General features: G+C 51.5%; 66 protein-coding genes and 2 tRNA genes (1 of these 68 cut by a window edge). 22 read left to right on the top strand and 46 right to left on the bottom strand.

Going from position 1 to position 54907, the window contains the following annotated elements; genetic code table 11:
* The 32 genes from C5S61_RS05990 to C5S61_RS05840 all read right to left on the bottom strand — a co-directional run.
* Window positions 1–667: the 5' portion of a DNA-directed RNA polymerase subunit alpha gene (locus C5S61_RS05990; protein WP_054535871.1), read on the bottom strand. 329 nt of this gene lie to the left of the window's left edge; only the first 667 of its 996 coding nucleotides appear in the window; it begins with the start codon at window positions 665–667; the stop codon falls past the left edge of the window.
* Between the two features lie 42 nt (window positions 668–709).
* Window positions 710–1345 (bottom strand): 30S ribosomal protein S4, encoded by a 636-nt coding sequence (rpsD, locus tag C5S61_RS05985; protein WP_054535870.1) that lies wholly within the window; start codon window positions 1343–1345, stop codon window positions 710–712.
* A gap of 158 nt (window positions 1346–1503) precedes the next feature.
* Window positions 1504–1917 carry a 30S ribosomal protein S11 gene (gene rpsK, locus C5S61_RS05980; protein WP_012192457.1) on the bottom strand — a complete coding sequence of 138 codons (414 nt, stop codon included), beginning with the start codon at window positions 1915–1917 and terminating at the stop codon, window positions 1504–1506.
* A gap of 42 nt (window positions 1918–1959) precedes the next feature.
* Complete coding sequence (gene rpsM, locus C5S61_RS05975) at window positions 1960–2343, bottom strand: 30S ribosomal protein S13 (RefSeq protein ID WP_110514151.1); 384 nt, start codon at window positions 2341–2343, stop codon at window positions 1960–1962.
* Window positions 2344–2355: 12 nt separating this feature from the next.
* The gene (gene rpmJ / locus C5S61_RS05970) at window positions 2356–2472 is read right to left on the bottom strand and encodes a 50S ribosomal protein L36 (protein WP_083469996.1); all 117 of its coding nucleotides are present in this window, start codon (window positions 2470–2472) and stop codon (window positions 2356–2358) included.
* 80 nt (window positions 2473–2552) lie between these two features.
* Entirely contained in the window at window positions 2553–2774 is a 222-nt protein-coding gene (gene infA, locus C5S61_RS05965) for a translation initiation factor IF-1 (RefSeq protein WP_012192455.1), read from the bottom strand.
* A gap of 195 nt (window positions 2775–2969) precedes the next feature.
* Window positions 2970–3626, bottom strand: a complete 657-nt coding sequence (locus C5S61_RS05960) for an adenylate kinase (RefSeq protein ID WP_110514150.1) — start codon at window positions 3624–3626, stop codon at window positions 2970–2972.
* A gap of 86 nt (window positions 3627–3712) precedes the next feature.
* Window positions 3713–5032 carry a preprotein translocase subunit SecY gene (gene secY / locus C5S61_RS05955; protein ID WP_110514149.1) on the bottom strand — a complete coding sequence of 440 codons (1320 nt, stop codon included), beginning with the start codon at window positions 5030–5032 and terminating at the stop codon, window positions 3713–3715.
* A 105-nt stretch (window positions 5033–5137) separates the two neighbouring features.
* A complete protein-coding gene (gene rplO, locus C5S61_RS05950) occupies window positions 5138–5590 on the bottom strand; it encodes a 50S ribosomal protein L15 (protein ID WP_110514148.1) in 453 nt (150 codons plus the stop codon).
* Window positions 5590–5787: a 50S ribosomal protein L30 gene (gene rpmD, locus C5S61_RS05945; RefSeq protein WP_110514147.1), complete on the bottom strand. Its 198-nt coding sequence runs from the start codon at window positions 5785–5787 to the stop codon at window positions 5590–5592. Before rpmD ends, rplO begins: the two co-directional genes overlap by 1 nt.
* 2 nt (window positions 5788–5789) lie before the next feature.
* Window positions 5790–6338 carry a 30S ribosomal protein S5 gene (gene rpsE, locus C5S61_RS05940; protein ID WP_054535864.1) on the bottom strand — a complete coding sequence of 183 codons (549 nt, stop codon included), beginning with the start codon at window positions 6336–6338 and terminating at the stop codon, window positions 5790–5792.
* A 17-nt stretch (window positions 6339–6355) separates the two neighbouring features.
* Entirely contained in the window at window positions 6356–6721 is a 366-nt protein-coding gene (gene rplR / locus C5S61_RS05935; RefSeq protein ID WP_054535863.1) for a 50S ribosomal protein L18, read from the bottom strand.
* A 69-nt stretch (window positions 6722–6790) separates the two neighbouring features.
* Window positions 6791–7330: a 50S ribosomal protein L6 gene (rplF, locus tag C5S61_RS05930; RefSeq protein WP_110514146.1), complete on the bottom strand. Its 540-nt coding sequence runs from the start codon at window positions 7328–7330 to the stop codon at window positions 6791–6793.
* A gap of 55 nt (window positions 7331–7385) precedes the next feature.
* Complete coding sequence (rpsH, locus tag C5S61_RS05925) at window positions 7386–7784, bottom strand: 30S ribosomal protein S8 (protein WP_012192447.1); 399 nt, start codon at window positions 7782–7784, stop codon at window positions 7386–7388.
* An 18-nt stretch (window positions 7785–7802) separates the two neighbouring features.
* The gene (locus tag C5S61_RS05920) at window positions 7803–7988 is read right to left on the bottom strand and encodes a type Z 30S ribosomal protein S14 (protein ID WP_083469995.1); all 186 of its coding nucleotides are present in this window, start codon (window positions 7986–7988) and stop codon (window positions 7803–7805) included.
* Between the two features lie 63 nt (window positions 7989–8051).
* Entirely contained in the window at window positions 8052–8591 is a 540-nt protein-coding gene (gene rplE / locus C5S61_RS05915; RefSeq protein WP_054535861.1) for a 50S ribosomal protein L5, read from the bottom strand.
* Between the two features lie 165 nt (window positions 8592–8756).
* Window positions 8757–9065, bottom strand: a complete 309-nt coding sequence (rplX, locus tag C5S61_RS05910; protein WP_110514145.1) for a 50S ribosomal protein L24 — start codon at window positions 9063–9065, stop codon at window positions 8757–8759.
* A 72-nt stretch (window positions 9066–9137) separates the two neighbouring features.
* Window positions 9138–9506: a 50S ribosomal protein L14 gene (gene rplN / locus C5S61_RS05905; RefSeq protein WP_012192443.1), complete on the bottom strand. Its 369-nt coding sequence runs from the start codon at window positions 9504–9506 to the stop codon at window positions 9138–9140.
* Complete coding sequence (rpsQ, locus tag C5S61_RS05900; protein WP_110514144.1) at window positions 9503–9841, bottom strand: 30S ribosomal protein S17; 339 nt, start codon at window positions 9839–9841, stop codon at window positions 9503–9505. The genes rplN and rpsQ overlap by 4 nt, the downstream gene beginning before the upstream one ends.
* On the bottom strand, window positions 9841–10044 hold the full coding sequence (gene rpmC / locus C5S61_RS05895; RefSeq protein WP_012192441.1) for a 50S ribosomal protein L29: 204 nt from the start codon (window positions 10042–10044) through the stop codon (window positions 9841–9843). The genes rpsQ and rpmC overlap by 1 nt, the downstream gene beginning before the upstream one ends.
* Window positions 10034–10471, bottom strand: a complete 438-nt coding sequence (rplP, locus tag C5S61_RS05890; protein WP_012192440.1) for a 50S ribosomal protein L16 — start codon at window positions 10469–10471, stop codon at window positions 10034–10036. The genes rpmC and rplP overlap by 11 nt, the downstream gene beginning before the upstream one ends.
* A 3-nt stretch (window positions 10472–10474) precedes the next feature.
* Entirely contained in the window at window positions 10475–11185 is a 711-nt protein-coding gene (gene rpsC, locus C5S61_RS05885) for a 30S ribosomal protein S3 (RefSeq protein WP_054535856.1), read from the bottom strand.
* Between the two features lie 95 nt (window positions 11186–11280).
* A complete protein-coding gene (gene rplV / locus C5S61_RS05880) occupies window positions 11281–11622 on the bottom strand; it encodes a 50S ribosomal protein L22 (RefSeq protein WP_012192438.1) in 342 nt (113 codons plus the stop codon).
* 10 nt (window positions 11623–11632) lie between these two features.
* Window positions 11633–11920, bottom strand: a complete 288-nt coding sequence (gene rpsS / locus C5S61_RS05875; RefSeq protein WP_041304992.1) for a 30S ribosomal protein S19 — start codon at window positions 11918–11920, stop codon at window positions 11633–11635.
* A gap of 147 nt (window positions 11921–12067) precedes the next feature.
* A complete protein-coding gene (rplB, locus tag C5S61_RS05870) occupies window positions 12068–12895 on the bottom strand; it encodes a 50S ribosomal protein L2 (RefSeq protein ID WP_110514143.1) in 828 nt (275 codons plus the stop codon).
* 11 nt (window positions 12896–12906) lie between these two features.
* The gene (rplW, locus tag C5S61_RS05865) at window positions 12907–13203 is read right to left on the bottom strand and encodes a 50S ribosomal protein L23 (protein ID WP_012192435.1); all 297 of its coding nucleotides are present in this window, start codon (window positions 13201–13203) and stop codon (window positions 12907–12909) included.
* Window positions 13204–13215: 12 nt separating this feature from the next.
* A complete protein-coding gene (gene rplD / locus C5S61_RS05860) occupies window positions 13216–13845 on the bottom strand; it encodes a 50S ribosomal protein L4 (protein WP_054535854.1) in 630 nt (209 codons plus the stop codon).
* 10 nt (window positions 13846–13855) lie between these two features.
* The gene (gene rplC, locus C5S61_RS05855) at window positions 13856–14494 is read right to left on the bottom strand and encodes a 50S ribosomal protein L3 (RefSeq protein WP_054535853.1); all 639 of its coding nucleotides are present in this window, start codon (window positions 14492–14494) and stop codon (window positions 13856–13858) included.
* Window positions 14495–14579: 85 nt separating this feature from the next.
* A complete protein-coding gene (gene rpsJ / locus C5S61_RS05850; RefSeq protein ID WP_041307187.1) occupies window positions 14580–14888 on the bottom strand; it encodes a 30S ribosomal protein S10 in 309 nt (102 codons plus the stop codon).
* Between the two features lie 65 nt (window positions 14889–14953).
* Complete coding sequence (gene tuf, locus C5S61_RS05845) at window positions 14954–16156, bottom strand: elongation factor Tu (protein ID WP_110514142.1); 1203 nt, start codon at window positions 16154–16156, stop codon at window positions 14954–14956.
* 266 nt (window positions 16157–16422) lie between these two features.
* Window positions 16423–16519 (bottom strand) — tRNA-Sec (locus tag C5S61_RS26775).
* 32 nt (window positions 16520–16551) lie between these two features.
* Complete coding sequence (locus C5S61_RS05840) at window positions 16552–17403, bottom strand: DUF72 domain-containing protein (protein WP_110514141.1); 852 nt, start codon at window positions 17401–17403, stop codon at window positions 16552–16554.
* 106 nt (window positions 17404–17509) lie between these two features.
* Between C5S61_RS05840 and C5S61_RS05835 the strand changes: the two genes are divergently transcribed.
* The 4 genes from C5S61_RS05835 (at window position 17510) to C5S61_RS05820 (ending at window position 20456) form a co-directional block, all read left to right on the top strand.
* Window positions 17510–18706, top strand: coding sequence for a beta-ketoacyl-[acyl-carrier-protein] synthase family protein (locus C5S61_RS05835; protein WP_164689251.1), 1197 nt, complete (start codon window positions 17510–17512; stop codon window positions 18704–18706).
* A 64-nt stretch (window positions 18707–18770) separates the two neighbouring features.
* Window positions 18771–19814 carry a sensor histidine kinase gene (locus C5S61_RS05830; RefSeq protein ID WP_110514139.1) on the top strand — a complete coding sequence of 348 codons (1044 nt, stop codon included), beginning with the start codon at window positions 18771–18773 and terminating at the stop codon, window positions 19812–19814.
* A 101-nt stretch (window positions 19815–19915) separates the two neighbouring features.
* The gene (locus tag C5S61_RS05825) at window positions 19916–20071 is read left to right on the top strand and encodes a Flp family type IVb pilin (RefSeq protein WP_110514138.1); all 156 of its coding nucleotides are present in this window, start codon (window positions 19916–19918) and stop codon (window positions 20069–20071) included.
* Window positions 20072–20300: 229 nt separating this feature from the next.
* A complete protein-coding gene (locus C5S61_RS05820; protein ID WP_110514138.1) occupies window positions 20301–20456 on the top strand; it encodes a Flp family type IVb pilin in 156 nt (51 codons plus the stop codon).
* 95 nt (window positions 20457–20551) lie between these two features.
* Here C5S61_RS05820 and mtnP read toward each other — a convergent pair whose 3' ends face one another.
* The 5 genes from mtnP to C5S61_RS05795 form a co-directional block, all read right to left on the bottom strand.
* Window positions 20552–21412, bottom strand: coding sequence for an S-methyl-5'-thioadenosine phosphorylase (gene mtnP, locus C5S61_RS05815; protein WP_110514137.1), 861 nt, complete (start codon window positions 21410–21412; stop codon window positions 20552–20554).
* Between the two features lie 99 nt (window positions 21413–21511).
* Window positions 21512–21904, bottom strand: a complete 393-nt coding sequence (locus C5S61_RS05810) for a response regulator (RefSeq protein WP_054535846.1) — start codon at window positions 21902–21904, stop codon at window positions 21512–21514.
* A gap of 26 nt (window positions 21905–21930) precedes the next feature.
* A complete protein-coding gene (locus tag C5S61_RS05805) occupies window positions 21931–23604 on the bottom strand; it encodes a sensor histidine kinase (protein ID WP_110514136.1) in 1674 nt (557 codons plus the stop codon).
* 2 nt (window positions 23605–23606) lie between these two features.
* A complete protein-coding gene (locus C5S61_RS05800; protein ID WP_110514135.1) occupies window positions 23607–24686 on the bottom strand; it encodes a PstS family phosphate ABC transporter substrate-binding protein in 1080 nt (359 codons plus the stop codon).
* A gap of 263 nt (window positions 24687–24949) precedes the next feature.
* The gene (locus C5S61_RS05795; protein WP_110514134.1) at window positions 24950–25432 is read right to left on the bottom strand and encodes a plastocyanin/azurin family copper-binding protein; all 483 of its coding nucleotides are present in this window, start codon (window positions 25430–25432) and stop codon (window positions 24950–24952) included.
* A gap of 313 nt (window positions 25433–25745) precedes the next feature.
* Between C5S61_RS05795 and C5S61_RS05790 the strand changes: the two genes are divergently transcribed.
* The 6 genes from C5S61_RS05790 to C5S61_RS05765 all read left to right on the top strand — a co-directional run bounded on the left by C5S61_RS05790 (window position 25746) and on the right by C5S61_RS05765 (window position 31697).
* Window positions 25746–26723 carry an AAA family ATPase gene (locus C5S61_RS05790; protein WP_054535842.1) on the top strand — a complete coding sequence of 326 codons (978 nt, stop codon included), beginning with the start codon at window positions 25746–25748 and terminating at the stop codon, window positions 26721–26723.
* A 186-nt stretch (window positions 26724–26909) separates the two neighbouring features.
* Window positions 26910–27797: a DUF58 domain-containing protein gene (locus C5S61_RS05785; RefSeq protein ID WP_110514133.1), complete on the top strand. Its 888-nt coding sequence runs from the start codon at window positions 26910–26912 to the stop codon at window positions 27795–27797.
* Between the two features lie 10 nt (window positions 27798–27807).
* A complete protein-coding gene (locus C5S61_RS05780) occupies window positions 27808–28728 on the top strand; it encodes a hypothetical protein (protein ID WP_110514132.1) in 921 nt (306 codons plus the stop codon).
* 220 nt (window positions 28729–28948) lie between these two features.
* The gene (locus C5S61_RS05775; protein WP_110514131.1) at window positions 28949–29941 is read left to right on the top strand and encodes a vWA domain-containing protein; all 993 of its coding nucleotides are present in this window, start codon (window positions 28949–28951) and stop codon (window positions 29939–29941) included.
* Window positions 29941–30954 carry a vWA domain-containing protein gene (locus tag C5S61_RS05770; RefSeq protein WP_110514130.1) on the top strand — a complete coding sequence of 338 codons (1014 nt, stop codon included), beginning with the start codon at window positions 29941–29943 and terminating at the stop codon, window positions 30952–30954. Before C5S61_RS05775 ends, C5S61_RS05770 begins: the two co-directional genes overlap by 1 nt.
* The gene (locus tag C5S61_RS05765; RefSeq protein WP_110514129.1) at window positions 30951–31697 is read left to right on the top strand and encodes a tetratricopeptide repeat protein; all 747 of its coding nucleotides are present in this window, start codon (window positions 30951–30953) and stop codon (window positions 31695–31697) included. Before C5S61_RS05770 ends, C5S61_RS05765 begins: the two co-directional genes overlap by 4 nt.
* Window positions 31698–31700: 3 nt before the next feature.
* On the opposite strand, the gene C5S61_RS05760 is transcribed toward C5S61_RS05765, so the two are convergent.
* The gene (locus C5S61_RS05760) at window positions 31701–32282 is read right to left on the bottom strand and encodes an AhpC/TSA family protein (RefSeq protein ID WP_164689250.1); all 582 of its coding nucleotides are present in this window, start codon (window positions 32280–32282) and stop codon (window positions 31701–31703) included.
* Between the two features lie 203 nt (window positions 32283–32485).
* On the opposite strand from C5S61_RS05760, the gene C5S61_RS05755 reads away from it, so the two are divergent.
* The 3 genes from C5S61_RS05755 (at window position 32486) to C5S61_RS05745 (ending at window position 35967) form a co-directional block, all read left to right on the top strand.
* Entirely contained in the window at window positions 32486–32968 is a 483-nt protein-coding gene (locus C5S61_RS05755; protein ID WP_110514127.1) for a DUF2306 domain-containing protein, read from the top strand.
* 111 nt (window positions 32969–33079) lie between these two features.
* Complete coding sequence (locus tag C5S61_RS05750; RefSeq protein ID WP_110514126.1) at window positions 33080–34633, top strand: sensor histidine kinase; 1554 nt, start codon at window positions 33080–33082, stop codon at window positions 34631–34633.
* 398 nt (window positions 34634–35031) lie between these two features.
* Window positions 35032–35967, top strand: a complete 936-nt coding sequence (locus C5S61_RS05745; protein WP_205701368.1) for a YitT family protein — start codon at window positions 35032–35034, stop codon at window positions 35965–35967.
* A gap of 29 nt (window positions 35968–35996) precedes the next feature.
* Here the strand turns inward: C5S61_RS05745 and C5S61_RS05740 are convergent.
* A tRNA-Thr gene (locus C5S61_RS05740) sits at window positions 35997–36072 on the bottom strand.
* A gap of 565 nt (window positions 36073–36637) precedes the next feature.
* Here C5S61_RS05740 and C5S61_RS05735 point away from each other — a divergent pair.
* Window positions 36638–37318: a deoxynucleoside kinase gene (locus tag C5S61_RS05735; RefSeq protein ID WP_110514125.1), complete on the top strand. Its 681-nt coding sequence runs from the start codon at window positions 36638–36640 to the stop codon at window positions 37316–37318.
* Between the two features lie 33 nt (window positions 37319–37351).
* On the opposite strand, the gene C5S61_RS05730 is transcribed toward C5S61_RS05735, so the two are convergent.
* From C5S61_RS05730 to C5S61_RS05710, 5 genes are all read right to left on the bottom strand, one after another.
* Window positions 37352–38452: a sensor histidine kinase gene (locus C5S61_RS05730; RefSeq protein ID WP_110514124.1), complete on the bottom strand. Its 1101-nt coding sequence runs from the start codon at window positions 38450–38452 to the stop codon at window positions 37352–37354.
* Between the two features lie 90 nt (window positions 38453–38542).
* On the bottom strand, window positions 38543–38923 hold the full coding sequence (locus C5S61_RS05725) for a hypothetical protein (protein WP_110514123.1): 381 nt from the start codon (window positions 38921–38923) through the stop codon (window positions 38543–38545).
* Between the two features lie 53 nt (window positions 38924–38976).
* Entirely contained in the window at window positions 38977–41400 is a 2424-nt protein-coding gene (locus C5S61_RS05720; RefSeq protein WP_110514122.1) for an endonuclease MutS2, read from the bottom strand.
* Between the two features lie 42 nt (window positions 41401–41442).
* On the bottom strand, window positions 41443–42000 hold the full coding sequence (locus C5S61_RS05715; RefSeq protein WP_110514121.1) for a CvpA family protein: 558 nt from the start codon (window positions 41998–42000) through the stop codon (window positions 41443–41445).
* Window positions 42001–42129: 129 nt separating this feature from the next.
* On the bottom strand, window positions 42130–42687 hold the full coding sequence (locus C5S61_RS05710) for an RNA 2'-phosphotransferase (RefSeq protein WP_110514120.1): 558 nt from the start codon (window positions 42685–42687) through the stop codon (window positions 42130–42132).
* A gap of 226 nt (window positions 42688–42913) precedes the next feature.
* Between C5S61_RS05710 and C5S61_RS05705 the strand changes: the two genes are divergently transcribed.
* The 8 genes from C5S61_RS05705 to C5S61_RS05670 all read left to right on the top strand — a co-directional run bounded on the left by C5S61_RS05705 (window position 42914) and on the right by C5S61_RS05670 (window position 52579).
* Window positions 42914–43810, top strand: coding sequence for a hypothetical protein (locus tag C5S61_RS05705; RefSeq protein WP_110514119.1), 897 nt, complete (start codon window positions 42914–42916; stop codon window positions 43808–43810).
* On the top strand, window positions 43810–45108 hold the full coding sequence (fahA, locus tag C5S61_RS05700) for a fumarylacetoacetase (RefSeq protein WP_110514118.1): 1299 nt from the start codon (window positions 43810–43812) through the stop codon (window positions 45106–45108). The genes C5S61_RS05705 and fahA overlap by 1 nt, the downstream gene beginning before the upstream one ends.
* A gap of 372 nt (window positions 45109–45480) precedes the next feature.
* Entirely contained in the window at window positions 45481–46197 is a 717-nt protein-coding gene (locus C5S61_RS05695; RefSeq protein ID WP_110514117.1) for a dolichyl-phosphate beta-glucosyltransferase, read from the top strand.
* A gap of 108 nt (window positions 46198–46305) precedes the next feature.
* A complete protein-coding gene (pyrR, locus tag C5S61_RS05690) occupies window positions 46306–46842 on the top strand; it encodes a bifunctional pyr operon transcriptional regulator/uracil phosphoribosyltransferase PyrR (RefSeq protein ID WP_110514116.1) in 537 nt (178 codons plus the stop codon).
* On the top strand, window positions 46842–49925 hold the full coding sequence (locus C5S61_RS05685) for an AAA family ATPase (protein ID WP_110514115.1): 3084 nt from the start codon (window positions 46842–46844) through the stop codon (window positions 49923–49925). Before pyrR ends, C5S61_RS05685 begins: the two co-directional genes overlap by 1 nt.
* A gap of 74 nt (window positions 49926–49999) precedes the next feature.
* Window positions 50000–50956 (top strand): aspartate carbamoyltransferase catalytic subunit, encoded by a 957-nt coding sequence (locus C5S61_RS05680; RefSeq protein WP_110514114.1) that lies wholly within the window; start codon window positions 50000–50002, stop codon window positions 50954–50956.
* A 62-nt stretch (window positions 50957–51018) separates the two neighbouring features.
* Window positions 51019–51783 (top strand): HNH endonuclease, encoded by a 765-nt coding sequence (locus C5S61_RS05675; protein WP_110514113.1) that lies wholly within the window; start codon window positions 51019–51021, stop codon window positions 51781–51783.
* 25 nt (window positions 51784–51808) lie between these two features.
* Entirely contained in the window at window positions 51809–52579 is a 771-nt protein-coding gene (locus tag C5S61_RS05670) for a class I SAM-dependent methyltransferase (protein ID WP_110514112.1), read from the top strand.
* A gap of 68 nt (window positions 52580–52647) precedes the next feature.
* Here the strand turns inward: C5S61_RS05670 and C5S61_RS05665 are convergent, their stop codons facing one another.
* Both C5S61_RS05665 and C5S61_RS05660 read right to left on the bottom strand, forming a co-directional pair.
* The gene (locus C5S61_RS05665) at window positions 52648–53940 is read right to left on the bottom strand and encodes an MFS transporter (RefSeq protein ID WP_110514111.1); all 1293 of its coding nucleotides are present in this window, start codon (window positions 53938–53940) and stop codon (window positions 52648–52650) included.
* A 227-nt stretch (window positions 53941–54167) separates the two neighbouring features.
* Window positions 54168–54434, bottom strand: a complete 267-nt coding sequence (locus C5S61_RS05660) for a hypothetical protein (RefSeq protein ID WP_110514110.1) — start codon at window positions 54432–54434, stop codon at window positions 54168–54170.
* Between the last annotated feature and the right edge of the window lie 473 nt (window positions 54435–54907).

Here is a 54907-nt window from a genome sequence, read left to right as displayed (position 1 = left end):
CGGCGATGATTGATGAATATTGGACCAGCACTTGCGCGGCGTAGCTCAGGGCATCGCCTGGCTTAACCGTGCCATCAGTCCAAATTTCAAGCAGCAAGCGGTCGAAGTCGGTCATCCCGCCAATGCGGGTATGTTCCACAACGTAATTAACCTTGTGCACCGGCGTGAAGATCGCATCCACCGGAATTTCGCCAATCGGCACCGGGTCACGATTTTCAGCTGGCAGATAGCCGCGGTGACGTTCGACGGTCAGCTCCATGTCCAAGCGAGCATCGGCACTATCGAGGGTTGCGATGTAGTGATCGGGGTTAACGATCTCCACGTTTGAAGGGCATTCAATATCGCTTGCACGCACCACGCCTGGGCCAGTCTTGGATAAAATCATCTTGACTGGGCGTTCGGCGTAGGAGCGCAAACGAATGCCTTTAACGTTCAACACAATCTCGGTAGCATCTTCACGCACGCCTTGAATTGGCGAAAACTCGTGGAAAATCCCATCAATTTTAATCTTGATGACCGCTGCCCCAGGGATGGACGACAACAACACCCGCCGCAGCGCGTTCCCTAAGGTATGCCCGTAACCGGGATCCAGTGGCTCAATTTTGAACCGCCCATAGTTCTCCGCCGCTGCGACACATTCGAGTTTGGGCATTGCAATGTCTAGCACGTATCCGCCTCCTGCTGGGATAGTGATACCGATTACGTCCGATTAGCGGCTGTAGAATTCAACAATCAACTGCTCGTTAATCGACATATCCAACTCCTCGCGTGATGGGAAGGTTTGCACAACCCCCTCCAACTTGCCAGCGTCAAGTGACAACCAGCTTGGTGGTGACACGCGGTTCAGTTGTTTGGTTTCTTCGAGATCTTTGAAATAATCGCGTTTGCGGCTTTCAGCACGCACGCCAATTACATCGCCAACTTCAACCAAGGCTGAAGGAATATCGGTTTTGCGGCCATTCACGGTAATGTGACCGTGGTTGACCAACTGGCGAGCTTGGGCGCGGGTAACCGCATAGCCTAAGCGGAACACCACGTTATCGAGGCGACGTTCCAAAATTTGCAAGAGCACAGCACCGGTTTGGCCGGTGGTACGGGTCGCAATGCCATAATAGCGGCGGAACTGACGTTCCAAAACACCATAGATGCGGCGAACTTTTTGCTTCTCGCGCAACTGAACACCATAATCAGACAATTGTCGTCGTCGGACTGAAGCCCCATGTTGACCAGGGGGCTGGCTCCCACGGCGCTCAAGCACCTTGCGGCCACTGTTACCGCTCTTGAGCATTAGGTCAACGCCTTCGCGGCGTGCCAATTTACATACTGGACCAGTATATCGAGCCATGTTCTTGTTTGTCCCTTCGCAATTCCTAATTGCCAAGGCAGTTTACACACCGACTCCTATTTCCACGTATAGGAACAGCCGTGCTTCATCCTGCTCACGTATCTTAGTCGTGGCGTTGCTACTACACACTTCGGCGACAGCATGCTGCCGCGAAGCCATTACACGCGGCGGCGCTTTGGTGGGCGGCAGCCATTGTGTGGGATTGGCGTAACATCGGTGATTGCAATAACCGACAAGCCAGTCGCTTGCAGTGCGCGCACTGCTGATTCACGGCCAGCACCAGGGCCTTTAACATACACTTCAACCACGCGCATGCCGTTATCCATGGCTTTGCGGGCTGCTTGTTCGGCAGTTACCTGTGCTGCATAGGGCGTGCTTTTGCGTGAGCCTTTGAAGCCACTTGCGCCAGCGCTGCTCCAGCAAACAACGTTGCCAGCAGGATCGGTGATCGTAACGATGGTGTTGTTAAAGGTCGCTTGGACGTGTGCTTGCCCACGGGGCACATTTTTACGCTCACGGCGACGACCGCGTTGAGGGCGGCGAGCTGCTCCCGCTTTTGCTTGTTTCGCCATTCAAGGCCTCCGAAATAGCGTTGAAAATAAAAATTCAGGAAATTACTTCTTGGTAGCTTTCTTCTTGCCACCGATTGCTGCGCCTTTTTTACCACGGCGGGTACGGGCGTTGGTTTTGGTACGTTGACCACGCAATGGCAAGCCTTTGCGGTGGCGAATCCCACGGTAACAGCCAATGTCCATCAAACGCTTGATGTTCAATTGGACGGCCCGGCGCAAATCGCCTTCAACGGTGTAATCTTGGTCGATGATTTCGCGCAAACGAATTACTTCGTCTTCGGTTAAATCTTTGACCCGAACGTTTGGATTGATACTGGTGCGTGCCAGAATTTCACTGCTGGTGGTGCGCCCAATCCCGTAGATGTAGGTAAGGGAAATTTCCACTCGTTTGTTGCGTGGAATATCAACCCCTGAAATACGTGCCATTCGATGCTCCTCTTAGCCTTGCCGTTGCTTATGCTTCGGGGTGCGGCTGCAAATGATACGGACAACGCCCTTACGACGAATGACCCGGCAATATTCGCAGCGTGGTTTAACTGATGGTTGGACTTTCATCGGAACCTCGCTCGTAGACACACAACAAGCCAACCCTCCGTCCGCTTCGGCCAGAGGCATTGGTTGCGGTGGTCAGTGTGTTATCTGTACCGATAAGTAATACGGCCACGAGTTGGATCATAGGGCGAGAGTTCAACTAACACGCGGTCGCCTTTCAGAATCCGAATGTAATTCATCCGAATCCGGCCAGAGACATGTGCTAATACTTCCAGCCCGTTATCCAACGCTACTTTAAACATCGCGTTTGGCAGTGGCTCAGTAATAACGCCCTCGACCTCAATGACATCCTTCTTCTTGGCCATATAACTCCTTAAAACTAGCACATCAGCGGTGGCAATGGTCGCATGCGTTGCGAGTGGTGCGCGATTGCCCCAAAGAATAATCCGTCACTGGGCTGTGCAATACGTCAGACGACGGTGTATAGCATACGCAGCAAGCTAGAAGCATAGGCCGTCGGCCCATGCTTCTGCATCGGTACCTATTACTATACCACAAATTTAGCACGGCTTTGCCGATTCAATTGCTTGAACCATGCGTGCAGTAATATCGTCAATCTCGCCAAGGCCATTAATTTCGTGCAAGATGCCTTGCGTGCGATAATGGGCAATCAAGGGCGATGTTTGGGCTTCGTAAACATCAAGTCGATGGTTGATCGTCTCAAGGTTGTCATCGCTGCGTTGGTACAAATCGCCATTGCAGAGATCACAAACACCCTCGACTTTTGGTGCTCGGAAGTATGTATTATATACAGCTTGACATTTTCTGCAAGTCCAGCGCCCAATCACCCGTTGAATCAGCACATCTTTATCGACATGTAACAACAACACGGCGTTGATCGCATCGTTATGTTCAGCTAGAGCTGCTTGCAGGGCTTCGGCTTGTTGGGGTGTGCGTGGGAAGCCATCGAAAATCACCCCATTTTCACAATCGGGTTGTTGCACCCGTTCCAAAACCATGCCAATCACAACATCATCGGGCACCAGCTCGCCTTTATCAAGATACGATTGGGCGAGTGTTCCCAGTGGTGTGCCTTCGCGCACAGCAGCCCGAAACATATCGCCACTGGCGATGTGCTTCATGCCGGTTGCTGCTTCCAACTCAGTTGCCTGGGTTCCTTTGCCAGCTCCGGGCGAACCAAGCAAAATGATGTTCATAGGACAGTGCTCCTCGATGAGTCAGCAAAGGACGGCGAACGCCTTTGTTCGCCGTAGCGCCACCTGCTCACAGCAGGTAGCGTTTCTTAGCGCGAGATGAAGCCTTCATAATTGCGCATCATCATTTGAGCTTCGAGTTGGCGCATGGTATCGACCGCCACACCAACCACAATCAAGAGTCCGGTGCTGCTAAAGCCAATTTGCAAGCCGGTAATTTGTTGCACAAAGTAGGGCAAGGCGGCAACCACTGCCAAGCCAACCGCGCCAATCAAGGTAATGCGGTTCAACACTTTGGTCAAATAGACTTCGGTGTTGCGGCCTGGGCGAATGCCAGGAATAAAGCCACCATTACGTTGCAACATTTCAGGCAAGTTTTGTTGGTTGAACATCACCAAGGCATAGAAGTAGGTGAAGAGCAACACCAACACGAACATCGCCAAGGTAAAGGCCAAACCATTGGGGCCAAAACTGTTGACGAAGAAGTTCGCAATGCCATTGAGGAAGCCTGTACCATCGGGCTTCCAGAAGTAGGAAGCGACGGTGCTGGGGAAAATCAAAATGCTTTGGGCGAAGATCAAGGGAATCATCCCAGCCATATTGACCTTCAACGGCAAGTGGCTCGATTGACCGCCATAGACCTTATTGCCCCGTACGCGCTTGGCGTATTGGACTGGAATGCGGCGTTGACCTTCGGTGATCAAGACGATCCCAACCACGGTAGCCAAGGTCACGATCAGCAGCAAAATCCCGCCGATGACGTTATTGCCCGAGCTTGAGGTGGTGATTGCCTGATAGACCATGCTTGGCAGCGCGGTCACAATCCCGCCGAAGATAATCATCGAGAGACCGTTGCCAATCCCGCGTTCATCGATTAATTCGCCCATCCAAACCAAGAACATCGAACCTGAGACCATAATCGTCAAGATCGAGAAGGTTTGGAAGAAGTTTTGGGTGATGCTGAAGTTCAACGTGCCAAACAAGTTGATCCCGCTGTTGATCAGCGATTTAATTTGGCCATAGCCTTGGAGGTAAGCCAAGGGCACGGTGAGGAAATATTGGTAGCGCTGAATCCGATTGCGACCCTGCTCGCCCTCTTTGCTCAACTGCTCCAGCGCTGGGATCAACGGAATCAGCAACTGCATGATAATTTGAGCCGTGATGTAGGGATAGACCCCCATCGCTGCAACGGAGAACTGCCGCAACGCCCCACCGGAGAGCAAGTTGAGGAAGTTTGCCAAATCGCTTAACGGCAACTGACCATTAAACAAACGATCGAGTTCGTTTGTATCGACCCCTGGAACCGGAATAGCCGCGATAAAGCGGAAGATCACCAGCATCATCAGGGTGAACAAAATCTTCTTACGCACTTCGGCGATTTTAAGTGCGTTGACCACAGCTTGAAGCATGGAATTCTCCTGTGTAATGCACGAATGACCTTCATTTGCAAACAGCGTAGCCTTGGGCAAAGCCCGCTACGCCGTCGCAAAAGAAGGTCATCGCATCACCATTGTTTAGGCGGCAGCGTCAATCAATTCGACTGAACCGCCCGCAGCCTCAATTTTTTGGCGAGCGCTGGCGCTAACCTTGTGGACACGCACCGTGAGGGCTACGTTCAGGTCGCCATCGCCGAGGACTTTGATAGGTTGCTTGAGGTTTTTGATCAAGCCGACTTCGCGCAGAGTTTCTGGCGTTACATCGCCATTGTTCCATTCGGTCAAATCGCCAACGTTAACGATGGTATATTCGACCCGGAAAATGTTGGTAAAGCCGCGCTTATAGGGCATCCGGCGGACCAAAGGATTCTGACCACCTTCAAAGTGTGGGTAAGGGTTTGGCCCTGAACGAGCCTTTTGACCCATCATACCTTTACCAGAGGTTTTACCTTTGCCCGAACCATGACCACGACCAACCCGCTTGGTTTTGCGGGTTGAGCCTGGTGCTGGCTTCAGATCATGCAATTTCATTACTTGGCCTCCGTCGCAGTCACTTCCTCGACAGTTACCAAGTGCTTGATCTTGAAGATCATCCCACGGACAACTGGAGTATCTTGAAGTTCGACCACTTGGTTCAATTTGCGCAAACCGAGTGAACGAACGGTATCTTTTTGCGCTTGGCTATAGCCAATTGAACTTTTTTTGTAAGTAATACGCAAGCTTGCCATCGTTATTCCTCCGTACCGCTGATAACGGCGCGGCTTTGGCCGCTCAGGCGGAATGACGATGCAGCGCGGCCACGGCGGCGGCCTTCTTCTTGCGGAGTGCGCAATTCAGAAAGCGCCTTCAAAGTAGCTCGCACCACATTGACTGAGTTGTTGCTACCCAATGATTTGGTCAGAACGTCCTTGATGCCAGCGGCTTCAAGCACGGCGCGCACGCCACCACCAGCGATAACGCCGGTACCAGCTGAGGCTGGTTTAAGCAACACTTTGGATGCTTTATAGGTTGACACAATTTCATGGGGAATGGTGGTTCCGATAACGGAAACCGCGATCATATTGCGTTTGGCTGATTCAGCACCCTTGCGAATAGCTTCGGGTACTTCAGAAGCCTTGCCCATCCCTAGCCCGACATTGCCGTTGCCATCGCCAACGACTACGACGGTGCTAAAGTTGAAGCGGCGGCCACCCTTGACCACTTTCGCGACCCGGTTGATCTGGACAACTCGTTCGTCCAGTTCAACTTCGTCAGCGTTCGATCGATTTCGCTTCGCCACGTTGCCTCCAGAGTTGATTAGAATTCAAGTCCGCCTTCGCGTGCCCCTTCGGCAACAGCTTTCACACGACCGTGATATTTGTAGCCACCGCGATCGAACACCACTTTGGTAATCCCAGCGGCGCGAGCGCGTTCTGCAACGGCCTTGCCAACTGAATGTGCTTGTTCGAGTTTGCGTTGCTCACCAAGGCTGCCGCGTAATTCGGTATCGATCGTCGACGCGGAAACAAGCGTATGACCAGCGAGATCATCGATCACTTGGGCATAGATATTCAGGCCTGAGCGAAACACATTCAAGCGTGGGCGCTCAGGTGTGCCACTCAGTTGGCCACGAAGCCGACGATGCCGTCGGGCGCGCAATTCGCGGGATGAAAATTTCGACATTGCTATATTTCTCCTGTAGGTGGGTTAGGCGGCGCGTTAGTGGTGTCACGCTACGCCGCCGCCAACAGCCTACTTCTTACCAGCTTTACCGGCCTTGCGGCGGATCACTTCGTCGCTGTACTTGATGCCTTTGCCCAAGTAGGGTTCGGGTGGACGCAGCTTGCGAATGTTCGCTGCTTGGTCGCCAACTTTTTGCTTGTTGGGGCCTTTGATCACAACCCGACGCTCAGCTACTTCAAAGCTGTTGCCTTCGTATGGCTCAACCCGCACTGGGTGCGAGAAGCCAAGTGAAAGCACCAAGATTTTGCCATCAAGGGTAGCGCGATAGCCTGTACCATTCATTTCGAGCGTTTTTTCAAAGCCCTTGGTTACGCCATCGACCATATTGGCGATCAGCGTCCGTGAGAGACCGTGAAATGCGCGAGCCTGGCGGGTTTCGCTGACGCGGGTGACTTCCACCGTTGCGCCATCGATATTAACCGCAATTTCAGGCCGAATTGATTCGCTCAAGGTTCCTTTGGGGCCTTTGACCGTGACAACATTGCTGCTATCGACGTTCACAGTTACGCCACCTGGAACTTCAATCGGTTTGCGACCGATACGTGACATGGGTCATTTCCTCCACGAGTGATGACGGTAAGCCTACCGTTGTCCTCGTTTAGTATTACCAAATGTAACAAACAATTTCGCCGCCAACGCCAGCTTTCCAAGCGGCATCACCGGTCATCAACCCCTTAGGAGTTGAAAGGATGCTCAAGCCCAAACCGTTACGCACGCGAGGAATCTCGTTGCGCTTGGTGTAGACCCGCAACCCTGGGCGGCTAACCCGCTTCAAGCCGGTAATTACTGGCTTGCGGTCAGCAGCATATTTCAAGGTCAACACCAAGTTTGAGAATGGTGTGCCTTCTTGAACCTCAAAGCTTTTAATATAGCCTTCGGCTTGCAAAATTTCAGCAATGCCGCGCTTGATTTTCGACAATGGGATCGTCACCGTTTGGTGGCGTGCCATACCCGCGTTGCGGATGCGTGTCAGCAGGTCGGCAATTGGATCATTAACGCTCACTAGCTCGTCCTCCTGGTTCTACCAGCTTGATTTTGTTACACCGGGAATCAGCCCTTGTGAAGCCAACTCGCGGAAGCAGATCCGGCAGATACCAAATTTTCGCATGTACGCCCGAGGCCGACCACAGCGCTTGCAGCGATTGTATCCCTGCGTTGAAAATTTTGGTGCGCGATTCGCCTTGATGATCATCGATTTCTTAGCCATAGACTGTTTTGGCCTCCCAGTTACGAGTTGTCGGTTGACTACCCCTGTAGTCCCTTGCCAACTCTAGTCACGAAACGGCATGCCCAACGCCTTCAACAAAGCAAAGCCTTGTTCGTCGTTTGGAGCGGTGGTAACAATCGCCACCTCAAGCCCACGAATTTTATCGACTTTATCGTATTCGATTTCAGGGAAGATGATTTGTTCCCGAATACCGATACTGTAGTTCCCGCGACCATCGAACGATTTGCGGCTTAAGCCTTGGAAGTCGCGGATACGCGGTAACGCCAAGTTGACCAGACGATCATAAAAATCGTACATACGTTCATTGCGCAGCGTTACCATTGCGCCGATCGGCATACCTTGGCGGAGTTTGAAGGCTGCCAACGATTTCTTAGCGCGGGTCACAACTGGTTTTTGACCTGCAATCATGGTCAAATCGCCGATTGCTGCTTCCACCGCTTTGGGGTTTTGCAACGCTTCACCTAAGCCAATGTTGATGACGATCTTGGTAATACGGGGCACTTGCATTGGGGACTTAAAGCCAAAGTCCTTGAACAATGCAGGAGCCACGGTCTTCAAATAGACATCCTTAAGACGTGCCATGGGTTCCTCACTTCTGGGGTTCGGCGACAGCATTGGTAACCAAGGCTACCAAACGGTTGCGGCACAACTGCGCCAGCCCAGATGGAAAATACGATAGTTCCGTACCAAATGAGTAGTCAGCAACGCACGGTTGTTCATTGCTCATTTGTCTTCGACCTTGCCAAATTAGGCAACGTCGGCATTACATTGCTTGCAAACACGCACTTTTTTGCCTTCGTCGTTGACGCGGTGGCCAGTCCGTGAAGGCTTACCACAAGCTGGGCAAATTAACATGACTTTTGAGACATGCAATGCAGCTTCAACTTCTAAGATGCCGCCTTGGCGATTGCCCATCGGCTTGACGTGTTTTTTCACAATATTGACATTTTCAACGACGACGCGTTCTTTTTTGGGCAAAGACTGCTTGATTACACCTTCGCGGCCTTTTTCGCGCCCACTAAGTACCACTACGCGGTCGCCCTTTTTGACGTGCATGGTTTTGCCTCCATAGTCAACGCTATGCGGTTGCCCACAAGCGTTGTATTGTACCACAGCTCGTGAAGAATGTTACAACACTTCTGGAGCAAGTGAGATTATCTTCATATACTGTTTTTCGCGCAATTCACGGGCGACCGGCCCAAAGATACGCGTGCCGCGAGGGTTGCCTTGTTGATTGATAATGACGGCTGCATTATCATCAAACTGAATCATCGAGCCATCTGGGCGGGTGTAGCCCTTTTTGACTCGCACGATTACGGCGCGCACAACTTCGCCTTTTTTAGCCGAACCACCTGGGTTGGCTTGTTTGACGGTTGCAATGATGGTATCGCCAACGCTAGCGTAGCGACGCTTGGTCCCACCGAGCACCCGAATACACAGCAGCTCTTTTGCGCCTGTGTTATCGGCAACCCGCATACGAGATTCTTGCTGGATCACGACGAGGCCTCCTCGGTTTCGCCTTCGACGGTTACAACGTCTTGGCGCAAGACATTCAAGCCTTCGCGGCGATTCTTTTTGGCGATTTCGACCACGCGCCAGCGCTTGAGCCGGCTCAATGGACGAGTTTCTTCAATCACCACGGTATCGCCTACATGGCATTCGTTGTTTTCATCGTGCGCGTAAAACTTGCTGGTTTGGCGCACGGTTTTACGATACAACGGGTGGGGGCGCAAGTAATCAACTGCAACCACCACAGTTTTGTTCATTTTACTGCTGACAACGCGGCCAACTTTTTGTTTGCGGCTGTCAGTTGTTGCTAAATGCTCGTTCATTAATTCCCCTCCGCCACCAAGGTGCGTTCGTGGATGACCGTTTTGGCGCGGGCGATATCTTTTTTCAACAACCGCACACGAGCGGTGTTGGTCAATTTGCCAACTGATTTTTGGAAACGCATGGTGAACAACTCTTGTTTGTTATCGTTGATCAACTTTTCCAAATCAGCATTGCTCATATCGCGCAGTTCACTAGCCTTCATTTGAGCCAACCTCCTGCGATGCCTTGGTTACGAATTTGCACTTAACAGGCAACTTTTGGGCAGCGCGGCGCAGTGCTTCTTGGGCCACATCTTCAGGCACGCCGTTCAATTCGAACAACACGCGACCTGGCTTGATCACTGCGACATAGTATTCAACAGAACCTTTACCAGAACCCATCCGCGTTTCAGCAGGTTTTTGGGTAATTGGACGATCTGGGAAGATCCGAATCCAAACTTTACCACCCCGCTTAACGTAGTTGGTGATCGTCCGGCGGGCTGATTCGATTTGGCGACTGGTAATCCAGCCTGCTTCGAGTGAGACCAACCCAAAATCACCGAAAGCCACCGTAGCGCCGCGCTGAGCAATACCCTTGATATTACGAGGGCGGTGTGGGCGGCGATATTTCATTTGCTTGGGCATTAACATGGTTTACGACCCCTTGCCCGAACGAGTGTTGGTTTTTGGTGCATCGGCTGCGGCTGCTGCTGGAGCAGCTTGGCGTTCGCGTTGACCAAGCACATCGCCCTTATAAATCCAAACTTTAACCCCGATCCGGCCATAGGTGGTGTGAGCGTGCACCAACGCGTAGTCGATGTCTGCGCGAATGGTGTGCAACGGCACCCGACCTTCACGTTCCCACAATGAGCGGCTCATTTCAGCGCCACCCAAACGGCCTGAGCATTTGACTTTGATGCCTTGAGCACCAAGCCGCATGGCGCGTTGGGTTGCTTGCTTCATGGCGCGTTTGTGTGAAACCCGCTTGCTGATTTGTTCAGCAACGCTTTCGGCCACGAGGTAGGCATTTAATTCAGGCTGGTGAATTTCTTGAATATTCAAGCGCACCTTTTTGCCTGTAAGTTTTTCAATTTGGTTTTTGAGTGTATCGACGTTCGCGCCGCGTTTGCCAATGACGATCCCTGGCTTAGCCGTGTGGATGGTCACTTCAACCCGATTGGCTGAGCGTTCGATATCAACGTGGGCTACACCAGCGTTTTTCAACTCATCGGCACCTTCGATATATTTGCGCAGTGCCAAATCTTGGTGCAGTTGTTCGGTATAGTTACGCTCGGCAAACCACTTCGATTTCCAATCTTTGATGATGCCGAGGCGGAATCCATTCGGATGCACTTTACGACCCAAGAGATCCTCCTAAGATAATGATGAAATATGAATTATGAAGGATGAAGCGCAGCGCTGCAAATCTGCCCCTGACTTCATGCTTCATGGCTCATATTTTACAAGACTTCGCCGTCATCGACGATCACGGTAATGTGTGACGACCGCTTCAAGATACGATCACCACGGCCACGAGCACGCGGCATGTAGCGCTTGAGCACTGGGCCAGCATCGACCATAATCGTTTTAACGACCAGATCCTCGGGTGACATTTGATAGTTGTGATCGGCATTGGCCTTGGCCGACTTGATCACGCGGGCAATTTCTGGGGCTGCCTTGTGGGGCAGGTATTGCAAAATCCCCAGCGCTTCCGTCACATTTTTACCGCGCACGAGGTCGGCAACCAGCCGAACTTTTTGCGGCGACATGCGGAAGTTACGCAGAATGGCTTTAGCTTGCATTGCGCACCTCTTATTTTAATTTGCCGCGCTTGTCGGCCTTTTTGCCACCGTGCCCACGGAATGTGCGGGTCGGCGCGAATTCACCCAACTTATGACCAACCATGTTTTCAGTGATATACACTGGCACGTGACGGCGGCCATCATGGACAGCGATCGTATGGCCAACCATCTGAGGGAAGATGGTTGAATCGCGTGACCACGTTTTGAGTGGGCGCTTTTCATTGCCACGATTCATCGTTTCAACGCGGCTCAAGAGCCGAACGTCAACGAATGGACCTTTTTTGGTTGAACGAGACATTCGTTTCCTTCCTTTAGTTGCAGTAGTTGTTGTCACTACTCACGAGGGAGAAGGCGCTGCACGAGTTATCGCAACCCAGTGCAGCGGCGGTCGAACCGCCCTTGCTCCAAGGTGAGGAGCGCATCACAACGAAGCGCTCCCCAGGGTTTATTTTTGCTTGCGCGTCCGCACGATAAAGCGCTCGGTGCGGGGGTTGTGGCGGGTCTTTTTGCCCATTGCTGGCTTGCCCCATTTAGTTTTGGGGTTCATCCCAGTTGGGGCGCGACCTTCACCACCACCGTGTGGGTGATCAACAGGGTTCATTGCTGAACCACGCACGACTGGGCGACGGCCCAACCAGCGGCTGCGACCAGCTTTCCCAATCATGATGTTTTGGTGATCAACGTTACCGACTTGACCCAAGGTAGCCATACACTTGATATGGACCATGCGCATTTCGCCAGATGGCAAACGCACAGTGGCGTAGTTACCTTCGCGGGCCATCAATTGGGCGGTGTTACCAGCACTCCGCACCATTTGGCCACCACGACCGGGGGTCAATTCGATGTTGTGAATTTGCGAACCGATTGGGATGTTGGCCAATGGCAAGGCGTTACCAACCCGAATTTCGGCGTTGGGGCCGGCCATCAACATATCGCCAACTTTCAAGCCCAATGGTGCAATGATATAGCGCTTTTCGCCGTCGGTGTAATGCAACAACGCGATATTCGCTGAGCGGTTTGGATCGTACTCGATGCCCGCTACTTTTGCTGGAATATCAAATTTCTTGCGCTTGAAATCGATCAAGCGATAGCGCCGCTTGTGACCACCACCACGGTGACGGGTGGTGATATGGCCGTGGTTATTGCGGCCAGCATGTTTTTTTAAGGGTTCGGTAAGTGCTTTTTCTGGCTCGAACTTCGTGATTTCTGCGAAGTCCGAGACAGTCATGCCACGCCGACCCGGCGATGTCGGTTTATAGCGTTTGATGCCCACTGCATAACCTCCTAGAGATCTTCGAAGATTTCGATCCGTTCGCCTGGAGCCAAGGTAACGATGGCTTTTTTCCAACTGCGGCTGTAGCCACTTTGTTGGCCATTGCGGGTACGGCGAACTTTCAACTTACCCTTGACATTCATGGTGTTAACAGCTTTCACGTTGACGTTGAAAATCTGTTGCACAGCAGCCTTGATCATCGGCTTGTTGGCTTCTTGTGCCACCTCGAACGTGTATTTGCCCTCTTCCATCAACGCCGTATTTTTTTCGGTGATGACAGGGCGAATAATAATATCGTGCGCGTTCATCGGTTGCATCTCCTACTTTTTGCCCAGAATTGTTTCAACAACGCTGAGTGCCGACTTGGGCAAAATTAAGGTGTCGTAGTTCAACAGATCCCGAACATTCAGGTAGGCTGCCAACAAAGTCTTGACATTTGGCAAGTTGCTGGTTGATAACGTGATGTTATCGCTCTTTTCACCTAATGCCACCAGCGTTTTTTCGCCGACTAAAGGCAAGTTTTTCAACAAAGCCAAGAAGTCTTTGGTTTTTGGTGCATTCATGCTCAAATCATCTAAGAAAATGATTTGGTTGTCTGCATATTTGACCGAAAGCGCCGAGCGTACTGCCAAGCGACGCATTTTGCGTGGCATATCTTTGGTGTACTTGCGGGGCTTTGGCCCGTGAACAACACCACCACCTGAGTGATGGGGGGCGCGAATAGCGCCTTGGCGAGCGCGACCGGTACCTTTTTGGCGATACAACTTGCGCGTGCTACCACGTACTTCACCACGAGTCTTGGTACTGTGAGTGCCCAAACGTGCATTGGCCAGTTGGCGAATGACTGCTTGGTGCATCACGGGAATGTTAGGCTCGATGCCGAAGATGTAGTCTTGCAGCTCAAGCGTGCCGATAGCTTGACCGGCTTGGTTATAAAGCTTGGCTTCCATGCGTCAACTCCTATTTCTTCGTGGCCTTAGCTGCCCGTGAGACCATTACCAAACCATTCTTAGCGCCTGGCACTGAGCCCTTCACTAAGATTACGTGGCGTTCAAGGTCAATTTTTACCACTTCCAAATTTTGAACGGTTACGCGATCATTACCCATACGGCCAGCCATACGCATGTTTTTCCATACGCGGCCTGGCGTGGTACCTGAACCAATCGAGCCTGGGGCGCGATGGCGGTCGCTTTGACCGTGGGTTGCTGGGCCACCACGGAAACCGTGGCGCTTAACAACACCAGCAAAACCGCGACCTTTGCTTGTGCCGACGACATCAATCTTTTCGCCGAGTTGGAAAATATCAACATTTACCACGTCGCCGACAGTGTGTGCGTTCAAGTCGGTGGTTTTCACTTCACGCATGAAGCGAACCAGCCGACCAGCAGCTTTCAGGTGTCCTTGGATTGGCTTCGTTACTTTTCGTGGTTTGATTTCGCCGAAGCCGAGTTGGACTGCTTCATAGCCATCCTTGTCCTTGGTGCGAAGTTGGGTGACCACACATGGGCCAGCTTCGATCACGGTGACAGGAATGGTTTCACCTTTTTCGGTGAAGATCTGGGTCATGCCAATTTTGCGACCCAAAATACCATTGAGCATTGGTTACTCCTTAGTCCATAGCGTGCGGAGCCTCTGGGCGACCAAGCCCAGCCGTATTGGCTATGGCTCCAAGCGGGATTCCCGATTAGAGCTTAATTTCAATATCCACACCAGCGGGCAAGTTCAGCTTCATCAAAGCATTAATTGTTTGCTGGCTTGGATCGATCACGTCGATCAGACGTTTGTGGGTCCGAATTTCGAACTGTTCTTGGCTGTCGCGGTCAATGAAGGGTGAGCGCAACACGCTGTATTTTTCGATCTTGGTCGGCAACGGCACTGGGCCAGCGACCTGAGCACCGGTGCGTTCTGCCGCATCCACGATCTGGCGTGCCGACTGATCCAAGATCTTGTGATCATACGCCTTGAGGCGAATGCGAACTTTTTGCTTTGCCAACGTCATTACTCCTAAGCGCAAAAGAAGGCAGGTGTGACGGGCACACCTGCCAGCCGTTTTATAGCTTATGCGATGATTTCGGTCACGATACCAGCACCCACGGTGCGGCCACCTTCACGAATCGCAAACTTCAAGCCTTGTTCGATAGCAACCGGAACGATCAACTCCACCGTCATTTGGATGTTGTCGCCTGGCATCACCATTTCCACGCCTTCGGGCAAGCCAATCGCACCCGTCACGTCCGTCGTCCGAACGTAGAATTGTGGGCGATAGCCACTGAAGAATGGGCTGTGGCGGCCACCTTCTTCTTTCTTCAATACGTACACTTCAGCCTTGAACTTGGTGTGTGGTTTGATCGAGCCTGGCTTGGCCAAGACTTGACCGCGTTCCACGTCCGTCCGTTCAATCCCGCGCAAGAGTGCCCCTACGTTGTCGCCGGCGCGACCTTCGTCCAGCAACTTCTTGAACATTTCCACGCCGGTCACGGCGGTGGTGCGTACGTCTGGACCCATCCCGATGATTTCAATCGTATCGCCAACTTTGACGATCCCGCGTTCGATCCGACCGGTCACCACGGTACCGCGGCCTTTGATCGAGAACACGTCTTCGATTGGCATCAAGAATGGTTTGTCGATGGCGCGTTCTGGCGTTGGGATATAGTCGTCAACCGCTTGCATCAATTCTTGGATTGATTGATACTCTGGTTGGCCAGCATCGGTTGATGCACTATCCAATGCGCCTTTGGCTGAGCCGCGCACGATCGGAATTTCGTCGCCGGGGAAGCCGTATTTTGACAGCAACTCGCGCAATTCCATTTCGACCAATTCGAGCAACTCAGGGTCGTCCATCATGTCGACTTTGTTCAAGAAGACAACCATCGCAGGCACTTCAACTTGGCCAGCCAAGAGGATGTGTTCGCGGGTTTGGGGCATCGGGCCGTCGGGAGCCGAGACCACCAAGATCGCGCCGTCCATTTGGGCAGCACCGGTAATCATGTTTTTGATATAGTCGGCGTGACCTGGGCAGTCGACGTGGGCATAGTGACGATTTTCGGTTTCGTACTCAACGTGCGAAATCGAAATCGTAATCCCACGGGCGCGTTCTTCTGGAGCATTGTCGATTTGATCGAAAGCGCGGAATTCAGCGCGGCCACGCAGTGCCATGGTTTTGGTGATGGCAGCAGTCAAGGTGGTCTTGCCGTGGTCAACGTGTCCGATCGTCCCAATGTTGATGTGGGGCTTATTCCGCTCAAACTTTTGCTTAGCCATGTCGTTTGTGGCTCCTGCTATTACAAATACCGTTAGCCGCTGACAAAAAGACAACGGAACAGGAATGGAAAATTGGTAGTCGCGCCCTGCGGCCCCTTAATTGACCATTCCCTACGTGGTTCTACGTTATGGTGTGCGGGGTACACTTACCCAGATAAAGTTGACTTGTTTAAATGTCACAACTCGCACGAAAGCCGATTATAACACACCTTTTAGCGGAAACGCAAATAGCCGTTTCTCACAATTATAGCTGGTACATCTGGCTCTGGCGGGAGCACGTGCGAATCGAACACACCAACGCTATTCGTCATAGCGCCGACCAATTTTGAAGACTGACGAGGCCACCAGACCCCATGTACTCCCAATTGCAACAGTACCACGAAGCGCTGGTTTGATCAAAATAGCGAAAGTTGTTGCATTGGCTCTGGCGGCGTTGGTAAAGGATACTCAATCCCACGCGCTACCAAGGCTTGGGCCAACAGCTCACACATCTCCGGCGAGCGCTCTTCAACCGGGCAATGCATAAACGAATAAACTGTTAGGCCATCATTCAGCATTGCCACAATCGTATCGGCCCATTGTTCCAGCAGCGGCTGATCGATCGCCAAATCTGGGTGGCCCATAAAGCGCAACAACACAAATGGCGCAGTTACATCAACATGATAGGGCACGCTGGGCTTTTTACGCCGCGCATCCAAAATGACTTGATCCGTGGTTGCGCCAGTGTTAATCGGTCGCACATCAACCAATACCCGTCCAACGCCATGTTCAGCCAACAGGCCATTCAAACGTTGCGCTGCTTGCGGTGCAAACCAGCCCCGATGGCGCACCTCAACCGCCAAGGGCACAGCATGATCCCAGGCGGCAAGCCAAGTTTGCAAATCGCCAAATTGGGCTGGACTATAACTTGGGCCAAGTTGCAGAAAAATCGGGCCAAGTTTTGCGCCCAATAATTGCAGCTGCGCCACAAATGCCTTGGTTGCAGCAATCTGCTCAGTCAAATTGCCGCTATGGCTAATCGCTCTCGGCACTTTTGGGCAAAAGCGAAAATTGCTCGGCGTATCGCTGGCCCAGCGCAACACCGTCGGTTGGTCGGGCACTGCATAAAAGGTGGCGTTAATTTCCACCGTCGTCAGCCGTTCAGCGTAGGCCTTGAGCATATCGCCATTACTCGTACCAGCAGGCAAAAATTGGCCAACCCAAGGCCGATAGCCCCAAATCGCACAGCCAAGATAGATATTCGACATTGGATACACTCCCCGCTACAATGAGCGTAGCATGATAACCCCGAAACCACCAAGCCATACCACGTCAATGGAGCCTGTGGTAGGTCGGCAGCGCAGAGGAGCCTCTATGAAACAGCGAGTTGTCATCACCGGAATCGGGATTTGCAGCGCCCTTGGGAATGATATTGAAACCTATTGGGCAGCGTTGCTCGCTGGTCAAAGTGGGGTCAAACCACTGCCAGAGCTAGCGCCCTATAAAGATCCGGTGGTTGGTGGCGCAACCCCCGAGTTACCGTTACTCACCAGCCATCGCCGCCAACCAGATCGGATGATCAGTTTGGCCCACCACGCCGTGGAGCAAGCCATCGCCATGGCCCAAGGCCTGCCGCAAGATACCGCCGTGCTATGGGGCACAGGCTATACCACGATTTCAACCATCGAAGCCTGTTATGAAAATTGGTTTACCAATGGCAAAGTGCGCGCCGATACCGTGCCAGCCTGTATGCCAGCCGCTGTGTTGCCGCACCTCTGCACAGTCTTCGATTTACACGGCCCCAGCACATTAATTTCGGCGACCTGCGCCTCTGGCTTGCAAGCAATTGGCATCGCCGCCGATTTGATTAGGGCTGGCGTGATTGAAACCGCTATTGCCGGCGCTTCCGATGCACCATTGACCAAAGGCATGTATGCTGCATGGAAACCGCTGCGCGTGTTGGCAACCGATCTGAGCGATCCCAGCCGCGCGTGTCGGCCATTTAGCGCCGATCGCAATGGCTTAGTGCTGGCCGAAGGCGCTGGGGCATTTGTGCTCGAAAGCTTAGAGCATGCTCAAGCCCGTAATGCACCGATTCTCGCCGAGATTGTGGCTTCTGCTGCCACAACGGCCAGCGGGAGCATCGTCGCACCCGATTTGGAACATCAGACATTAACATTAACCAAAGCCTTGCAACGGGCCAAGCTAAGCATTCACGATGTCGATTATATTAATGCCCATGCAACTGGCACAAAGCTTGGCGATGCAGCTGAAGCAGCGACCATCAAGGCCGTCTTTGGCCAACGCGCGCAGCATGTGCCAATTTCTGCCATCAAAGGCGCAACCGGCCATGCGATGGGCGCAAGCTCGGCGCTCGAAGCGATTGCAACCATCTTAGCCTTGCGCGATCAAATCCTGCCGCCAACCATCAATTGGCAAGCTGGCGACCAAGATTGCGACTTGGATTTTGTGGTTGAAGGCGCACGCAAGCAGCCAATTAACCTCGCCGTTAAAGAATCGTTTGGTTTTGGTGGCTCAAACGCTGTTTTAGTGCTACGTCGCTGGGTATAATTGACGCAGCAAATTTGCCACCAGTATAATTTCTCTTACGCAGCACCAGCGAATTGGAGGGCCAATGGCAGCCGATAAAGACGCATTATTAAAAGAATTGCGTGACCAACAAGACCGCATTCGTCGCCAAATGACCGAACTCGATGCCTTGATTCGCCAGAATCAAGCAGAAGTCGATAAAATGTCGCAACGCGAAATGTCAGTTTCCAGCCGCCGTCGCGATATGGAAGTCAATTTCGAGCGCTACGAAAAAGTTGATATTAAAAATTTCTATACCTCAGCCCAAGAGGTGCAAACCCGCGTGCAAATGATGCGCAGCCAAGTTGAGCAATTGCAAACCAAGCAACAATTGCTGCGCGAGCAACAAGATACGCTGCAAAAACTAATTCAAAGCCTCGATGAAGTGAGCGTTGTCGCCGAAACAACCATCTCAAATTTGCCCCAAGTTGATCCCCAAGAGCAAATTGCGGCAATTATTCAGGCCCAAGAAAAAGAGCGCCTGCGCATTTCGTTGCAAATGCACGATGGCCCAGCGCAATCGATGAGCAACTTGGTGCTGCGCGCCGAAATTTGCGAACGCTTCCTTGACCACGACACCAATCAAGCGCGCTCCGAGATGGCCAGCCTCAAAACTGCCATCAATACAGTGTTGCAAGATACGCGGCGTTTCATTTTCGATCTGCGTCCGATGACCCTCGATGACCTTGGTTTGTTACCAACGCTCAAACGCTATGGCCAAGAATTTGGCGATAAAAACGGCATTGAAATCAATCTCATGGTCCAAGGCTTGGAATCTCGCTTACCAAGCCATTATGAAGTAACCATTTTCCGTTTTGTGCAAGAAGCCTTGAATAATGTCCAACGTCATGCCAATGCTTCGCATGTGCGCATTATTCTTGAGGCCGATCCAAGCAAGATTCAGATTGCCATTGAGGATGATGGCGCTGGTTTCCACGTTGCGGAAACACTCAACGATCCCACTGGCAAGCGCAATATGGGCATTGCCAGCCTCCGCCAACAAGCAGAAGTATTGTTGCGGGGCCAAATGGGCATAGAAAGCACGGTAGGCCGGGGTACGCGGGTTGTGGCAGTGGTGCCTGCACCCTAGTCACCCCTAACGATAGTACTAACATCCTATTGTCGTTCAGGCTCGGGTCGAATATGATGCTCACATCGTAATTATTTTCTTTCTCGTAAGGAGATACCGCAATGTTTCGTTCATTTTTTGCTAAAGAAGAAGGCCAAGGCTTGGTCGAGTACGCTTTGATCCTCGCCTTGATCGCTATCGTCGTTATTGCTGTTTTGACCTTGCTTGGCCGCAACGTCAACAACAAATTGGGTACCGTCGCTAGCGCCTTGAACTAGTTCTTCTTCCTGAAGAACCTACAGAACCAGCACCGATTGGTGCTGGTTCTGTATTTAACGACTTGTTTACACCACCTCAACCTCAATTAATCCCCCACAATTTGATCATAACCCATGGTGATTGAAACCCACCCTGATCGATAGTACCAACATCCTATTGTCGTTCAGGCTCGGGTCGAATATGATGCTCACATCGTAATTATTTTCTTTCTCGTAAGGAGATACCGCAATGTTTCGTTCATTTTTTGCTAAAGAAGAAGGCCAAGGCTTGGTTGAATACGCTTTGATCCTCGCCTTGATCGCTATCGTCGTTATTGCTGTTTTGACCTTGCTTGGCCGCAACGTCAACAACAAATTGGGTACCGTCGCTAGCGCCTTGAACTAGTTCTTCTTCCTGAAGAACCTACAGAACCAGCACCAATCGGTGCTGGTTCTGTATTTAACCAGCTACTTTCAGTCATTCACTGATCCAAACTCAGTCTAACCGCGATAGAGCAAGGCTACGCGTTCGCGCGCCGCAACTGGAATTGTCTCAGGAGCCGTCATCACTGCATGCGCCAATGCTGAATGCGCAGGATAAACTGCCGCTGGATCAATCAACGGAATCAAGGCTGCAATCGTGTTTTGGGCTGCGGCCACATTGCGGTTAATAGTCTCAACAACCATCGCCGCCGTTACATTATCGTGATCAGGATGCCAGCAATCGTAATCGGTTACTAACGAAAGGTTGGCATAGGCAATTTCGGCCTCACGAGCAAGCTTGGCCTCTGGCAATAAGGTCATGCCAATAATCGAGCAACCCCAACTGCGATATAGCTCCGACTCAGCTTTGGTCGAAAACTGTGGCCCTTCCATACAACAATAGGTCCCGCCATCATGCACGGTTGTGCCGCTTGCAGCATGCGCCGCCTTACGCACTAACGCGCTCAGATGCGGGCAAACTGGATCACCAAATGCCACATGCGCCACAATCCCTTCGCCAAAAAAGGTCGCTGGGCGTACACCCTTCGTCCGATCAATCGCTTGATCAGGAATGACCAAATGGCCTGGCACGAGTTCCTCGCGTAAACTGCCAACAGCACTAACGCCTAAAATAAAACGCACGCCCAATTGTTTGAGCGCATGAATATTGGCCCGATAGGGAACTTCTGAAGGCGTATAACGATGGCCACGACCATGACGCGGCAAAAAGGCCACCCGTTGGCCTGCCAAATTGCCGACAATCACTGCATCGCTGGGTTCGCCAAATGGCGTAGTGAGTTGTATTTCGCTGCGGTCGGTCAATGCTTCCATCGCATAAAGCCCACTACCGCCAATAATTCCAATGCTAATTGGTTCCATACACTACCTCCTGATGTATATTGGCCTAGTATAGCAGAGCACACGCCAAAGACCCTATCACACGCGTGACAGGGCCAGCGGCAATTGGCTCAAACAGCGCTATGCGCCTAACGCCAACTGTTTTTCATTTTTTTTTAGATATTGGGCCACTTTATTGACTAAAACTTCATAGTCAATGGGTTTTTCAAGATGATCGACACAACCAGCAGCAGTGGCTCGCGATAGCTCGTTGTAGGTTGTATGGCCAGTCACCGCAATCACCGGAATATGCGAGTAGCGGCTTTCGGCTTTTAATTCGGCGGTTGCCGTCCAACCATCCTTAACTGGCATCGCCATATCCATCAACACCAAATCGGGAGTTGTGTTGTGCACTTTATCCAGCGCATCTTGGCCATTGACGGCGCTAATCACGCTATAGCCATTCAACGATAACATTTGTTGGAGCAAGAAGCGGTTATCGCCATTATCATCAACAACTAAAATCATCCCCATGGGAAGCCTCCTAAGTTGGTTGGGTATCAGGCCACAACGTTCGAACTAACCAATGGCGATGCTGCCATCATCAAGGTCGATTCCGATTGCGTTGGGCATTGAACAGGTATTTGCAATGTAAAGGTCGAGCCAACATTGGGGCAGCTTTCGACGTTGATTGTGCCACCAAGCATCGCTGCAAGTTGCTGACTCAGCGCCAAGCCCAAACCAGTCCCGCCATAGGTGCGGGTTGTCGATTCGTCTGCTTGGACAAATGGCTTGAATAAGCGCCGTAATTGATCAGGAGCCATGCCAATGCCCGTATCGCTGACTGCAAAAACCAGCCATGGCTCGTTGGCTCGCTGTTCATCCCACACGCGCAGGGTAACGGTGCCAGCTTCGGTAAATTTAATCGCGTTACTCAGCAGGTTGAATAAAATTTGGCGAATTTTGCCAGCATCGCTGTAAAGCACGCTGTTACTTGCAAAATCTGTTTTGAGCTGATCAAAGCGAGCTTCAGCAAGCGGCTGCACAATCCCCATCACTTCATCAACCAAGCTGGCAAGCTGCACCTCGCCAAGATCAAGATTCATCTTGCCATGCTCAATTTTGGAGAAGTCGAGCACATTCGAAACCAGCGTCAGCAGATGTTTGCCAGCCAAGCGAATCCGCTCTAGCTGCGGCAACACATCGTCTTGGCCACGGGCTTTGGCTCCAAGATGCAGCAACTGGGTATAGCCCAAAATTGCGTTCAACGGCGTGCGCAATTCGTGGCTCATGGTTGCCACAAACATGCTTTTGGCTTGGCTGGCAGCTTCTGCCGCTGCCTGAGCGCGCAAAGCAGTTTCCTCGGCCTGTTTGCGCCGAATAATATCCTCGGTCAGTTGTTGCTGCACATACAAACTTTCGGCCAGCTCAGCATTACGCAGCTCCAACATATCGCGATGCTCGCGCAGGCTACGTACCATGCTGTTGAAATTGTTGGCCAAGGTTTGCAGTTCGTCGCCGCCACCAACTTGAACCATGCGCTCAAGGTCGCCACCAGCTACCGCTACCGTGGCATCGGTCAACTTACGAATCCGCCGCGCAGTCCGAGTCGCTAGCAACAAGCCAATCGCACCTGAGAGCAGCACGGTAAAGGCAATTTGGCCATAAATCACCAAGCGCGATGATTCAAAGGTTTGGCCGACCGAAGCTAAGGCGTTGTTCGCTTGATTTTGGCTCAGCTGACCCAAAATATCGGTTGCGCTCAGCACATCTTCGTAGTAGGGATTGAGCCGATTGAGCACTGGCTGAACACTGCCAGTATTGCCGAGCCGTGCGGTTGGCAAAAATTGCTCATTGGTCGCTTGGACAAAGCGCTGCCACGCCATCGAGACAGCGTTGAGAGTTTCGCCTTCGACCATTGTGGTATCAAGCTGTTGGTATGCAGTAAAGGCAGCCTGCATATCTTGCTCAAGCGCTTGCATTTCGCCTTCGATACGGGCTTTATCAGCAACACTGTTGTTGATAATATATTCAAGTTGCAAGGCATGATATTTGGTGCTAATAAAATTAATTCGATCGCTCAAATCGAGCGAAGGAATCGTAATTTGTTCGATCATCGAGGCTTTTTGAAAAACGCTGCTAAAGCCGTTTAACGCAAAAATGCCCAAGGCGATCATCAGGGCCAAATCGAGGGCAATTGAGCCAAGCAATTTTGTTCGGAACGAAAGCCGCATTGCTATTCTCCCTCTAGCTCAAGCAAGCGTTCAATCGAAACCCCAATTTGTGAGCCACCCTCGAACATCGAGCCAAGTTTGCGTTGTTGCACTCGTTCTTGGGCAAATTGATAAGCGCGGCTTGGCAAGGGCACATATTTCACCGCAGCCACCACACGCGGCAAATCGCTCAGGTAAAAATCGACAAATGCCGCAACTTCGGCCCGATCCAAGGCATCGGCGCGAACATAGATAAAAATTGGCCGTGAGAGCGGCTGATATGAGCCATCAGCAATTGTTTGCTCGGAAGGCAACACACAGCCATTGCCTGCATCAATTGCGACCAATTTCAAGCGATCTTGGTATTCGCGGTAGTAGGCATAGCCGAAATAACCCAAGCCGTTGGGGTTGCCAGCAATATCTTGCGCAATCAGATAATCGTCTTCGCTGCTGATCACATCGCTGCGGCTTGAGCCTTCGGTGCCAACAATCGCGCTGGTAAAATAATCGAACGTCCCTGAATCTTGGCCAGCGCCATACAATTGCACGGTCGTTGTTGGCCAAGTCGAACGCACCATCTGCCAAGAAGTGATGCTCTTGGTTGCTGCTGGTTGCCAAAGTGTGTTCAGCTCAGCCAGTGTAATACATTCGAGCCATGTATTATTGGGGTTGGTAACTAACGAAAGGCCATCAAAGGCCACTGGAATTTCCACAAAATCAATCTGATTGGCGGCACACTCGGCGGCTTCGCTCTGTTTGATTGGGCGCGAAGCATCGGAGATTGCCGTTTCGCCAGCACAAAACTTTTTAAACCCGCCACCAGTGCCACTCACCCCTAATTGCACCTGAACGTTGGGCGCAATCAGGGCAAAATCTCGCGCAATTGCTTCGGTAATTGGAAACACCGTAGAAGAACCATCGATCACGATTGAGCCGCGCAACGCAGGGTTGGCGGTTAGCACTGGCGACGGAGTTGTTTGCGCGAAGGTCGTTGGTGGGGGAGTCGCTGTCGCGGGGAGGCTTGTAGCCGTTGGTTGGGCGGTGTTTGCACCACAGCCAGCCAGCGTCAATAGGCAGCAAAGCAAAAGAAATCGTTGTAGCACAGCCACACTCCACAAACTATACAGCTTGTAGGGTAGTAGCCAATTGTTAAGTGTTGGTCATATCGAGGTTAAGAATCGGCAAAATGACTGCTGTAACCCATGCCCTCACCCCCCAGCCCCCTCTCCCACTAGACGCGGGCGAGGGGGAGCATCCGTGTTTCACCAACGAATTGCAGGAGAACCACGTGATTAAAGCCCCTCGCCCGTCGGACGGGAGAGGGGTTGGGGTGAGGGGAGCTTAAACTACCGACTTGGCTCGTTGCTTATTTGACGGTCAACGTACCCTTCATGCCAGCCGTGTAGTGGGCAGGATAGGTACAGATAAAGCTATAGGTACCTGGTTGCAGGCTGACGGTAAAGGTATCGCTTGCGCCAGTTGCAATCGTTTTGCTATGGCCCAACGATTTGTCGGCTGGTGGCAAGAAATCAGGAGCTGAAGCCATTGAGGCATCAACGGCTGGTTGTTCGTCGCCAGTTTTAACAATAACCACATTGTGGGCCAAAGCGCCTGGGTTGTTGAAAGTGACGGTTACTTCGCCAGCAGCTGCTTCAACAGCAGTGGTTTTATAGGCCAAGGTGCCACCATCAGCAGCATCGATGGTAATTGCTGAGCTACCGCCCCCGGTGCTTGGTGCGCTGGTTGCAGCGCCGTTATTTGTCGTTGGGGCTGGAGTTGCTTTTTCTTCGCCACAAGCGGCTAAAGTCAGCGATACGACGAGCAAGAGTGCAAAACTCAACTTCTTCACAGAAGCATCCTTTCAAGTGTTATCATTAAAACAACCGTTGGCGTTATGGCAACGGCTGGAAGGCTCAAATTGAGTATACCATCCCCCCATGGGGCTGGGTATCAGGTATTAACCTGATTGTCTCGATTGGGCCGCTTGCTTTGCTATTTTTCTGGCTTGGGTTAAGCCTGCGCAGCTTCATCGTTTCTTCATAGCTTAACTATGGTGAGAATTGGCTTAAACGCAGCTAAAAAAGCAGGTTTTTGGCCCAAGGTTATGGTATTATCCACAACAGAAAGCTTGGGCTACCCGTTGTTGACGTGCGAGGTTCACCTTGGAAACAAATAGTAGCGATGTACGCCGTGCAGGCGAGGCCTTACAAAGCCTAGTTGGCGAAGTAGGAAAAATTGTTGTTGGGCAGCGGGCCTTAGCTGAACGCATCTTGATTGGTTTGTTGGCCAATGGTCACTTATTAATTGAAGGCGTGCCAGGGTTGGCCAAAACCTTGATGGTTAAAAGTATGGCCGAAGGGATTCATGCCCAATTTGAACGGATTCAGTTTACCCCCGATTTGTTGCCTGGCGACTTGATTGGGACACAAATTTACAATCAACGCACTGGCGATTTTTCAATTAAAAAAGGGCCGATTTTTACCAACTTTTTGCTGGCCGACGAAATTAACCGTGCCCCAGCCAAAGTGCAAAGTGCCTTGCTCGAAGCGATGCAAGAGCGTCAAGTGACGATTGGCTCGGATACCTTTAAATTGCCGCACCCATATTTGGTGATGGCAACCCAAAACCCCATCGAAAACGATGGGACATACCCCTTGCCAGAAGCGCAAGTCGACCGTTTTATGCTCAAAGTTGTGGTCGATTACCCCACCCGCGAAGAAGAATACGAAATTCTCAATCGCATGACTGGGGCAAGCACGCCTACCATGAGCACAACTATGACGATCGAAGAGCTTGATAACGCGCGCAAGATTTTCCATCAAATTTATATTGACGATCGGGTCAAACATTATATTTTGGATTTGGTGTTTGCCACCCGTAAACCAGAGCAATATGGCTTGGCCCAAATTAAGCCCTATATTGAATTTGGCGCATCGCCACGGGCAACTATTTTTATGACCTTAGCTGCGAAGGGTGCTGCCTTCTTGCAAGGCCGCGCGTATGTCACGCCCGACGATGTGAAGCACATGGCCTTGGATGTGTTGCGCCACCGCTTGATTGCAACCTACGAAGCAGAAGCAGAAAATATCACGTCGGAAAACTTGGTGGCCCAAATTCTCAATCGGGTGCGCGTGCCGTAGGAGTTGGGGATCGGTTTTTGGAGATCGGGGATCGGGATTCAATGCAAAGGAACGATGGCTTCAGGCTGAAGGCTATGGGCTATCGGAACATGATTTGGAATCTCAAGAATTTCAATAGCCAAAAGCCCATAGCCACATCAATCTTCGTGCTCTTCGTGTCCTTCGTGGATCAATAGCGGATATATCATGAACTTACAAGAACTCATGCGCCAAGTGCGCTTCATTGAATTGAAAACGACCAAGTTGGTAACTGGTGTGTTTGCTGGCATGTATATGAGCAGCTTCAAGGGGCGTGGCGTTGAGTTCGATGAAATTCGCGAATACGAACCTGGCGATGATGTGCGCGCGATCGATTGGAATGTAACTGCACGCACAGGCCGTCCGTTTATCAAACGCTTTGTTGAAGAGCGCGAGATGACCGTGATGCTGCTGGTTGATATGAGCGCTTCGGCAGATTTCGGCACAACCCGCAAACTCAAACGCGAGCTTGAAGCAGAATTATGCGCAACGTTGGCCTTTTCGGCGGTGCGCAACAACGATCGCGTGGGCATGCTGCTATTTACCGAAGAAGTTGAGCGCTTTGTGCCGCCACGCAAAGGCCGCAACCACGTCATGCAAATTGTGCGTTCGCTGCTCACCATCGATCCCAAACATCGCGGCACCAACATTACCAAAGCCTTAGATTACCTGAACAACGTCGTCGAAGGCAAAGCCTTGGTCTTTATCATCTCGGATTTTCGTTCGCTGGACAATTGGATTCGCCCGTTGCGGATTACTGCTCGTCGCCATGATGTGGTGGCGGTGCGGGTTGAAGACCCACGCGAACGCAAATTGCCCAAAGTTGGCTTGGTGCGCTTGCAAGATGCAGAAACGGGCCAAGAGTTGGTTGTCGATTTGCGCAACGAAAAATTACGCACCATGTTTGAACAACAAGCAGAAGCCCAGCATCAAAGCCACGTGGCCGAACTACGCGCGCTTGGCGTTGATCATATGAGTTTACAAACCGATGGACGCTATGCCGATTCACTGCAAAGCTTCTTTAATCGGCGGATGAAACGCCGTGAACGCGGCTAGAGGAACAGCTATGGCAAAATTGTGGTGGTTATTAGGATTAAGTTGTTTGCTCTGGATTGCGCCGGTCGCAGCCGCCGAGCCAGCCGTAGCCGTGCGTGCCCAACTCAATCGCACCAAAATTACAGTTGGCGATTTGGTCGAGTACGAATTGCAAGTGACCACGCCCAACGGCTTTAAAAGCGAACTCCCAGCCATGCCAACCAAAACCTTTGGCGAATGGGAAGTGCGCGAGTGTGCGCCCTTGAGCGAAACAACTGTCGCAGAAGGGCTGCGCCAAGGCTGGCGCTGTCAATTGACCAACTGGGATGTCGGCATTCATGCCTTTCCAACTCAATTGGTCAAAATAACCAATCCTGATGGAACCACTGGCCGCGCCAATACTCAGCCAGTTAGCGTCGAAGTGGCTTCGGTGCTTGATGAAAATGCCCAAGATATTAAACCATTGAAACCACAATTGATTATGAATGAACAAGCAAATTATTTATTGATCATCGGCCTTTCGTTGTTGGCGGTGTTGGTTGCAGGCTTTGCGGCCTGGGCAATTAACTACTTCCGCAAACATCGCCCAGTGCCAGTACCAGCTGCCGTACCGCAACCAGTCCGCGATCCATTTGGCATCGCCATGACCGAGCTTGAGCGCATTCGCGGCTTAGGCTTGATCGACCAAGGCCGAATTGTTGAGCATTATGCCTTGATTGCCGATGTGTTGCGAACCTTCATTACTGATCGGTTCTCGGTGCCTGCGCTAGAGCGAACCACGAATGAAGTACGTTTGGCGCTCTCGCACCCAAGCATGCAACAACGCCGCGATCAATTATTGATTTTGTTGGCTGAATCCGATGGCGTGAAATTTGCCCGCCAATTGCCAAACCCAATCGAAGCCCACGCCATGATCGATAATGCCCGCCAAGCAATTTTGGCAACACGCTAATCGAAAGGATGAAGGATGAAGTATGAGGGATGAAAACGAAAGGATGAAGGATGAAGTATGAGGGATGAAAACGAAAGGATGAAGGATGAAGTATGAGGGATGAAAATATATTGGTTGAGATACGATTTAAATTACTTGATGATTGATCGATGGTACAGGTTATGAAGATGGTTCATTCATCCTTCATCCCTCATCCCTCATCCTTAGATTAGAGTTGCTTATGACATTTGCCTATCCGTTGTTATTTTGGTTGTTGCCGATTGTGCCGATTGTTTGGTGGGCCATGTATCGCCGCAGTCGGGGCGAAGTCGTTACCATGCGCTTCTCCGATTTGGGGATGTTGCGTGGGGTCAAGCCATCGTGGCGCATTCGCATGCGGCCATTGCTGATTTCGCTGCGCGCTGCCGCGTTGGGCTTGTTGGTCGTTGTATTATCGCGACCACAGTATGCCCAAAGCTCCGAGCGGGTTGTGCGCGAAGGCATCGATATTCAGCTGGCTTTGGATATTTCGCTGAGTATGAAGGCTGGCGATTTCGATCCCAAAGATCGGATTACCGTGGCCAAAGAAGTGATTGCCGAGTTTATCAAAGGTCGCAAAGATGACCGCATTGGCTTGGTGGTTTTTTCGGGCAATGCCTTTACGCAAGTTCCATTGACCCTTGATTATGACTTTTTGCAAAACTTATTGGGCCAAGTGCAAACGGTGCGTCGCCCTGACGGAACTGCAATTGGCACTGCCTTAGCCCACTCGGTCAATGGCTTGCGCAACAGCACCACCAAAAGTAAAGTCGTGATTTTGCTCACCGACGGCTCAAGCAATCGTGGCGATATTGAGCCAGCCCAAGCTGCTGAAATTGCGCGGGCCTTGGATGTGCGGGTTTACACAATCTTGGTGGGCAAACCAGGCGGCGGCGAATATCCTGTTCATGATGCTTGGCGCGATGAAACCTACCTGATTCCAGCGCCAACCGCCGAAGATGAAGTGGCGCTGCGCGACATTGCCGAACAAACCGGCGGGATTTTCTTTCGCGCTGGCGATGAACAAGGCTTGCGCGATGTATACGATACGATCGATAAAATGGAACGCTCGCAAGTTGCCAGCGAAAAATTGGTGCGCTACACCGAGGCATGGCAACCATGGGCCGCCGGAGCACTGTTGCTCTTGATGATTGAAATTTTGCTACGCAATACGATCCTACGGAGTATTGGCTAATGGCACTTGTTCCTGCAAATTTATGGCTCTTATTGGTCTTGTTGCCCTTGGCTGGCGTGTTTTGGCTTGCTCGCCGCGCCGAAGAGCGCGATCGGGCAGCACTAGGCGATCCTAGGCTAATTGCTTCGTTGCTTTCGATGCTGCCACAGCGCCAACGCCGAATTCGCATGGCTTTGCAACTTAGTGCTGTTGGCTTAATTATTGTGGCTTTAGCGCGTCCAGTTTGGGGCAGTGGCGATGAAACGCTCAAACGTAGCGGCTTGCAAGTGCTGATTTTGCTCGATGGCTCGCGCAGTATGGCCGCGCAAGATGTTCGGCCCTCGCGCATCGATGCCAGCAAACGGATCGTGCTGGCAATGCTTGATCGCTTAGACGGCAATCAGGTGGGCATGCTGATGTTTGGTTCGTCGAGCTACGTGCAATTTCCCTTGACCAGCGACCTTGCTGCGGCCCGCTCCTTGGTCGAGCCAATCAACCCACGTGGGCTTTCGCTTGGTGGCACCGATGTTGAAGAAGTTATCACCGAAGGCTTGCGCTCGTTCCCAATTGGCCAAGTCGAAGGCCGCACAATGATTTTGATTACCGATGGCGGAGACTCCGATCCACAAGCTGATGGTGAGGCAGTTGCAGCCGCTCGTGAAGCCGCCAAAATGGGCCTGACGATTCATACCATTGGCATGGCAACCGAGGCTGGCGGCCAGATTCCGGTGTATGATGAACTTGGCAACATTAGCTATGTCGAAGATCAAGGCCAACGGGTAATTAGCAAACTCAACCAGCCCTTGCTTGAGCAAATTGCCTCGGCAACTGGCGGAACCTACTTCGATGGCAGTTCGTTAGATCTCGACAAGTTGCAAACAGCGCTCGAACAAAGCGCACCGGTAGATATGGCCGATCAAACCAGACGGATTTATAGCGAGCGCTTTTATCTTTTCGCCGGGCTAGCGTTTATCTTATTGATTATTGATGTCTATGTTGGGCGCTTGGATCAAGGAAAGGTGGCTACAGCATGAAACGAACACCAGCGATTGTGACGACGGGCTTGCTGTTAGTAGCCCTAACTGGTTGTGGCGCACCGTCTGCTGCCGATATTAATGCAGAGGGCAACGCACTCTACGAGCAGGGTGTTTATGGGCAAGCGCTCAATCAATATAAAGAAGCAGCCTTGATGGCTCCTGATCGGCCCGAACCGCATGTTAATTTGGGCAATACGCGCTATCAAATGGGCGATTATTTGGGTGCGGTCGAAGCACCAAATGCTGCTTTGCAAACTGCCGACCCAGCAACTCAAGCGATTATCTATTATAACCAAGGCAATGCCCATTTTCGGCTAGAGGAGCTTGACGCAGCGATTGATGCCTATAAAAAAACTCTGCGCATCAATCCCGACGACCTTGATGCCAAATATAATCTGGAGCTAGCCCAAAAAATTCAAGAGCAGCAGCAACAACAGCAACAACAAGCGCAGAATCCGCAAGATCCCAATCAGCAGCAGCCACAAGATGGCCAACAAGATCCCAATCAACCGCCGCAGAATGGGCAAGAACCACCTGAGCAAGAGCCTGGCGGTGGGCAAGAACCACCAGAGCGGCCCGAAGCGCCACCATCAAGCATTAGCCCTGGTGAAGCTGAGCGGCAGTTAGACCAATTGAAACGCAGCGAAGATCGCAATCGTGAGGATCTCTACGATAATTATGCGGTTGGTGCAGATGGCCAGCCCACCGATAACCAAGGTGGCGATGACGAGGGCTGGTAGGATTTAGGCCAATTGACGGGCCAGCGCCGGAAGGCTATCTTCGCTGGCATAAAAACGCTGTTGGGTATATTCCAACACGCTTTGCCACGGTGGATAGCGATAGATGGGATCGGCAACGTGAATATAACTTGGGGCGGTTGCGCGGGCTTTGATCAAGGCGTGACCGCCATATTGGGTCAATGATTGGCCCTGCCCGCCCCCAACCCAATGCCCCTGCAAAAATTGCCACGCCTGATGCAACATCACCTGCGGGCTGGCCACGCGATACAAACTCCCCTCACCAAACCCAGTTGCCCGATAAATTTGACGCTCAGGATCGCTATAGATTGGAATTGGCAGGCGATAGAGCCGAGCAAATGCTTGGGCTGCTGCTGGCTCGGCCATCGTAATCACTGCCAAATTAATATCCAACATGCGAAATGCCGTGGTGTACTCATACAAATCCAGCAAATTGCTGCGACACACCGCGCAGCCAGGATGGCGCAAAAAAACTAAAAGCGCCGCTTGATCGCGCCATAATGAGCCAAACGGTAAACTCTGGTTGTACATATCGCGAATTGAAATCAGGGGCAGGGCTGTATCCATCGCTAGGTTCCTCGTGGAGTAAATGCGAGCATTAGGCATACGATAGCATTGCCCGACATACAATAGTAGGCAACATTATGGTTAACTTCGGCTAGTTCTTTTGATCTAGTTTAGCTGTAACACTTAGTACTGATGGCCTAACCCGCGCACATTGCTAAACTCATGATATTGAAATTTCGCTTGTTGACTGGTGAGGTGTGGCAATGTTTCTGGTTTTGCATATTATTGGGGCCTTGGTGGCGCTCGGTACGGGTTTGGCGGCCTATCGCTGGCAAAATGGCACAAACATTCACCGCTGGATTGGCAAAGGCTATTTGCTTGGTTGGGTCACTTTGTTTAGCACTGGCATTATTATTAGCCGCCAAGGCATTACTGCACCTGATGTACTCAATGGCTTGGGCATGGCTTCAGCTAGCTTTGCCTATGGAGTCATTTTCTTGCGCAAACGCTTGGGGCGGCGCTGGCTGCGCTTGCACTATCAATGGATGAGCCAATCGTATGCCTTTGTGTGTGTGGCAACCCTCAACCAATTGATTGCCCGTATGGGCATTGAAATTAACTTTTGGATCTTTGCAGCAGAAGTTTCCTTGCCATTCTTTATTCTGCCGTATGTAGGCAAAAAGCTTGATCAACGCTATGGCTTTGCGTCCAAGCCCAAACCATTGGGTAATATCGCTAGCAATTAGGCCCAACCATTGATCACACGCAAACCCCTCAGCTAAAATATGGGCGAGGGGTTGGGCAGCGTAGCCAAGAATGGTATAGTATTTAGGCCGATTTAGACGAGTAGATGGTTTATGATGCTGCCGGAATCAACCACAACTGAACAACAAACCCTGCAAGATCGGATTCACGGCCAGAGTTTATCGTGGTCGGGAATTATCGCCGGGCTGGTAGCCTGTATTGTGCCGCTGATTCTTGGCGTAAGTAATGGCAGCCTCTATGGCTGGCGTTTAGGGGTTTATATAGCAGCAGGCAGCTGCTATTTCTTACTCAAACGGGTTTTCTGGGCAGAAACCCCGTTTTGTTTACGCATGCGGCGTTATCCGCAATTGTTAATTAGCGTGGTTTTTGGCCTCGCAGCCTTGATGCAATTGATTAGTCGCGATTTTACGACCCAGCCAATTGCCTTTATGGTACCAATGGTGTTTATTGCCGGAACCTACCCATTGCCCAAAACCCTCGTGATTGCAGGCTTCATTTCAATCTTGATGAGTGCCTGTTTTATTTTAGCTGGCTTACCACTCAACAGCATGGGCTTCTCTGGTTTATCGAGCCAAATCGTCTTGCTCTTATTTGTCACCTTGTTTGGCTATGTGACCAATCAATCGGTCCTGACTCGCCAGCAAGTTGAGCAACTAGCCCAAGAGTTGGCCCAAGAACGTGATTATTTACGTCAACTTAGCGCCACTACCGCCGCATTATCGAGCGAAGTAGCATTAGGCCGAGTTTTAGCCCAAGTAGCCGAGGCTGGCCGCACCCTTGCCAATGCCCAAGCGGTGACGGTTGCGCTGCGCGAAGATGACGAATGGCGGATTGCGACGAGCATTGGCAGCCCCGACCCAAATCTGCACAACCTCGAAATAGCGCTGCATGCCAAGGGCGAAGCAATTGGGCGTTTGACCTGCTGGAGTGCTGAGCCAGCCAATGCAGCCTTACGCCAAGCGCTTCAACCATTTGCCGATGCAGCTGCATTGGCGATTTATAATGCTCAACTCTACGAACAAGCCCGCTTCTCGGCCACGCTTGCAGAACGCAACCGCCTCGCGCGCGATTTTCACGATACGCTGGCCCAGCAATTAACTGGGTTGCGTTTACAAATTGAGGCTGGCATGCGCAATCTGCATCAGCCAGAAAAGGCCCAAGTGCGGCTCCAAAAAGCCTACGATTTGGCATTGGCGGCCTTGCACGACTTACGCCGCAGCGTCTGGAATTTATCTGCGCCAGCGATTGATGGGCGGGTACTCAACGATGTATTGGCCGAATTGGTGGATAATTTTCAGCAGCGCACCACTATTCAAAGCCAATATAGCCACGATGGCCAAGCGCTTAACTTGCCTAGCGAGATGGCGATTCAAGTGCTGCGGGTGGTCAATGAGGCGCTGAGCAATGTCGAGAAGCATGCTCAAGCTCAGCATGTAGCAATTCGCTCAACAGTTGCTGCGGGCCAATTGCAAATTACGGTCAGCGATGATGGCCAAGGCTTTGAACTGGCCACTGTGCAGCAAACCGCCAGCGGAGGATTTGGCCTCACCAGCATGCGCGAACGCACTCAACTGATCCATGGCACACTCTCGATTCAAAGCCAACCAACTGCTGGCACACTGTTGACCTTGTGTTTGCCGTTGTAGGCTTGGGGGTTGGGGGTTCGTTTTAACCACGAAGCACGCGAAGAGCGCGAAGGGCTTTTGGCTAAAGGATTTGCCAATTCTACGAATGATAAAGCTGATCCACGAAGCGCACGAAGCACACGAAGGATCGGAACCGCGAAGAACGCGAAGATCGCGAAGGCTTGTTTTTTCGCCACAGATTGCACAGATTTTTAGGATTATGTTCTATGTTCTATGTTCTATGCTCTTTGTTCTCTGTTCTTTTTGCCTTCTGCCTTTTGACTTTTGTTTTCATCCCTCATAATTCATCCTTCATCCTTTCCATGCTGAGGACCAATGGTATAGCCAGATGGGTTGGAAAATTAATAGTTTCGCGGTAGGATAGCGTCATCAACAGCTACCCTGATAGCGAGCCATTGATGCGCCACCTAATTGAGGTGGTCTTTTTGGTTGGCTATCAGCATCTTGAGGGGTTTATGCACCGTTTAGCTATTCGCCGCGAACAAATTCCCGGCATTCTGCGTGATTATTTGGTGATGACGATTGGTACCTTGTGTATCGCGCTCGCCTTGAATATATTTCTCGAACCAAACAATGTGATTTTTGGTGGGGTCACTGGGATTGCGGCCATGCTCAAAACCTTGTTTGGCTTGCCAATCGGCGTAACGTCGTTGGCGCTCAACATTCCGCTGTTTATTATCGGATTGAAACGCTTGGGCGGCTTTGTTTTTGGCATGCGTACTGTCTTCGCGACGGTTATGCTTTCGGTCTTTATTGATTTAACGGCCAATCGAGTGGGTCAGTTTGTGCAGCGCGAGCCGTTGCTCTATATCGCCTATGGAGCTGTCCTGAGTGGCATCGGCACAGGCTTAGTGTTGCGGGTTGGTGGCACAACTGGCGGGGTCGATATTGTCGCCCGCTTGTTGCAACAATGGCGTGGCATTCGGCCAGGCCAATCGATGTTGATTGCCAGCGTCGTGGTTTTCGGCGCAGCAGGCTGGATTTACGGCGCAACGCCAGTGCTGTATGCCTTGTTGCTGGCCTTTATCGAAACCCGCGTGATCGATATTGTGTTGGAAGGATTTAGCGATGGCCGTTCAGCCTTGATTGTTTCGAATAAACCAGAAGCGATTCGCGATGCAGTGTTGCATGATCTTGATCGGGGCGTGACCATGCTCGAAGGCCGCGGCGGTTATAGTGGCGAAGAACGAGCTGTATTGATGTGCGTCATCAGCCAAGCAGAAATTGCAATTCTCAAAAAGCTGATTTACAACATCGATCCACGGGCGTTTGTGGTGATGACCGAAGCAGTTGAGGTGTTGGGTGAAGGGTTCAGGCCCGCCAAGGCCGAATAAAAAATCACCCGCCGTAGCGAGTGATTGAATGGAGCCGATGACGAGACTTGAACTCGTGACCTACTATTTACGAAACAGTTGCTCTGCCAACTGAGCTACATCGGCTGATGTGCGCTGAAAATTATAGCAGTGCCCATCAGCCTTGTCAAATAGCATACGAGGGGTCAGGGGTTAGGGGTTAGGGGTCAGTCACATAACATACTATTTGAACCACGAAGCCTGAAACCGCGAAGAGCACGAAGGACGCGAAGGTTAAGTTTTTTCGCCACAGATTCCACAGATTATGTTGATTGAAATCTTTCTTGCTGGCCCAACAACTGCCACCTGATCCTCAATTGCCTATGTTCTATGAGTATTGGTTAATTGCGTTAACCACTGCCTGATAACCTCACCCCAATCCCTCTCCCATCCGCTGGGCGAGGGGCTTTAACGCTGTGGTTCTGCCACAATTCGTCGGTTAAAACGGTGCTCCCCCTCGCCCGCGTCCAGTGGGAGAGGGGGTTGGGGGTGAAGGAACGCGTTTGTCAATCCAATGTACTAATCTATGTTCTATGCTCTCTATTCTGACTTTTGACTTTTGACTTTTGATTTCATCCTTCATCCCTTTTTTGACTTTATAATGGACTGGTTGCAGAACAACAATTCGCCTGTGAACAAGGATTGAAGCACAATGGGACATACATTTTTCGGCCAGCATTTGTATTTGAGCGTAGCTGGCAATATTGGGGTGGGCAAAAGTACCCTCGTCGAGACATTGGCCGGAGCGTTTGGCTGGCAGCCCTACTACGAATTTGTGGCCGACCATCCGTATCTCGATGATTTTTATGCAGATAAACATCGCTGGGGCTTTCATTCGCAAATGTGGTTTTTGGCTCAACGCTTCGAGCAACAACGCGAAATCGCCGATACGCCGATCTCACTGATTCAGGATCGCTCGATCTACGAAGATTACGAGGTGTTTGCCAAGGGTTTGTTGGAGCAGGGCATCATGAGCCATCGCGATTTTCGCAGCTATCGCAAGCTCTATCAAGCGCTCATTCAATCGACCACGCCGCCAACTTTGATGGTCTATTTGCGCGGCTCAGTGCCCACGCTTTTGGAGCGCATCAAAAAACGCGCGCGGCCAAGCGAAATGAATATTAGCGCCGATTATTTGAATCATTTGAACAACCGCTACGATGAATGGCTACGGCGTTTTGAGTTATGTCCAGTGCTCACGATTGAAACCGATGATTTGGATGTGGTCAATCGCGATGATCATCGCCAACAAGTGATCGAAATTATTGGTCAGGCAGTTGGTCGGCGCAGCAATTTCCAATATCGTTTGCCGATCGAAGCCGACAAAGAATAAGCCAAACAGCCCAAGTCGCGCCTAGGCTTGGGCTTAATGCTGGCCTTCAACCCGCAAGGTTATCGTTGTGCCCTGCTGCGGAACCGATTGCAACTCGAAGCTGCCACGATGCATTTCTGCTTGAGTCGCCAGCGCCGCCAAACTAGAATAATGGTGATCGTTGCGCAATTGCTCAGGGTCAAAGCCAACGCCATCATCACGAACCTGCAAAACGACGACAGCATCATCGCCATATAATTCAACATTCAGCTGTTGGGCTTGGGCATGTTCGCGTACATTGCTCAGCAATTCTTGGGCGGCGCGCCAAAGGTAGGCGGTAGCAGTTGGCGAGAGCACGGGCAAATGGCCATCACATGTGAAATTGATGTTCAAATTGCCTTCGGTTTTGAGGGTGCGCAATTCGGCGGCCAAGGCCTCGGGCAAGGTACGTTGGGCCAAGGGCAGGCCACCAACCGAGCGCAAACTGCGATGCAATTGTTGGCGCAGCTGGTCGATTGCCATTGCTTCGGGAGCTTCACGCAGGCTTTGCAATTGCTGAATCGTTTGTTGGTAGCTTTTGGTTAGCTCCTTCACTCGCGATTCGCTGAGATTAAAAGCTTCGCTATGCAGCAAATCGCGGCGCGTGCGCCATTCGTTATGCGCTGCCGCCCATGTGCCAAGCGCTGCGGTCACTGCTTGAAAAATAAACACTGGCAACGCGTCGCGCCACGCCAAACGCCCAAACAGCACAGCAGCATCGGCAATCAACATCGCAATCAGGGCCATTGCGCCGCCACTATAGCTCCACCAACGCCCAGCAGCAACCAAGAGCGGAATATAGGCCAAAGCCCATAAACTGCCGCGTTGTAAGGCATCGGCGGGAGTCAGCCACAACAAGGCCGTCACATGGACCAAATCGGTGAGCAATAAACTTGGGATGTACAGCCAGCTCAACCAACGCCGCGCCTGCGGCAAAAGCAAAAGCCCAATTAGAATCCCGCTAACGATGATTAATGGCGAAACAGGCCGCTCGCCAAGCCAATAGAGCAGCAATGCACCACCAACCGAGAGCACCAATTGCACGCCAAAATATGTTCGTAACCCACGCATCACCCGCCGATGGCGCTGCCGTAACCACGTTGCCGAATACATCATGCCGTCTTGGCTCCACACTAGATTTGGCTGAAAACCACAATCGCTAGCTTGCAGAGATCATACCAAAAAAGTGCTTCTTTGGCAGCACAATTAACTTGCTTCGGTCGAAATCATGCGCCATTGTTGCCAAAGCAATAATCCAACTATCCCACTAATTTGGCGTAACCATGGCCATGGCAAGCCAATTGAGCTTATGTTGATAAAAAGCAGCGTTCCCATAATGCCCATGACAATGCTCAGCACAATCAACAATCCATCGATGACCAAGCGCCGGCGATGAAAACTTTGGGTGCGCAGCCAGGCAATGAGAATTGTATAGCCAGCCAACAGTCCGCCAATCAAAAGCCCATCGCTCAGCAGCAAACGCTGATAGTTTTCCCAAACGCTCCAGCCAGCATTGAGCAAACTAAGCCATAACAGGTGTTGGTTGATGCTTTGATAGCTATCGCGGTCGAAGGGTACAACATACATACCATGGTTCCTAAAATAGCAACAGGGCTGAGCAGACTCAACCCTGTTATGGTTTAACGAGTGGACATTTTGGCAATCGTTACGCCATCGCCGCCTTCGCCTTGGCTACCGCTATTGTACGATTCGACCAAAGGATGGCGTTTGAGCAAGGTTCGTACGACTTGGCGCAAGGCTCCAGTTCCCTTACCATGCACCAAACGCACTTCCGAAAGGTTGGCCAAATAGGCATCGTTGAGATAGTGATCGAGCTGATTTTCTACATCTGAGGCGCGCCAACCACGCATATCGAGCTGCATCGAAACATTTGGCGGCGGTGGTGGAGTATTGATCATGCGCTGAGCAGGCATATATTTTTGCACCGCTTGGGTTGGGGCAGTACCAGCTTTTTCTAAACGCAACTCGCGTAAATCGACGCGCAGCCGAAAACCGCCCAATTGTACTTCGGCCTCGCTGGCCTCTTCATCCAAATCCAAGACCACGCCCGAAAGCTTAACGCTGCTAACAAACACTTGATCGCCAACTTGAATTGTGCGCGGAGCAGGTGCAATTGCAACTTTGGGAACAACCGGAGGTTTGGCTTTGGGTGGAGTAGGAGCTTGGGGAACCCGTTCAGAAACCCGACTAAGGCGTTGTTCAGCCTGCTCCATCCATTGGCGGCTAACCGAAACTGAGCGAAATTCATCACGTAAACGGCGTAATTCGGCGCGCACGTCGCGCAATTCTTCGTCAAGTTGGCGTTGGTAACTAGCTAATTGCTGTTCGCGATCTTGTTCAAACTCATACAATTCGCGGCTGAGGCGATCGCGGACTAACTCTGCATCTTCGCGCAATTCCAAGGCGCGGGCGGCTTCGGTTTCAGCGGTTGAGCGTTCGCGATGAATCGCGGCCAGCAAATCTTCAACTTGCACATTATCGCGGCTAATCGTGGCCCGAGCGCGTTCGATCAAATCGCGTTTAAGCCCCAAGCGTTCAGCAATTGCCAAGGCATTCGAGCGGCCTGGCAAGCCAATTGAAAGCCGATAGGTTGGCGACAAGGTTTCAACATCGAACTCAACTGAGGCATTTTCAACCCCATCGGTGCTGTAGGCAAAGGCCTTGAGTTCAGCATAGTGGCTGGTGGCCATGGCCAGACAGCCAACATTCAGCAAGCGTTCGATAATTGCCCGCGCCAACGCTGCGCCTTCAACCGGATCTGTCCCAGCGCCCAATTCATCAAACAACACCAACGAATCAGGAGTCACCCGATCCAAGATTTGAATAATGTTGGTCATGTGGGAGGAGAAAGTGGAGAGGCTTTGTTCGATGCTTTGTTCATCGCCGATGTCGGCAAATATTTTGCCAAAAATGGGTAAGCGCGAGCCTTGATGAGCTGGAATATGCATGCCGGATTGGGCCATTAAGGACATCAAACCGACTGTTTTAAGCGCAACGGTTTTACCACCAGTATTCGGCCCAGTGATAATAATCATTTGGGTGGGGCCGCCCAACCAAACATCGGTTGGCACAACTACATCTTGGTTGAGCAACGGATGGCGGGCTTTTAACAGCGAAACTGTCGATTCTGGGTGCAAATCATCTGCTGGGGCAGGCGTATTGATTAATGGCTGGCTAGCGCGCAGGCTTATGCTATATTTGGCTTTAGCAAAGGCTAAATCCAATTCAGCGGTTGCCTCGACCCCAATAATAATCGGCATGCCTTCGCTGGCAATTTTGCCCGAAAGTGCTGCCAAAATGCGCTGAATCTCTTCGCGTTCGGCTAATTGCAGCTCACGCCACTGGTTATTGAGTTCAACCGTGGCCAATGGCTCGATATACAAGGTTGCGCCAGATGATGATTGATCGTGGACAATCCCGCGCAGGGCACGGCGTTGCGGAGCCTTAACCGGCACAACATAGCGACCATCACGGACGGTAATAATTGGCTCTTGCAACACATCGGCATATTGCGATGAATTGATAATCGCCTGCAAACGTTCTTGCAAACGGTTAAATGCCACCCGAATAGCGCTGCGCAAACGGCCCAATTCAGCAGAAGCACTATCTAAAACTTCGCCATCGGGGCCAATTGTGCGTTCAATTTCGTGCTCAAGCGTAGCTAAATTTGGCAGTTGCTCAGCCAAGGGATGCAACGGCACAAAATCAGGATGATTGCGTAAAACTTGGCCACGCAAGCGGCGCATTGCCGCCAAGGTGGAAGCAATCTCTTGCACCCGACTCGCCTCAAGAATCCCACCACGACGAGCATGTTCTACCGCAGGGCGAACATCGCGAGCACCGCCAATTGAGACATCGGCAAACGATTCAATTAAAGCACGGGCGGCACTGGTACGAATTTGCGCCTGGAGAACCCACTGCCCATCGGTTGATGGATGGAGTTGCGCAACCAACTCACGGCTTGCACTAAACGCAGCATGACGTGCAAGCTGATCACGAACTTTATCAAATTCAAGGGTTTGGAGTACAACTTCTGATATCATCACGAAACTTCTTCTATTGCAAGTGCAACAAGCACCGCACGATTACCGTTGAACACTACGGAATAATTCATCGGCACTTCCGGGCATAATTGGACTAATTGGTGCATAAATCAGCGGCAAGATAATATTTAAAAATACATCTTTTAAGACTGATGCCCTGGTGCTCGATTGCAAAAATTTCATCGCTGGGTAATCGAGGACTGCTGCTACATTTGTCGCAAATAAATACCGCAACATCATTGCAAAAATACTGGCGATCATTGCCCCAAGAATCAACCCAAGGAATGAACCAATCACCTTATCGATAAATTGGGCTTTACCACCAACATTAAGATACCGAAAGGTATAACTTGCAACGGCAAGCAGAATAAAAAACAAAACGAACAATAAAGTCAAAAATGATAACATTTCCAGAACTTGGAATGGTGTTGTCGAATTTTTGCTTATAAACGAGGCTAATGGCCGAAAATAGAGTGATGAAAGCACAACCGTCAGATAAAAGACGATAATCGCAATCCCCACCTTTAACATGCCTTGAAAAAACCCGTAAAAAAGCCCAATCACAACGAATAGCAGCAAGAGAATGTCTACAAATGGCATGAGCAAGTCCCTTATCTACCCACGCAGAACCAAAACATCAGCCAAAATTCTTTGATGTTGCTGGATCATGGGTGGCCAAAGCGCGATGGGCGTATTATAGCATAGCCCGATCTGCCGCTTCAGAAGCGCCTAACGAGCCTCGCTCGCTAGCTCCAGATAGGCTGGATCAATGGCAGTGGTAAGCCAAACGCCATTGTCGCTGCAAAAAAACGCTTGCCCAGCATTGCAGAGTTCTGCGGCCTTGATGATTAATAGCACTGCTTGGCCATGGCGTGCGCCAACCTGCAAAGCAGTTGCCCGATCGAGCGAAAGATGCACATGCTGACGTTGCATAGGCCGCAGCCCAGTTTGCAAAATCGTGGCTAAATTGTGCTTAGCCGTGCCGTGATAGAGCCTTGCTGGCGGTTGTTGGGCCACCAGCCCGAGATCGACCGTCACCGTATGGCCTTGATGGGCGCGAATTTGTTGGCCACTTTCGTCGAAGCCAAACCGTTGTTTGTTGTTTTGAGCCACAACTTGCTCAAGCTCGGCCTTGGTGATGGCAAAATTATTGGCTTCACAAGCCGCTAATAAGGCATCGACCGCAACCCAACCACCGTGTTCAAGAGTCAAGCTCAACCGCTCTGGCTGATGGCGTAGATGTTTACTCAGATATTTACTCACCCGAACTAATCGACGTTCATCCATTGCTGGTTTGGCTCCTTTGCACCACGAGATTGTTTGCCACTTGAATTGGAGGGCTAGCTTTATTTGACCATAACTTTAGACTTTTGACATCAGTCTCTGGATTTAGACCGAGCCTCGGTTTTGCGATGGAAAGCAATCAGCCTATTTGCCCCTAATCCTCAATTCACGTACACTTGCAGTATGAGCGTGTATCGTATGTCCCACAATGACGTGGAGGATTTTGGCTATGTCACCGATTTGGGAACCACTGTTGACGGGCTTAATCGACTATGCAGGGCTTTTTCCACCAGCTGCTTTGAGCATGGATCAAGCCACCAGCAACTATGCCACGTATCGTTCTAGCAACCAACACGGCTATCTAGCGCGTTTTATTTTGCCCTATAGCCGGCTTGCAGAATGGCAGGCCAGCCTTGGCAAGCAACCAAGCCAGCCTTGGCCGATCAGCCTCTTAGTCAACGAGCCAGCCCAACTTGCTGAAATTCCGGCGCTCAACCAACACTACCAAGGCTGGTTGATTATTGATAGCGCCGAAATCAAAGCCGAACGCCTCGAACAGATTGCGGCAATTCATGCAGCGCAGCCCGCTGATGTGACGGTCTTCGTTGAAATTCCCCACGATCCCGACCCAAGCACCTTAATTGCCGCCCTACGCAGCACTGGGCTACGCGCCAAATTACGCACTGGGGGAATCACCGCCGCTGCTTTTCCTGAGCCAGAGCACATTTTGCGCTTTTTGCATGCCTGCATCAGCAATGGCGTGGCCTTCAAAGCAACCGCTGGCTTGCATCACCCGTTGCGCGGCGAATACCACCTAACCTATGCAACGGATAGTGATCAGGGCTGGATGTATGGCTATCTTAATCTTTTGTTAGCGAGCGCCTTGCTCCAAACAGAGGCCGCCCATCACGATGTTCTGGCAGCCTTGGTCGAGCATGATCCCAGTGCAATCAGGTTTAGCCAGCAAACAATCGATTGGCGCAATTGGCAGTTTGAAGCTGATGATGTGCAAGCGGTGCGCCAGAGTGGGCTGCTTGCCTTTGGTTCGTGCTCATTCGAAGAGCCAATTAACGAATTCGCCAGTTTTAGCGAGCAGCCAGCCTTGGCCTATGGAGCGAGTAATTAATGTTGAACGAAACCCATGATCCAGCGTTGCGCAGTTGGGTAGCGAGTGCCAACCAAGCTGGAGCCGATTTTCCGATTCAAAATTTGCCGTTCGGCGTGTTTCGCCGCCAAGCCAGCCAAGAGCAATGGCGCATTGGCGTGGCAATCGGCAGCGAAATTCTCGATTTAGCGCAAGCTGCCCAACATTTTAGCGGCTTCGATCAAATTACTTTGGCCGCCTGTCGGGCGAGCAATTTGAATCAATTAATGAGCTTAACGCCTGCGGTTTGGCATAGCATTCGATTGCAATTAAGCAAGCTGTTGCGCCAAGGTTCGGGCTTGCAAGCAGCGTTAGAGCCGCTGTTGCTGGCGCAAGCAGAGGCCGAGTTGGCATTACCAGCAGCAATTGGCGATTACACCGATTTCTATGCCTCAATTTTTCATGCCACCAACATTGGCTCAATGTTCCGCCCAGACAATCCGCTTTTGCCCAATTATAAATATGTGCCAATTGGCTACCACGGGCGGGCTTCGTCGATTCGGGTGAGTGGCACGCAGGTCAAACGGCCACACGGCCAAACCAAGGCTCCCGATGCAGCAGCGCCCAGCTTTGGGCCATGTCGTTTGCTCGATTATGAGCTAGAGTTGGGCTTTTGGGTCGGCCAAGGTAATGAGCTTGGGCAACCAATCGGCATCGAGCAGGCCGAAACGCATGTTTTTGGGGTTTGCTTGCTCAACGATTGGTCGGCACGCGATATTCAAGCGTGGGAATATCAGCCACTTGGGCCGTTTTTGGCCAAAAATTTCCTCAGCAGCATCTCGCCATGGGTGGTGACCCTCGAAGCACTTGAACCCTATCGCTGCCCTGCCTTCGAGCGCCCAGCAGACGATCCCGCCCCACTAGCCTATTTGGATAGCCCAGCCAATCGCAGCGCTGGCGGCCTTGATGTGGTGCTTGAAGTGAGCCTACAAACCGCCAGCATGCGCGCGACGGGCCAAGCAGCCGAGGTGCTGAGCCTTGGCAATTTCCGCGATATGTACTGGACATTTGGCCAAATGCTGACCCATCACGCCAGCAACGGTTGCAATCTTCAGCCTGGCGATTTATTGGGCAGTGGCACAATTTCTGGCCCAAGCAAAGAATCACGCGGTTGTTTGATGGAATTGACGTGGCGTGGCCAGGAGCCAATTCAACTGAGCAACGGCGAGGAACGGCGCTTCTTGCAAGCTGGCGACGAGCTGATTATGCGTGGTTGGTGTGGCACTGCCGATGGCCCGAAAATTGGCTTTGGCGAGTGTCGCGGCATCGTTTTAGATTAAGCGCAAAGAACATAGAACAAAGAGCATAGAACATAAGGATCGGGAAGTTAACGCAGAGGCGCAGAGTGTGGCTATAGTTTTTTGATCCACGAAGCACACGAAGAGCACGAAGTTTAATCTCGTGGTTCTAGGTGGGCTTCGTGGTTCACTCACCATTTTGACTTTTGACTTTTGCTCTTCATCCCTCATAATTCATCCTTCATCCTTATCTAGGATTGACACTACCTAGACTGCCCACTATAATCGAGCAGTCCTTTAAATGCGGTCCGGCGAGGCTGCGAAGGCGTGTAGCTCAATAGCAATTTTTGCGCATTTTCGCTCATGCCCTAGGTCGGATCGTCGGCTTGGGGTTTGTTGTTTCTCCGAGGTTGTATGGCACACACCGACTACTCCGTTGATATCGTGATTCCGGTATTGAATGAAGAGCAGCAGCTCGAGCAAAGCGTCTTAGCGCTGCGTGATTTTTTGCAGGCTTCATGCCCCTATCGTTGGCGGATTGTGGTCGCCGATAATGGCTCGACCGATCGCACGCCCCAAATTTGCCACGATTTGCGCAGCCGCTTTCCTGGCGAGGTCGATTTTGAACGCTTGGAGCAACGGGGCCGTGGGCGAGCCTTGCGCACCGCGTGGCTCAAAAGTAATGCCGATGTGCTTTGTTATATGGATGTTGATCTTTCGACCAACTTGCGGGCCTTGCCGCCGCTGCTGGCAGCCTTGATTCATAGCGATTATAGCCTTGGCACTGGCTCGCGCTTGATGCACGGGGCGATTGTGACGCGCCAATGGAAGCGCGAAATGATCTCACGTGCCTACAATTTTTTAATTCGCTTGCTCTTTTGGCATCGTTTTCGTGATGCCCAATGTGGCTTCAAGGCCATCACCCGCCAAGCAGCCCAAGAACTCATCCCAACCGTGCGCGATAACGAATGGTTTTTTGATACAGAACTGTTGCTCAAAGCCGAAAAACGGGGCTATCGCATTTTTGAAGTGCCAGTTGAATGGATTGAAGATTTGGGCACGACGGTCAAAATTGTTAAAACTGCATGGCAAGATATTAAAGGTTTGGTGCGGGTTCGCTTGGGCGGCTAAATCATTCATTAGCCCTAGGTCGCTGTGCGGTAGCGTTCGCACCAAATCGGGGCTACAATAGATATTACGCGACGGATCAGATAGTGTTCGTTGGCAGGAGCAGATCGCATGACACCCAAACAGTTGATGAATGACGAGGAAATTCGCCGCGCCCTCAAACGCATCGCCCATGAAATTGTCGAACGCAATGCTGGAGCAAGTTTGGTTTCCTTGGTCGGGATTCATCGGCGGGGTGTGCCATTGGCGCGTCGCCTAGCCGCCATGATCGCCGAAACCGAACATGTGCAAGTGCCAGTTGGCGAGCTGGATATTGGTCTCTACCGCGACGATTTGCATTCACGTGGGCCAGCGCCAATCTTAGGCCGCACGATTTTGCCCGAATTAGGCAAGAGAATCGTGGTGTTGGTTGACGATGTGCTCTACACCGGACGCACCATCCGCGCGGCACTAAATGAATTGAGCGATTGGGGTCGGCCAAGCGCCATCCAACTGGCAGTACTAGTTGATCGCGGCCATCGCGAGTTGCCAATTCGCGCCGATTTTGTGGGCAAAAATATTCCCACTGCCAAAAATGAGCGAGTTGATGTCCAACTCAGTGAAATTGATCAAGCCCAAGATAGTGTTGTAATTGTGCAGGAGGACTGATGGGGCGAAGCGGGCAAGCACGACGACGGCGACGGACATCACGCTTTTTGGAGCACGTTGGGTCACGGCGCAAACGAGCAGCGGTGGCACCATTGCAATTAGATGGCCGCCCCGAAACCGCTGCATTGTTGGCGACCCTTGATGAACTTGCACCATTGTTAGATGAGCAGAGAATTATGGTCGAAGATGAAGAACTAGCCAATTTATTAAGCCGCTGTACCATCGATCTGCGCGCTCGCGCCGAACGCGATGAGTTGCGCCCAGCTTTTTTGCGCGAAGAAGATTTGCTGGCAGTTCAGCAATTATTAACCTCGATGGATCATGTCAATCCGATTATTTTGGGCAAGGCGCGTTCGGGCAAAACTGCCTTGGTGCATGAATTGGTGCGCCGTTTGGTCAAAACACCGCAAGAGATGCCCGAAAAATTGCGCGATTTGCCGATGTATGAGATGACTCCTGCTTCGTTGTTGGCTGGCTTGCAATTTGGCGAGGGCTGGCGCGCAAATCTCTCGACCTTGTTTGGCAAATTGGCCGAGCAAGGCGCTGTGTTGCTGTTTATTCGCGATATTCATGCGGCGGTTGGCGCTGGGGTCAAACGTGGCGATGATGATGATGATGATTTGGCCGCTGCGCTTGAATCAAATTTACACAATGGCAAATTGAAAATTATCGCCGAAGCGCGGCCAGATCGTTGGCAGGCGATTGCTGCTGATCGCGAATCGTTCGCCGATTTGTTTACCTCGATTCACTTGGCGATACCAAAGCCAGAGCAAGTAGCCGAAATTGTGCAGCACGTGGCCGAACGCCATCGCAACCGAGCAACTATTGAGCCAGCCAGCCAAGCCACCGCGATCGATATTGCTGGCCGCTTTATTCTTAACCAAGCCTTTCCTGGCAAGGCGATTGAATTGCTGGAAGATTCGCTGCTCTTGGCTGAACGCCAGCAGGAGCCAGAAGTGCTGCCGCGCCATGTGGTCGAATGTTTTGGCAACCGCACTGGCCTCACCAAATTATTGCTCGATGAAAATGAGCGCTTCGATGAAATTGCCTTGCGCCGTTCGTTCAGCGAGCGCGTGCTCGGCCAAGATCCTTCAGTCATCGCCATGGTGCAAAAGTTGGCCTTGCTCAAAGCACGGCTCCACGATCCGGCGCGGCCAATGGGCGTTTATTTCTTCCTTGGGCCAACCGGCGTGGGCAAAACCGAGCTAGCCAAAACCTTGGCCTCGACCTTGTTTGGCAGCGAAGAACGCTTTGTGCGCTTCAATATGGCCGATTACAGCGGCGAATACGATTTTGCCCAATTATTTGGCCGCACGTGGGGCGATAGCGATGCAGAGCGCCGTGGCAAACTCACCATGGCGCTGATCAATTTGCCATTTGCAGTACTGCTGCTTGATGAATTTGAAAAAGCCCATCGCTCGATTTTCAATCGCTTTTTGCAATTGTTCGATGAAGGTATTTTGGTCAATGCGATGGGCGAGGAAATTAACCTGCGCAATACGATCATCATTATGACCAGCAATTTTGGCGCGACGATTGTACAAGGCGAAACGTGGGGTTTTGCAGCCCGCGAAGGCATCGAAGCAGTTGAGCGGCGGGTTTTGCGCGAAACTGAAGAATTTTTCTCGCCAGAGTTTATCAATCGGCTTGATGGCGTGATTTTCTTCAAGCCACTGTCGCAGAGCGATATGCGCAAAATTGCTGCCCGCGAAATGCGCAAATTATTCGAACGCGAAGGCTTGGTGCGGCGCAACGTGCAGGTTGAGCTTGACGATGCAGTGCTCGATATTTTGCTCAAACATGGCTACAGCATTCGCTATGGAGCACGCTATCTGAAGCGCCAAATCGAAAAGATGGTCACCTATCCCTTGGCCTCGGCGTTGCTGACCCGCCCTGAGCAAACCAATGGCTTGTTGCGCTTGTACGTTGCCCGCGAGCAAATTAAGGCTTCGTGGGTGGCCAATGATGATGATGAACCGCTGTTGCCCTCACCCGAGGAGCAAGCGCTGCAATTGCCCCAAACCGTCGAAGAAGCGGCGCTGTTTATCGAGCAATTGCACAAGCGGCTGAATCATCTGATCGCGCAGTTGAATGTGGTCGAGGCCCGCGAACGCCAAACCGAGCTGATGGACGAAATGTCCAGCCCCAGCTTTTGGGATGATCACGATCAAGCCCAGTTTTTGCTGGCCGAGTTGAGCAATGTAGCACGGCGGGTTGGCCGTTGCGACGATCTGCGGCGCTTGTACGACGATGCAGCGCAATTATTGCAACGCATTCGCGAGCGCAACGAACGCCGTTTGTTCCCCGAACTGATGCGCATGGCCAAACGGCTCGAACGCGAGTTGCGCTTTGCCGAGCTAGAAATGTTGTTCAGCAACCCAGAAGATTGGCACGATGCCTATATCATTCTGGAGAGCGACCAAGCGGGCTTGCGCTGGGTACGCAACTTGGCCAACGCCTACTTGGAATGGTCGCTGGGCAAGCGCTTTGAGGCCAAGGTCATCGACGAAACGCCAGCAGAAGATACTTTGATTCGGGTAACGTTGCAGGTTAGCGGCTCAGGGGCGTTTGGCTTATTGCGCAGCGAGGCAGGCACCCATCGCATTGCAGAAACTGGCGGCGAGCCACGGCTCAAAACGGTGACCCAAGTACAAATAACGGTCTTGCCAGTGCCAACCGACGATACGCCAGCCCCAGCGAGCAGCGAAATCGAAACAACTGTCAACAATACCCGCGCCGATGGCTACTTTTTGCGCAAGTTGCGGGTAACTGGTCGCGCAATCCATCGCTATAGTGGCGCGGCGGTCTTTGCCTGCGCAGGTAGCGAGCGGGCAGTGCGCGAACTTTTGCATAGCCTGCTTCTAGCCCGCTTGGCCATGAAAAAGCTCGACGATTTTATTCAGCCAAGCGACGATGCTTGGGGTTCGGTGGTGCGCAGCTACCACTTGGGCAAACGCTCAACCATCAAAGACCCGCGCACCGAAACTGTGCACACCAATCCCAAAGCCGCCCTTGCAGGCGAGCTTGACATCTTTATTGAAGCGGCGTTACGCTGGCGAGCAGCATTGCCAGCCCGTCGCTAACGAATCAAGGCGCTTAGGCCACAACCTAAGCGCTTTTGCTTAATATGCAACTTGCTATAAGATGGAGAATTTCTATGAGTTCGCCAACCACTACTCCGCGCCGCCGGCATGTGCTTGATCTTGATGATTGGAGTGCCGACGAACTACGCAGCTTGTTGACCATTGCCACCCAGATGAAAGACATCTTGGAGCGCCCAGTCAAGCAAGTGCCAACCTTGCGCGGCAAAATTGTGGTCAATATGTTTTGGGAAGATAGCACCCGCACTCGTTCATCGTTTGAGCTAGCCGCCAAAGCGCTTTCGGCCAATGTGCTCAGCCTCGGAGCCAAGGATACCAGCGTCAAAAAAGGCGAATCGTTGGTTGATACGGTGCGCACGGTGCAAGCGCTAGGAGCCGATTATATTGTGATGCGCCATGGTCAAAGTGGTTCGCCCTACTTGGTGGCCCAGCATTTCCGTGGCTCAGTGATTAATGGCGGCGATGGTCGCCATGCCCACCCATCACAAGCCTTGCTCGACCTCTTCACGATGCACGAACGGCTGGGCGAGCTGGCCGATAAAAAAGTCGTGATCGTTGGCGATATTCTGCATAGCCGCGTGGCGCGCTCCAATTTGTGGGCACTCACCACAATGGGCGCGAAAGTCGTGGTTTGTGGCCCGCCAACCCTGATTGGCCCAGCCAAATATTGGCAAAGCACTTGGCCGAATGTTGAAATCTCGCATAGCCTCGACCACGCCGCCGAAGGCGCTGATGTGCTGATGGCCTTGCGTTTGCAGCACGAACGCATGGAAGGCGGATTGCTGCCATCGCTGCGCGAATATAGCCGCCGCTTTGGCTTGAATGCGACCCGCGTCGCCAGCGCCAACTCCAATGTAATTGTGATGCACCCAGGCCCGATGAACGAAGGCGTTGAAATTATGCCCGATGTAGCAACCGGCCCGCATTCAGTCATTGAAACCCAAATTACCAACGGCGTTGCTATGCGCATGGCCTTGTTCTACTACCTCGCCACTGGCAGCGAGCAGGTTTAGGCCAGCAAGCAGCCGCAAATAAGTTTATTTGCGGCTGCTGTTTTTTGGAGAGAGGAACGGCAATGAGCAGAAACCTTTGGCAACGTGATGAGTTAATTCTAGCCTTCAATCTTTATTGTAAAATTCCTTTTGGTAAGATCAATGCTAAAAATCCTCAAATAGTTGCCTTGGCTCAACTAATCAATCGTTCTCCAGGAGCAGTATCATTCAAGTTATCAAATTTTGCTAGCCTTGATCCAGCATTAAAACAGCGTGGCATTGCGGGAGCCAGCCATGGCAGTAAAGCTGATGTAGCGGTGTGGAATGAGTTTTATAACAATTGGGAAGCGTTGGCTTTTGAAAGTGAACAATTGCTGGCAAGCTTGCAGCCAGCACCAGCAGAGCCTGAGATTAGCCTGATCGAACTGCCGATCATTGAAGGTTTAGAGCGTGAACAACTTCGGCGCGTGCGGGTTAATCAGCACTTTTTTCGTAAAATGGTACTCGCTGCCTATGATCAGCGTTGCTGCATTACTGGTTTAACTATTTCGAGTTTGTTAAATGCGAGCCACATTGTGCCTTGGGCACATGCTGCTGAACAACGAGTTAATCCGCACAACGGACTTTGTTTGAACACACTGCATGATCGGGCTTTTGATCGTGGCCTCATCACAATTACGCCTGATTATCGGATTCAGGTCGCCGCAACCCTCATCAAATCCTCAGCTAATTCGGCTACAAACGATCTATTATTGGCCTACGATCAACGGCAGATCGAACTGCCTGCTCGGTTTCAGCCTGATCCAGCCTTTTTACGCTACCACAATCAGCATATTTTCCAAGGCTAGGATTGTTTATTGGGAGAGCTTGATTATGACCATGCGCCAGCAATTAGCCAAGCAATATGGCAGCAGCAATAATCTCCAAGCCCGCATTGCCATTCACGAGCGATTCAGCACCAACCAACAAGATTGGGTCGATTGGCTGTGGGAAACCATGCAATTGCCCAAGCAAGGGCGAGTTTTGGAGCTTGGCGGCGGCACTGGGCGTTTATGGCACGAGCAGCGCAACCATCTAGGCCAGTTGCAGATTAGCTTTAGCGACCATTCGCTGGGCATGCTGCACACGGCCAAAGCTCAACTTAGCGCGCTTGGGCAGCTCAATTTCAGCCAAATCGATGCCCATTATTTGCCATTTGCCGCTGGCTCGTTTGATGTGATAATTGCCAACCATATGCTCTATCACGTGGCCGACCAAGCCCTGGCCTTGGCCGAAATTCGGCGCGTGCTCAAGCCAAATGGCACATTTTTTGCCGCCACCAACGGCAAGCAGCATATACACGAAATTAAAGAGCTGATTCAAGCAGTCGATCCTAGCGCCGATGTAACCCCATTTAGCTTAAGTTTCACCCTCGAAAATGGAGCGGAATTGCTGCAAACGCAATTTGCTCAGGTCGAGCGCATCGATTTTGATAATAATTTGGCTGTTACCGAAATTGAGCCAATTGTGGAGTATGTGCGCTCAACCCAACGCCTAAGCGAGGAATCTTTAGAGCTATGTCGCGAGTTGGTCAGCGAGCAATTAGCCGCCAACCAAGGTGTGTTTCCAATTCAAAAAGCAGTTGGTTTGTTTGTCTGTCGTTAAACTAAGAACGCAGTGATCGCTTACAAAACGATCACTGCGCTTTCGCACGCGCCATTGCGTACCTCCAATCAGGCTTGCTCGCGGCGCGGAACCAAGCTCAACAAGGCTTTGGAACGCAAGCCAAGCAAGGCCGAAACAACACAGGCCAAGCCACCAATCCCAGTTGCGATTGGCGTGCCCCAATGTTCGGCCACAAAACCTGCTTGCAAGCTGCCAACCAAGCCCAAACCAACTAATGTCATCACATAAAAGCCCATCACTCGCCCACGCAAGCTATCGACAGCGGTGGTTTGCAGAATGGTGTTGGCGGTTGCCAAAAAGCTGACCATCGAAAAGCCAGTGAAGGTCATAATTGGCAAGGCCAGCCAAAACGAGCGGTTGAGCGCTAGCAAACAGATGCCTACGCCAAAGCCCAATGCGCCATTCAGCAATAACTTGCGGCGATTAGTTTGGGCATTGGTGCGCGCAACCCGCAACGCCGCCAGCAACGCTCCAATTCCATTGGCCACCATCATCGTACCCAAACGGGCCGAGCCTTCAGGAATCAGCGGAGTAACCAAAATTTGGTCGGCAAAAATTGGCAGCAACGAGGTATAGCCAAAACCCAAAATACTTGGCACCAACACCAGCAGCAAAATGATCCGAATCAAGGGCGTTTGCAAGGCATAGCGCGCGCCATCCATAAAATCATTAACCGATGAGCTATTGCTTTTGCGTGGCGCTGGCGCAATTAGGCCAGTCATCATCATCAAGCCAATTAATACCGCGATAAAGCTCAAGCCATTGAGCAAAAAGGCCCAAGCCAAGCCTACAGCACTCACCAACATCGCAGCAACTGCTGGGCCAATCGCCCGTGCGCCGTTGAAAATCGAGGCATTGAGGCCAATCGCGTTCATCAGATCATCGCGATTGCCGATCATTTCAGAGGTGAATGCTTGGCGTGCTGGCATATCCACCGCATTAACCATCCCATTGACCAAGGCCAAAGCCAACACATGCCAATAAACCACACTATCGCTGAAGGTTAAAATTGCCAAGGTCAACGATGAAATCATCGCGGCCATTTGGGCCCAAAACACCACCCAGCGCTTGGAATAGCGATCAACCAAGACCCCAGTGAAGGGCGAAAGCAGCAAGACTGGCAAGGCGGTGAAGGCAGCAACCGTGCCCATGGCAAATGCCGAGCCGGTTATTTGGTAAACCAACCATTGCAAGGCCAGCGATTGCATCCATGAGCCAATCAGCGAAATTAGTTGGCCAAACCAAAATAGGCGAAAATTGCGGTGATTTAACGCCCGAAACATATACGGCCATTGCCGTGGAAGATGTAAGCTTTGAGCTAAAGTTCGTTTTTCAAGCATCTGCACGATTCCTGTCTAAGCAGCAATAGGATAATCATATCACGATATGCTAATTTTTGCATACAACTAAGGAATGACTATCGCCCCATTGTTCCTATTCAGGGACTAGCCATGCCCAAACCCATGGATGCAATAATGCAACCATGGGTTGAAGCCAGCAGCGTCATGCTGCTAAAAAATTGCTGAATAGGTAGGTGGAATGAGGTGCAGAGAGGTGAGTAAACGCTTTAGGCTTCGCGGCGGGTGAGCCAGAATACGCCCAAGCCAACCACAAAACTAGCAATCGCCTTGCCAAAATCACCAAGCGGCAGATCGCCACGCATCACCGGTACACCAAGTGCTGCGCCCATCCATGGAAACCAGGCAGGCAGCACCAACAGGCGCTTGATGCGGTCGGAGAAACGTTCGTGAGTACGAATCCACTGGACAGTTGCTAACCAGCCAATCAATGCCACTACTAAAAGAACGATGATAAAACTGCTTGATGAAGCCATGGGCTACCCTTCATGAATCTTGACAATAATCGTGTATCTATTGTAACAAAGGCTTGAGCAAAAAATGTTGGCTAATCGTCCTGTTTTGGTGAGAAGTTGGTTAATCCTTGAGGTTAAGCCACGATGTTGAAACCACGAAGTACGCGAAGATCGCGAAGGTTGTTTTCGCTACAGATTCCACAGATTGGTTTGATGAGATGCCCTTAACCCAACACCACGAGTCTCAAACCCTATGTTCTATGTGTATTGATGAGGTTAACCACGTTTTGATCCTCTCACCCCCTAGCCCCCTCTCCCGCCCGCGAGGCGAGGGGGAATCAATCATGCGATCCGTGCTCCCCCTCGCCCGCGTCCAGTGGGCGAGGGGGTGAGAGGATCGGGGGCCATGATTGCCAATCCAATGAACCATTACATCTTTGCTCTCTGTTCTGGCTTTTGCCTTTTGATTTTCCTCCTGGCCCCCGATCCCCGAC

Origin of the sequence: Herpetosiphon llansteffanensis (assembly GCF_003205875.1) — a bacterium.
In the GTDB taxonomy this organism is placed as follows: Bacteria; Chloroflexota; Chloroflexia; order Chloroflexales; family Herpetosiphonaceae; genus Herpetosiphon; species Herpetosiphon llansteffanensis.
Note: the sequence above shows the minus strand (reverse complement) of the source record. Positions and strands in the feature narration are given on the sequence as shown.

Excerpts from the sequence above, each read along its gene's own strand:
- rpsD (WP_054535870.1), bottom strand. The coding sequence starts at position 1,345 with ATGGCTCGATATACTGGTCCAGTATGTAAATTGGCACGCCGCGAAGGC.
- rpsK (WP_012192457.1), bottom strand. The coding sequence starts at position 1,917 with ATGGCGAAACAAGCAAAAGCGGGAGCAGCTCGCCGCCCTCAACGCGGT.
- rpsM (WP_110514151.1), bottom strand. The coding sequence starts at position 2,343 with ATGGCACGTATTTCAGGGGTTGATATTCCACGCAACAAACGAGTGGAA.
- rpmJ (WP_083469996.1), bottom strand. The coding sequence starts at position 2,472 with ATGAAAGTCCAACCATCAGTTAAACCACGCTGCGAATATTGCCGGGTC.
- infA (WP_012192455.1), bottom strand. The coding sequence starts at position 2,774 with ATGGCCAAGAAGAAGGATGTCATTGAGGTCGAGGGCGTTATTACTGAG.
- C5S61_RS05960 (WP_110514150.1), bottom strand. The coding sequence starts at position 3,626 with ATGAACATCATTTTGCTTGGTTCGCCCGGAGCTGGCAAAGGAACCCAG.
- secY (WP_110514149.1), bottom strand. The coding sequence starts at position 5,032 with ATGCTTCAAGCTGTGGTCAACGCACTTAAAATCGCCGAAGTGCGTAAG.
- rplO (WP_110514148.1), bottom strand. The coding sequence starts at position 5,590 with ATGAAATTGCATGATCTGAAGCCAGCACCAGGCTCAACCCGCAAAACC.
- rpmD (WP_110514147.1), bottom strand. The coding sequence starts at position 5,787 with ATGGCAAGCTTGCGTATTACTTACAAAAAAAGTTCAATTGGCTATAGC.
- rplR (WP_054535863.1), bottom strand. The coding sequence starts at position 6,721 with ATGTCGAAATTTTCATCCCGCGAATTGCGCGCCCGACGGCATCGTCGG.
- rplF (WP_110514146.1), bottom strand. The coding sequence starts at position 7,330 with ATGTCACGTATCGGTCGCAAACCGATTGAAGTTCCAGGTGGCGTAACT.
- C5S61_RS05920 (WP_083469995.1), bottom strand. The coding sequence starts at position 7,988 with ATGGCTAAGAAATCGATGATCATCAAGGCGAATCGCGCACCAAAATTT.
- rplE (WP_054535861.1), bottom strand. The coding sequence starts at position 8,591 with ATGGCACGTCTTAAGGATGTCTATTTGAAGACCGTGGCTCCTGCATTG.
- rplX (WP_110514145.1), bottom strand. The coding sequence starts at position 9,065 with ATGCACGTCAAAAAGGGCGACCGCGTAGTGGTACTTAGTGGGCGCGAA.
- rpsQ (WP_110514144.1), bottom strand. The coding sequence starts at position 9,841 with ATGAACGAGCATTTAGCAACAACTGACAGCCGCAAACAAAAAGTTGGC.
- rpmC (WP_012192441.1), bottom strand. The coding sequence starts at position 10,044 with ATGAAGGCTAGTGAACTGCGCGATATGAGCAATGCTGATTTGGAAAAG.
- rplP (WP_012192440.1), bottom strand. The coding sequence starts at position 10,471 with ATGTTAATGCCCAAGCAAATGAAATATCGCCGCCCACACCGCCCTCGT.
- rplV (WP_012192438.1), bottom strand. The coding sequence starts at position 11,622 with ATGCAAGCTAAAGCCATTCTGCGTAACTTCCGCATGTCGCCGCAAAAA.
- rpsS (WP_041304992.1), bottom strand. The coding sequence starts at position 11,920 with ATGTCTCGTTCAACCAAAAAAGGTCCATTCGTTGACGTTCGGCTCTTG.
- rplW (WP_012192435.1), bottom strand. The coding sequence starts at position 13,203 with ATGAACGCGCACGATATTATTATTCGCCCTGTCATCACCGAAAAAAAT.
- rplD (WP_054535854.1), bottom strand. The coding sequence starts at position 13,845 with ATGGAAGCCAAGCTTTATAACCAAGCCGGTCAAGCTATCGGCACGCTT.
- rplC (WP_054535853.1), bottom strand. The coding sequence starts at position 14,494 with ATGCTCAATGGTATTTTGGGTCGCAAAATTGGCATGACCCAGATCTTC.
- tuf (WP_110514142.1), bottom strand. The coding sequence starts at position 16,156 with ATGGCTAAGCAAAAGTTTGAGCGGAATAAGCCCCACATCAACATTGGG.
- C5S61_RS05840 (WP_110514141.1), bottom strand. The coding sequence starts at position 17,403 with ATGTCGAATATCTATCTTGGCTGTGCGATTTGGGGCTATCGGCCTTGG.
- C5S61_RS05835 (WP_164689251.1), top strand. The coding sequence starts at position 17,510 with ATGAAACAGCGAGTTGTCATCACCGGAATCGGGATTTGCAGCGCCCTT.
- C5S61_RS05830 (WP_110514139.1), top strand. The coding sequence starts at position 18,771 with ATGGCAGCCGATAAAGACGCATTATTAAAAGAATTGCGTGACCAACAA.
- C5S61_RS05825 (WP_110514138.1), top strand. The coding sequence starts at position 19,916 with ATGTTTCGTTCATTTTTTGCTAAAGAAGAAGGCCAAGGCTTGGTCGAG.
- C5S61_RS05820 (WP_110514138.1), top strand. The coding sequence starts at position 20,301 with ATGTTTCGTTCATTTTTTGCTAAAGAAGAAGGCCAAGGCTTGGTTGAA.
- mtnP (WP_110514137.1), bottom strand. The coding sequence starts at position 21,412 with ATGGAACCAATTAGCATTGGAATTATTGGCGGTAGTGGGCTTTATGCG.
- C5S61_RS05810 (WP_054535846.1), bottom strand. The coding sequence starts at position 21,904 with ATGGGGATGATTTTAGTTGTTGATGATAATGGCGATAACCGCTTCTTG.
- C5S61_RS05805 (WP_110514136.1), bottom strand. The coding sequence starts at position 23,604 with ATGCGGCTTTCGTTCCGAACAAAATTGCTTGGCTCAATTGCCCTCGAT.
- C5S61_RS05785 (WP_110514133.1), top strand. The coding sequence starts at position 26,910 with ATGAACTTACAAGAACTCATGCGCCAAGTGCGCTTCATTGAATTGAAA.
- C5S61_RS05780 (WP_110514132.1), top strand. The coding sequence starts at position 27,808 with ATGGCAAAATTGTGGTGGTTATTAGGATTAAGTTGTTTGCTCTGGATT.
- C5S61_RS05775 (WP_110514131.1), top strand. The coding sequence starts at position 28,949 with ATGACATTTGCCTATCCGTTGTTATTTTGGTTGTTGCCGATTGTGCCG.
- C5S61_RS05770 (WP_110514130.1), top strand. The coding sequence starts at position 29,941 with ATGGCACTTGTTCCTGCAAATTTATGGCTCTTATTGGTCTTGTTGCCC.
- C5S61_RS05765 (WP_110514129.1), top strand. The coding sequence starts at position 30,951 with ATGAAACGAACACCAGCGATTGTGACGACGGGCTTGCTGTTAGTAGCC.
- C5S61_RS05760 (WP_164689250.1), bottom strand. The coding sequence starts at position 32,282 with ATGGATACAGCCCTGCCCCTGATTTCAATTCGCGATATGTACAACCAG.
- C5S61_RS05755 (WP_110514127.1), top strand. The coding sequence starts at position 32,486 with ATGTTTCTGGTTTTGCATATTATTGGGGCCTTGGTGGCGCTCGGTACG.
- C5S61_RS05750 (WP_110514126.1), top strand. The coding sequence starts at position 33,080 with ATGATGCTGCCGGAATCAACCACAACTGAACAACAAACCCTGCAAGAT.
- C5S61_RS05745 (WP_205701368.1), top strand. The coding sequence starts at position 35,032 with ATGCGCCACCTAATTGAGGTGGTCTTTTTGGTTGGCTATCAGCATCTT.
- C5S61_RS05735 (WP_110514125.1), top strand. The coding sequence starts at position 36,638 with ATGGGACATACATTTTTCGGCCAGCATTTGTATTTGAGCGTAGCTGGC.
- C5S61_RS05730 (WP_110514124.1), bottom strand. The coding sequence starts at position 38,452 with ATGATGTATTCGGCAACGTGGTTACGGCAGCGCCATCGGCGGGTGATG.
- C5S61_RS05725 (WP_110514123.1), bottom strand. The coding sequence starts at position 38,923 with ATGTATGTTGTACCCTTCGACCGCGATAGCTATCAAAGCATCAACCAA.
- C5S61_RS05720 (WP_110514122.1), bottom strand. The coding sequence starts at position 41,400 with ATGATATCAGAAGTTGTACTCCAAACCCTTGAATTTGATAAAGTTCGT.
- C5S61_RS05715 (WP_110514121.1), bottom strand. The coding sequence starts at position 42,000 with ATGCCATTTGTAGACATTCTCTTGCTGCTATTCGTTGTGATTGGGCTT.
- C5S61_RS05710 (WP_110514120.1), bottom strand. The coding sequence starts at position 42,687 with ATGGATGAACGTCGATTAGTTCGGGTGAGTAAATATCTGAGTAAACAT.
- C5S61_RS05705 (WP_110514119.1), top strand. The coding sequence starts at position 42,914 with ATGTCACCGATTTGGGAACCACTGTTGACGGGCTTAATCGACTATGCA.
- fahA (WP_110514118.1), top strand. The coding sequence starts at position 43,810 with ATGTTGAACGAAACCCATGATCCAGCGTTGCGCAGTTGGGTAGCGAGT.
- C5S61_RS05695 (WP_110514117.1), top strand. The coding sequence starts at position 45,481 with ATGGCACACACCGACTACTCCGTTGATATCGTGATTCCGGTATTGAAT.
- pyrR (WP_110514116.1), top strand. The coding sequence starts at position 46,306 with ATGACACCCAAACAGTTGATGAATGACGAGGAAATTCGCCGCGCCCTC.
- C5S61_RS05685 (WP_110514115.1), top strand. The coding sequence starts at position 46,842 with ATGGGGCGAAGCGGGCAAGCACGACGACGGCGACGGACATCACGCTTT.
- C5S61_RS05680 (WP_110514114.1), top strand. The coding sequence starts at position 50,000 with ATGAGTTCGCCAACCACTACTCCGCGCCGCCGGCATGTGCTTGATCTT.
- C5S61_RS05675 (WP_110514113.1), top strand. The coding sequence starts at position 51,019 with ATGAGCAGAAACCTTTGGCAACGTGATGAGTTAATTCTAGCCTTCAAT.
- C5S61_RS05670 (WP_110514112.1), top strand. The coding sequence starts at position 51,809 with ATGACCATGCGCCAGCAATTAGCCAAGCAATATGGCAGCAGCAATAAT.
- C5S61_RS05665 (WP_110514111.1), bottom strand. The coding sequence starts at position 53,940 with ATGCTTGAAAAACGAACTTTAGCTCAAAGCTTACATCTTCCACGGCAA.
- C5S61_RS05660 (WP_110514110.1), bottom strand. The coding sequence starts at position 54,434 with ATGGCTTCATCAAGCAGTTTTATCATCGTTCTTTTAGTAGTGGCATTG.